The sequence below is a fragment of the Oculatella sp. FACHB-28 genome (genome assembly GCF_014696015.1).
In the GTDB taxonomy this organism is placed as follows: Bacteria; Cyanobacteriota; Cyanobacteriia; order Elainellales; family Elainellaceae; genus JAAUTN01.
Genome location: NZ_JACJPJ010000085.1, coordinates 57,672 through 111,951, shown reverse-complemented (window position 1 = coordinate 111,951; position 54,280 = coordinate 57,672). Strand labels below are relative to the sequence as shown.

The following is a 54,280-nucleotide window of genomic DNA, read 5'->3' as shown; positions in this document are numbered from 1 at the left end:
TTTGCAGGACGTTATCGCAACCGCAGAAAACGGTTTGGCTTGCGCTTGAACCTGATTGCTGGCTTACTCAACTATGAATTGGCACATGCCTCTTGATTCATGCAGGAAGTCTACTGTGCGAAACTGCGGCCGGACAATCTGGCTGCTAATCCAGCAATCACAACAATTGGAACACCCAAAAACAACACAAACAATTTAGTTCTGACTGGATCAATTCCATTCTCACTTTCAACGATAGCGAGTGCAATCAGAAGTAGAACTGCCCCAATGCTGCTGACTAGTACGGTACTAATATTAGCCACTACTTGGCGATGCAACCGAGCATCGGTGAGAGGATAGAATCCCAACCGAGTCACAAGTCCCAAAAAGATCCCATTTACAAGTCCCAACGTTAGCCCTACCGCTAACCCAATTCCTGCTCCCACAAGAGTACCTAGAACAGGAAAGACACTGGTGCCTATCAACCCACAAAAAAATGCTCCTGATAGGCAACTTGTTCCCATGTTTTGAGCGATCGCAACTCCGACAATAGTAAAAGTTGGGGTAGGAAGGGGTTGGACAGGAGCAGGTTTATAGGTGTTGAACTCAGCGTATTCCAAAGCTTCTAGGGCAGCTTGAGTAGATGACAGTCTCAGTTTTAGATCTGGCTCGGTCATCTGCGTTAGCCACTTTACCAAACCAGCCATAGGTGGAAAGTGAGCAGCGTGTTCAAACTGAATTCGTAAGTCTTGTTGGGGCAAATCAGCAGGGTGTTTCCCGGTAAGCAGGGCGATCGTCGTTGCCCCTACTCCATACAAATCGGAAGCCGGAACTGCTCGTCCGCCAAACTGCTCTGGCGGCATATAGCCATAGGTTCCAACGACTGTAACTGTTCGCCCTTCTTGAGTTGCTAGCGTTTGTACAGAACCAAAATCTACAAGATAAACCTCACCGATGCTATTTCCGGTGCGATCGCCCAAAATGATATTGCTCGGTTTAATATCTCGATGAATTACAGGTGGCTTTCGTCCGTGCAAGTATTTCAGGATGTTTAACAGGGACTTCACTAGCTGTTTGATTTCAAATTCGGTGAAGATGCGTCCCGATTTGAGATAGGAGTCGAGCGATTGCCCTTCCACATAGCCCTGGATCAGCGCTAACTGTTTGGAATCCGGTAAGTCAATTTCAAAAAAGTCAAGATAACGCGGAATGTTTGGATGGGACAGCGCTTTCAGCGTTTCGGCTTCTCGCTCAAACAGCTTCAAATCATCCCACTCAAAATCCAGATCAAAGGTCAACAGCTTGATCACAACCTGTTGGTTCTCCTGCTGGTCATAAGCCAGTAAAGTTTGTCGTCCAGCGTTTTTGCCAAGCTGCCGCTGAATTTCGTAGCGCTGTTGGATCAAACCGGAAGCGTTATCCATGCTTTACCTCGGTTGCAGAAGCTTTGGTAGTAGCCCCTAGGAGTGGGCGATCGCCTCTCTAGTTCATCTGGAATTAAGGGAACAATTTGAGCAGCAATTTGACAATTGGCGTTAAAACTTTGTGATTTGTTACCGAAATACAAGTCCCTATTTTGCCAACCTCACCTCAAACTCTGGATACTTCTGTATTTGTCAGCGTTAGCCCTGATGATCTGTCAGCCTCTCTAGAGTGACTAAGCTCTAAGAATGCTTTCGCGATCGCCCCTCTCCCAACTTCATAGCCAAATCTGATGTGACCAATGAGAAAAATTTTGGGTTGTGTCGAAGCATTTGATCTAGGCTATTGATGGAGCGTTCAGTTAGTCCTGCTGTATCCCTGCGAACAAAATGGGGGATACGTTGGGAAGGGTTAAACAGATTTATGTCAAAGTACTACATTTCACCCCGCTTTCTTGACAAGTTAGCGGTGCATATCACCAAGAATTTTTTGAATTTGCCCGGTGTTCGGGTGCCGCTGATTTTAGGAATTCATGGTCGCAAGGGCGAGGGAAAGTCATTTCAATGTGAACTGGTTTACGAGCGCATGGGTATCGAGGTGGTACACATGTCAGCAGGTGAACTGGAAAGCCCTGATGCGGGCGATTCGGCGCGTTTAATTCGCTTGCGCTATCGGGAAGCAGCAGAACTGATTCGAGTGCGGGGCAAAATGGTCGCCCTGATGATCAACGACTTGGATGCTGGAGCGGGACGGTTTGACGCGACGACGCAGTATACCGTTAACACTCAGTTGGTCAACGGTACGTTGATGAACATTGCCGACAATCCTACAAACGTGCAGCTTCCGGGCAGCTATGACTCTACGCCGCTGCATCGAGTGCCAATTATTGTTACAGGGAATGACTTTTCGACGCTCTACGCACCGCTGGTGCGGGATGGGCGAATGGAGAAGTTTTACTGGGAACCCGATCGCCCCGATCGAGTTGGTATTGTTGGCGGCATTTTTGCTCAAGATGGGCTATCTCAGTCTGACATAGAGCAGCTGGTGGATACGTTCCCCAATCAGGCGATCGACTTTTTTGGAGCCTTGCGATCGCGCCTCTACGACGAACAGGTGCGAAAGTTCATTCACGAAGTTGGGTTTGATCAAGTCTCACTGCGTGTCGTCAACAGTAACGATCGCCCCCCCGAATTTCAAAAACCCGACTTTAGCCTGCCACACCTGAAAGAACTGGGCAACCAGATGGTGACAGAGCAGCAGCGCGTTGAGCAAATGCGATTGGGACGCGAATACTTGGGCAGAGAGTACAACGAAACTCGGCGCGAAGATCAAACGCAACTATCAGAGACTTCTGCAAGCGCCACTCGTCAGAATTGGTCAGTCTCCGATCGCCCTGAACCCACGCGGTCAACTGCCCCCTCGAATAGATACAGCAGCAACGGTAGTGGCAACGGTAGCTCCAGTTCTTCCAATTCCGCTAATTCCTCTAGCACTTACTTTGACCCTCACACCTCAGAATCTAGCCGCGCAAGCTCTTATGAAGGGTCAGGTTCTGGCTCCAGATTAGGTTTGGAGATGGTGCAGCAGGTGCGCGACATTTTGAGGAGCGGGCAAAAGCTGGGAATTGAGTTTGTTAGCGATCGCCGTTTTCGCACGAACTCTTGGCAAAGCTATGCCACAGTTCACGGAAATGAAGCAGAAGCGATCGCCGCCCTCGAAGCTTGCCTCAACGAACACGATCGCGACTACATTCGCCTAGTGGGAATCGACCCCAACGCCAAGCAGCGAGTGCTAGAAACGATCATTCAACGACCCAACGGCCGGAACTAGTGATGACCCGATAGCAGGAAGTAGCGATCGCTCTACCCCTGGGATGATTTTTGTCCATACAATCTTCACTCCCAGGGACGCTTTAACAGTGAATCAGGCAAAGAAAAACGTATCGCTGCTGGTCGCCTGTCAAGCATTGGCGATGACAGGCAGCATCATTCTGTTCACCATAGCGGCCCTGGTCGGTGTTTCTCTTGCGGAAGACAAATCTCTCGCCACGCTACCTCTGGCGCTGTTACAGCTTGCAACGATGTGTGCAACTATTCCAGCGGCACTGCTGATGCGGCGGGTTGGGCGACGTTTAGGGTTTATGGTCGGAGTGCTGATTGGGGCAGTGGGTGCGGGACTAGGCGTTTTGGCGATTTTCCAGTCTAGTTTTAGCCTGTTTTGTTTAGCAACGCTGGTATTTGGCTGTTTCAACGGGTTTGTGGGCTATTACCGATTTGCGGCAGCAGATGCGGCAACTGAGGCATTTCGCAGCCAGGCTATTTCTTTTGTGGTATCGGGTGGAATTATTGCTGCGATCGCTGGCCCAGGATTAGCCATTTGGTCAAAGGATTGGTTTGTTGGACAATCTTTCGCAGATGCGCCACTGTTTAACCAAGCTGCTTCGGCTGAATATGCGGGTTGCTTAGTGATGATTGTGATTCTGCAAATTGCGGCACTGGTTTTGCTGAGCGGGATTGATATTCCGCCTTTGTCTGAGCAAGAGCGACAAAAGAGCGGGCGTAGTTTGGGGGCGATCGCTCAACAGCCTATCTTTATCGTTGCCGTTTTAGGCAGCATGTTGGGCTATGGCGTAATGGTCATGGTGATGACTGCCACGCCGCTAGCAATGGTTGCTTTTGATCATTCCTTCAACACAGCCGCATCGGTGATTCAGTGGCATGTGTTGGGAATGTTTGTACCGTCACTGTTTACTGGATTTCTGATTGCCCGATTTGGCACTCTGAGGATTATTTTTATTGGGGCTATCCTCAGCAGCTTATGCATCTTCATCAACCTGACGGGAACAGGGGCACTTCACTTTGGCTTTGCGCTATTGCTGCTAGGAATTGGCTGGAACTTTATGTTTGTGGGTTCCAGCACTTTGCTAACTCAGGCATACGCTCCAACGGAACGGGCAAAAACGCAAGCAATGCACGACTTTTTGATGTTTGCCTTCGTCGCCTTTGCCACTTTCCTCTCCGGCAGACTGCTAGAGCGTTTTAGCTGGGCTGCTGTCAACTACACAGGACTACTGATGATTCTGGTTGTGCTAGGGGCACTGGGTTGGTTTAGGCAACAGGGAAGGGCGATCGCCAAAAGCCACAGCACCCCATAACTTTCAGATTTTCTTTAAAACACTTTGCTTGCAGCGCTAAATTTTTTGTTGCGACGGCTCAATCCTTTGTTTGTACAGCTTGAACCTTTGATTTCGTCATGCAGCATCAAAAGTTTTGCACACCGTTCTAATGGCATCGCGCAACCAACAGACTGCCTCATCCCGATCGCTCAATTTGCTCCACACCATCGAAACTTTCCAGGGCTTTGTTTTGACTGGAAGTTCAAACAGCCTCAAGTGGTAAATACTTGCCATTTGAAGAGCAAGACGATGGGGAACTGCGGCAACTAAATCACTGGATGCGAGCGCACACGGCAAAATCAACATGTGGGGAGTCGTTAAAGCAATTCGACGCGCTAAGTTCTGCTCATTCAGCGCATGGTCAATTGCACCGATGCTGTCTCGCCGCAGCGTAGTCAGTGCGTGAGATAGAGACGCAAAGGTTTCTAAATTCATTGTTCCATGCTTTATATCGGGGTGCCCCAGACGGGCAATGCCGACAAATCGTTCTGTAAAAATAGGCTCCCAGTCGGTTTGCCGAGGTGGGTTTGGAAAAACTCCTAACGCAACTTCGATCGCCCCTTGTTCTAACAACTCACCCAAGTCATCTTTTTCATAACCAATCATGTGAAAGTTGATGGATGGTGCAGTTTTACGGACAAACTCTAGCAGCGGCGGCACCAAAACCAAACTGGTGTAATCTGAACTGCCAATGGCGAAGGTGCGAGCGCTATTGGCTGGCTCAAATGCTTAACTTGCAGTGACAGTTTGGCGAATCTGCTGCAGCGCTGCCAAAATACTGGGGGCGATCGCCTGCGCTTTGAGTGTTGGCTGCATCTGTCGCCCCAACCGCACAAACAGCTCATCTTCAAATAAAATTCGCAACCGATTGAGCGACGCACTCATTGCAGGTTGTCCTACTTGAAGCTGCTCGGCAGCTTTGGTCACGCTGCGATGCTCCAGCAGGGCTTCAAAGGCAACTAGCAGGTTTAGATCAATCGCTGCCAGATTTATTGATTTCATTAATACTATTTATCTAAAAAATCATCTTGCTCACTAGTTTAAGGGTTGTTACGGTAACGACAGAGCAAACTTAACTAGCATTGGATGACTATGGCGCAGAGAGTTGCAGTAGTGACAGGTAGTCATAAAGGGCTGGGATATGCGATCGCCCGTCAACTAGCTCAAAAGGAAATTCAAGTCATTCTGACCAGTCGTAAAGAGCAAGACGGTCGTGCTGCTCAACAGCGGCTAGCTCAGGAAAACATTCAGGTCGATTTCCACCCCCTGGATGTAACAAGCGAGGCGAGTGTGCAGCAGTTCACAACTTGGTTGCAGCAGGCTCACGGCAGAGCCGACATTCTAATCAACAATGCGGGAGTTAACCCAACAGCGCAGCCAGAAGAAGCTAGCCTGCTCACTACTCAGTTAGAAATCATGCGCTCAACCTTTGAAACAAACGTGTTGGCGGTTGCTCGAATTGTTCAAGCCCTGTTGCCGCTAATGAAAGCACAGAACTATGGGCGGATTGTCAACGTCTCTACGGAGATGGCTTCTTTCACGTTAATGGGGAGTGATTACTATCCATTGGCTCCTTCATACCGCCTTTCTAAGATAGGGCTGAATGGACTGACGGCAATCCTAGCAAAGGAGCTGCAGGGCACTAATATTTTGGTCAACGCTTACTCTCCTGGCTGGATGCAAACTGACATGGGCGGTTCTAACGCGCCGTTTACTGCTGATGAAGGAGCCGAAACCGCTGCATATTTAGCAACTCTGCCAGAAGGTGGCGCACAGGGTAAGTTTTTTGCAGAGATGCGGAAATTTGGAGGGGCAATCGCGCTTCCTTGGTAATTCATCCTGGAATCAAAACACAACGCAACGACGGCAAGAAAAATTAACCATGACTCCAACGGAAGAACAGAATCTGGCAACTGCCCGTATCTTTGTAGAACAGTTTTTGGGTAGGGGCGATATGACAGTTGCGCAGATGTTTTAGATGACGATGTGCAAGCGATTACCGGATTAAAGCCCGATGGCCCAATCGACGGACGTGAGCAATACAAGCAGATTTTCAGTACCTTTTTTGATGCATTTCCACCCGTTCCGGGTTTAGAGATGATTGTCGAAGATATTTTGCAGCAGGCGATCGCGTCGTTGTTCGGTTTCGGTCAGTGCAAACCCATGCGAAAGAATTCTTTGGTGTGGCCGCAACCAATCGAAATATCACGTTTATCGAAACTCATGTGATGCGGCTACGGGACGGCAAAATTGTCGAAAACGTCGTGAGTGCGACCAACCTGGAATTTGAAATGTTAATGGCTCCTGTTCTAACGCCGTTGATTCTCAAATAACGAGGCTTAACATTATGGGTGCAGGATCTCAAATCTAAAAGGTTACGCAAACATATAACCTTAGAGCAAATAGGATTTCTGTAGTTGTATTTTGCTTGAGAAGAGATCTCCTTATGGTTAGTCACATCCTGCTACAAACGACGATTCAAACTCACCCTGACGATTGGGCAATCGCGCGATTCTCTCTATTGCAGGATTACCTCGCCTCTCTCACTGACGCGGATGGAAAACCTCTCTTTGAAGTGACAGCACGAGATCGACAAACCGATCAGCAGGGCAACGATCCAGTGTTAAGTAACCTCGATCAGTCAAATTTTAGTCAGCTTTGGCTATTTGCTGTGGATGTGGGAGATGGCTTAAGCGCAGCAGATTGCGAAGGAATTCAGCGGTTTCGGCAACGAGGCGGAGCAATCCTGACTACTCGTGATCACCAAGATTTGGGGTCTTCACTGGGCAAACTTAGCGGAGCTTGCCACCCGCTGGCTTCCGCGCATTTCTTTCACAGCCAAAACCCGGAACCGGAACTGGATCGGCAGCAGCGAGATGACTAGGAAACTCAAGAAATCAGTTGGCCAAATTATCATTCCGGGCGAAATGGAGACTATCAGGTGATCCAGCCAACGGAACCGCTGCATGGGCTTTTGCTGCGTCCTACAGGAGAAGCCCTTCAATATTTACCCGCTCATCCCCATGAGGGCGCAGTGGGTGTTCCACTGAATGGGGATTCTGGCATTAGGGCGATCGCCACAGGCACCAGCAAAATTAGCGGACGTCCATTTACTCTGGCAGTGATCTTTGAACAAGCAGTAGATTCTTCAGGGCACAAATTGGGACGGGCGGTGGCTGAGTCCACCTTTCACCACTTCTGTGACTACAACTGGGATACAAACTTTGGATGTCCTAGTTTTGTGTCTGAACCTGTTGGAGACGGCATTGCTCAAAACCCACAGGCACTTGAAGATATTCACACTTACATACGAAACCTGGCTCTGTGGTTGGACGCTGCTTGATAATGCATATCCCTAAAGAGTGGGGAAACAAAATAACGATTGGAGCATGTTATGAACATTGGCATCATTGGTGCAGGAAACATCGGCGCGACCTTAGCCGAACTGCTGACTCGTGCAGGTCACGCGATCGCTATCAGCAATTCCAGAGGCCCAGAATCTTTGCAAGAACTGGTGATACAACTCGGCCCTAACGCCCACGCTGCAACTGTGACAGAAGCCGCTGAGTTTGGAGAAATCGTGATTGAGGCAATTCCATTTGGTCGTTATGCTGATTTGCCAGCAGAAGCGCTCAAAGGCAAAATCTTGGTGAATGCAGGCAATTATTATCCCGAGCGCGATGGCACAATCGACCTGCAAGGGCTAACTCATAGCGAATTCATTGCCAGTCGCTTGCCTGACGTAAAAGTCATCAAGGCATTCAATACGATTTATTGGGTTCATTTACGAGAGCAAGGAGATCCGACCAAGCCTCTAGAAGAACGACGAGCTATCTTCATTGCTGGAGATGATGCTGAAGCAAAACAGACCGTTTCCAAGCTGATCGAAGCGATCGGTTTTGCTCCAGTAGATACAGGTTCATTACATAACAGCCGCATTCAAGAACCGGGTGCAGATATCTACAACAAAACCCTGTCTGCACGGGAGGCGAACTCGCTCATTTCCAGCCCGTAGAAGTGAAAACTACACTGAAGGAGCTACCATTCGCTGCTGCAAAACTAACTGATTTCGCAGCAAATCTGCTTCCATTACACTCAGCTGATCAAGTTGTGCTTTAAAGTCTGCGGCTCGTCGCTTTGCGGCAACCTTTCGCTCTAGAGCCGCCCGAACGATTGGCTCTGGTTTGCCTTGCTTCAGGGCAAGTTGGGCAACCCGATGCCAAGTCTCTACATCCGCTTGAGTCCGGTCATATTGTGGCTGAAGCTGAGCTTTGGCGATCGCAATATTTCGCAGCGCACGATCTGACAGGTAAATCGATTGAATCGGATCAGACTCCGTTGCAGCCTCTTGAATCAATCCCCGTGCTGCTGTTGCTCCCACACCGCCAATGCCCAAGCCAAAGTTGTTAAGCTGCTGGCTTTCGCTCACTCCAGTCTTGCACCAGTTAGCAAAATGCTCACAGTTATTTGAAACCAGGTTATACTGCTGCTCTCCCAGACGACTCTCGGCCCGCTGCATGACAATGTCAGGAATATAAGATCTGGGCTGGTGCTTCACAAAAATGGGATTGCCCGCTGCAAAAGATTCTACAGAAGTCCGGCTAATTGTCGCTTCCCCAACCTTGCGATAGTGAATCACCGTACCGTCGCCACAGTCGATGCCGTGATGCTCGTAGACCCCGTCTTGTCCAAGAAACGGACGCATCACGTAGATTTGATCTCCTCGCGCCATAGTTCTGTCTCTATTGCTCTCTATTTTTTCGCTCTGGCTTAGAGGTAATTTAGCGCAACCGGCTTCAAGGAGTGTTCCACAATTCGAGGGAGTTAGTCCTGTTGGTGAGCGGCTTGCCGAAGCGCGTCAGCGAATAAACTTGCCGAATCGAAGCGTTGTTCAGGATCAGGATTAGTGACTTTCTGCATTACGGCACGAATTGCAGGAGGCACATTGGGCACTGACTCTGCACAAAATCGGTATCCTTCACCGCGATCGCCATAAAACGAGATTGGATTTTGACCCGTTAGCAAAAATGCCAGCATGGGACCCAAAGCATACAGGTCAACTGCAGGAGTCGCATTAATGTCTAGCTGCTCAGGGGCAGAATAACCCGTAGATCCGGCGGGGTTTTCTTGTCCTAAAACTACAGCTTTGGTTGCCCCAAAATCAACCAGAGCCATTTCTCCTGCGGCAAACGGAGCGCTCTGGTAAATCAAGCTTGTCGGTCTAATTCCGCGATGTAAGATTGGCGGTGTAAATGCGTGCAAGTAATCCAACAGTCCACAGATTTCTAAAATCCAATCGATTGCCTGATGGAACTGAATTGGGCCTTCTGCCATCACCTGTTGAGCGACTGTATTGCCAATCATCATTTCCATTACTAGGTAGGGACATTGGGCGATCGCAAAAAAATCAACCAATCGGGGAATTTGGGGATGGTTGATCTGCCGCAAAATCTCTGCCTCGCACTCCAGCGCAGCTTGCGCCTGGGGGTTATCAATCCAGTCTGGGTTCAGCGTCTTTAGCGCCAGATTTTGACCATTTCGCCAGACGAGGTAGGTAATGCCGATTTCACCCTCACCCAATACTTTGACAAGCTGATAGTCTCCAAGGGTTTGCAGCACTTGCAGCGGTTGTCCGCAATCAACGCAAAACAGACCACCCCCCCGCTGATGAGTACAGTCTGACTCAGACGTGTCCATGCTATCTAGTCCGCTGAGTGCATTGCTGGCAATGGCTTTTCCAAAAGAATTTGGGGGTTTAGGAATCGTTCCCGAAATATCGCTGCTAGGTTCCGATGAAATTTGCAGATGGGGCGGTACTGGGATCATTCCGACGGACGACACGGTTTTCTTTGGGGTTTCGATGCTGCTTTCGGTATCTCCAAACTCCGATGGAGGCTCCCCGCTGCGTCCTGTGATTTCGGTATCCGAAAAGGCGTAGTCTGTGCGCTGGCTGATTGTGCGATCGCCAGTCATGGTGTTAGGCAGATCTTTGTTTGCCTCAGTCCCAATCCGAATCTGAATATTGGGTCCTGACCGCGCCAGACGCATCACCGCTCCATCCAAAATCGGTACTTGAGTAATGCGTTTGCCGTCTAAGTAGGTGCCGTTTGTGCCCAGGTTTAGAATTTCCCAGTTTGCCCCAACCCTACGCAATTCCACATGATGGCGAGACACCACTGCGCTATAGAGGATCACATGATTGTCGGTCGAGCGACCAATACGAATCACAGACTCATTCTCAAAAGTCCAAACCTGAACTGGGATTTGCTTAAGTGGATGTAAAAGAGAAAGAGTAATCACACTGGCAACTTGGAGTCTGAGAAGGGCTGGAATAAACGGGGGGAACGCTAAGCTTCCAATTTGAAACTTTCTATTATGCTACGCTGCTTTGCTCAAAACCAAAGCAAAGAGTTTTTGACTAAGAGTTGCCTTGATCAATGACAAATTATTCGACTATTCATAACCAATATTTCAGTTTGGATCAAGCAATCTGAAACAAAAAGGTAACGCGATCGCCCTTTCCTAGAGCAATGCGATCGCCCGAGCGCAATCGATGGCGATTGCCAATAGGCAGTGGGGCATTATTAATGTAGGTTCCATTTGAACTACCCACATCTTCAATGTAGTAAATCCCTCCTTCGACCCGGATATCTGCATGAATTCTAGAAACAATTTCAGAATTCGGAAATCCGGAGACATCCACATCAGGGGGAATTCGATCGTTTGGTTTACCCAAATGAATCACTGATAGATTTTGAGGCAGTTCAATCGTTGCATTTGTCTGCACATGTAGCAAACGCGCCGACTGAATTTGAAGCTGGGTCTTGAAGTCAGCTGAAGGATCTGGCAGTGGCGGTGGTGGCGGTGGCGGCGGTGCTGAATGAGCAACATTCTGCCCCTCAGAGACAGGGGCAGGAGAGACTGGATCAGGAGAATGAACGCCTGAACCGACCTCGGGCTCAGCATGGGACACACTTGCCATCAGTGGCTCTGGCTCCACTAATGGCTCTGCGGGCAGCAAATCAGGAATTTCAAAACTAGGGGCTACGGTCGGAGGTGGCTCTACAGCTCCGGCCTCTTTGACCCCAGCTGTTCGAAGATTAAAGCCACATTGCCCACAAAAGCTGGCGTCTGCCTGTACGGTCGAACTGCAATTAGGGCAATTCATCATCATTGGCAGAGGCGTATAGCAGGCCTCACACTGAACAGCCCCGTCCGGGTTTTGGTGATTGCAATTAGGACAGACAATCATGCCATTTCTCGCTCTATTGACATTATTAAAGGAGTGCCAGCTTCTAAACAGGGAATTTTCAACTTTACTCTACAAGTTCATCGATAAATTTAATTGAACTGATAGGAGCAATTAAGTTTGCCTACGCTACCCCAGATTCCCATTTTGTCGCTTTCTGAGTCGCTTTGGCAAAAACCTACTGATCAAATCAAAAAGTTCTATTTCGAGGCAAACAGGGATGGGTCAAGATTCTCGCCTGCTGCCTGATCAAGTAGCCACCAAAGTTGCCCTTGTGGTTGGATTAGCCGAGCCGGATAGGTTGTTTCGTCTCCAGTTTCAGTCAGAATATGCGCTAGCGCATTCTGTTTGTTAGCACCCGTTACCAAAAAAATGATGGTACGCGCTTGATTAATCAGAGGGGAGGTAAAAGTGATGCGCGGTTGTCCGTCCTTATTCCCAACGGTGATCAGGCGATCGCGCACAGTTAATGCTTCAGTATGAGGAAACAAAGAAGCGGTATGCCCGTCGTCTCCAATTCCTAACAGCACCACATCCAGTGCCGGAAACTCTCCTGCTCCGAGTTGAAAAAATTCCTGAAGCTGGCGTTCGTGCTTTTGGGCAGCGATCGCAGGGTCAGCTTCATCGGTTGGGATGGGATGAATATTGGCAGGAGGAATTGCTACCTGATCTAACCAAGCATGACGAGCCATGCCCTCATTGCTGTCGGGATGGTCAGCAGGAACATACCGTTCGTCACCCCAAAACACATGAATTTTGTCCCAGGGCAGGTCTTGGCTGGCGATCGCCTCATATAGAGGTTTTGGCGTACTGCCACCTGCTAGGGCAATCGTGAACTGACCTCGCTCTGCTAAAGCGTTTTGCAGACTAGCTAGAACGAGCTCAAGCGATCGCTGCACAATTGCGCTTCGGTCAGGCAGAACTTCTACCTTTCTACTCATCAGAATTTAACCCTTTCAATCAGTTTTAGAATGCGCCCTGACCGGCTTGCTAGCCGAAACAAGTTTTTCTTTCCAAAAATTACAGCTAAACTAGCACAGCCTACTCGTGTTACAGATGTAAGTTTGAGATTACCTACACTTCCAACAGCCATAGCCCTAACCTAACAGGAGTTTGTCTACTGAGAGCCGCTCTGTCTCAACCTGTCACAAAGCGCTACTCGCTCATTTCACCAACCCGCAGTGCCCAGTAGAATAAAAAGCATCTCAGTATTTCTCTAAGCATCTTCACGGAGTTCGATCAGGGCGCACTACCAAAATCCCTTCCAACGGAGATTAAATGGGCAGTGCTAAAGCTTCACAAAGTACGCAAACAAGTTATTGCTAAAGCGGTTGCAGTTCTGGATAGCTACGCCGTTGATCCGGCAATTCAAGAAAAATTGGCTCATCTCCTGGATGAGCAGCCTGGACGCGAGCTGTATCGAGCAAATCCTCGCCTGTTGGCAACCCATCTGCGACTCCCTGAACGGGAAATGCTGCAGATCTTGGTCATTGCCCTCAAGGAAGGAATCGTTACACTCAACTGGGAAATTGAATGCCCTGCCTGTCATGGACTCGATTTTCGCCCCAAGCATCTCAGTGATTTGCGATCGCTTCATACCTGCCCTGCGTGCAACCACGTTCACAAGACTGATGCTGATGAGCAGGTTCGTGTCACCTTTAGCATCGACGAACGGCTCCGCAAACTGGAACCCGAAGCCGATGATCCAGAATTTCGAACTCGGATGGATCGTCGCTATGGAGTTGTTTCTGGGCACCGAATGTTGACCTTACAGGCGTTTCGCGATTTGTTTCCCCGCGAAACCATCCCGCCCAACGAAAGTTTGCTGATTCGACGGGTAGCAATTCTGTTTACAGATTTAGCAGGTTCAACGGCGCTCTATTCTCGTCGGGGTGACTCTAGAGCCTATGATCTGGTGCGGAAACACTTTGATCTGCTATTTCAGCTTGTAAACGAGCACAATGGGGTTGTTGTAAAAACTATCGGTGATGCGGTCATGGGGGCGTTCACTACGCCTGTTGATGCATTAAGGGCAGCGATCGCTATGCACCAACAAATTGTCCTCCTCAACCAGCAACTCTCTTTACCCTCAGAAGATCAGCTCATCCTTAAAATCGGTATCGATGTTGGACCCTGCATTAGCGTCACTCTCAACGATCGCCCAGATTACTTCGGTATTACAGTCAATACGGCGGCTAGAGTTCAAGCAACTAATCAGGGCAACAACATTGCCGTTACAGAAGCTCTGATGCAAGACACGAGCGTTGAAAAGGTTTTACAAAGCTGCACCTGGCAGCGTCGAGACCAACTGTTAAAGGGACTCGCGACTCCAGTTGTTGTTCACTACCTTTTCCCAAACTAGTTTCGTACCCGACCTGCGCCAGATTTTGCTCAAGCTGTCACATCCGAAAATGTATTTTTTCCGTATATTTTGTATCGGAGTGGTGCAAAATGCCAATTTTTTTGCCAGGATCTTTACTATTCACCTGCTTTTGTAGTGATTTCTGCAACCTATTAGGCAAACAGCGTGAAGGCTAAAGGCAGTGTGTTGTGCCCCTACCAAGCCTTTGTCACATCTCTAGCAGGAGCTAATTGGGAATTAGTCATCCTTGCTGAAAGATATTGCATTTACCTCTCCGGTTTTCAGGTGTCAACTGAGGAACATGATGTTTAAGGCAGGATTTTCTGGGGGCATATTAGAAGTTAGATACCTTTCAAGTTGAAGGACTTTGTCCGGCTACGACAGGTCTGGTGAACTCGTAAGCATTCCTTAGCCCAACTCCCTGCCTTCAAGATTAGCGTGGTCTGTAGTGCCCCTTTGGTTGGTATCCTAAGCTGGGTACTATCCCGCTTAAATTTGAAACGGACAGCAACGTAAATTTATTATGAGTTCACCCAAAGCGATTAATCGCCGCCAACTCTCGCCACTCGTTTCTTTAGCACTGAAAACCGTCGGTGTAGTCATGATTCTAGCTTCCCTGCTAGACATGATCATTCTGCCAATGCCCTACAACTTCAGCGGAGATGGCAGTACTCAGTGGCTTCTGAGTTTCACGACGCAAGTAGTAGATCGGGGAATCATTCCCATGATTGGCATCGCGCTGCTATTGACTGGCTCTTGGGTCGGCAGTGATCTGGGTACCGCTCCTCAAAAACAAAAAAGCTGGCAATCGCTTCAATTTTGGGCACTGGTGCTGTCTTGCCTTCTAGGGCTACTGTATCTACTCATCTTTCCTCTGCACCTTAACAATGTTCGCATTGACAGTCAGCAATCGCTCGCACAGATCGCTCAGGAAGCTGACCAAGCGCAGACTGAACTGGGCACTCGGCTCAATGCTGAGGTGCAGCAGCAGCGTCAGCAGATTGTTCAGCTTCTAGAGAATGAAGATTTGCTGGAGCAGGCGATCGCCTCTGGGCAGGTTCCTGAGCAGCAGGCGGAGCTATTGCGGCAGTTTAGGGATGATCCAGCAGCTTTAGACCAGTACATCGAGCAGCGAGTTGGTGAACTGCGAACTCAATTTGAGACTGAGATTGGTACTCGCCGAGAAGATGCCCTTCGCACCGCTAGGACTGAAGCCCTCAAGTCAGGATTGCGAATTGGCATCAGCAGTTTGCTGTTGGCGATTGGCTACATCATTATTGGCTGGTCAGGCTTAAGGGCATTAGGGCAACCTAATCGAGCAGGCTGAATTTGACTCTCTGCCAATTTTCTACCCAATTTTGCCAGAAGTGGGGTGTGTTCTGCCTGACGTCCGTTTCAGCTTGAACCGTTAGACACTATGTTTACGATCTACATCCTCACTCACAACGAAGAGATTGATATTGCTGACTGTATTGAGTCGGCTCTACTTTCGGACGACGTAATTGTTGTTGATTCTTACAGTAGCGATCGCACCGTTGAAATCGCTAACCGCTACCCCGTAAGAGTCGTACAGCACACCTTTGAAAGTCATGGCAAACAGCGAACCTGGATGCTGGAATCGCTTCCCCCCAAGCACGATTGGGTATACATTCTGGAAGCCGATGAACGAATGACTCCGGGACTGTTTCAGGAATGTTTGCAGGTAATCCAGAGTGACAAACACGTTGGCTATTACGTGGCTGAACGAGTTATCTTCCTGGGCAAGTGGATTCGTCGCAGCACTCAATATCCGCGCTATCAGCTTCGGCTACTACGACACGGCAAAGTGTGGTTTGCTGACTATGGGCACACCGAGCGTGAAGTTTCTGAAGGTTCTACAGGATTCTTACGAGAAACCTACCCTCACTATACGTGTAGCAAAGGCTTGAGCCGCTGGATTGACAAGCACAACCGCTACTCCACCGATGAAGCAGCTGAGACGCTGCATCAGCTTGAGCAGGGAAAAGTTGATTGGCAGAAGCTATTATTTGGAGCTTCAGAAGTCGAGCGTCGTCGAGCACTAAAAGATTTGTCTTTGCGTGTTCCGTTCCGTCCGCTGGTTCGCTTTGTGTACATGTATATTTTTTTGGGTGGCTTCCTGGATGGGCGATCAGGTCTTGCTTGGTGTACACTCCAAGCGTTTTATGAATATCTAATTTTGCTGAAAGCCTGGGAGATGAAACACATGCCCGTGCCGATGGTGAAGTCCATTCCAGAACAGCCCTCAATATCTGCTTTAGCAGCATCAGGGCAAATGGAACCATCCCCAGAAGCTATATCGGCTCGCTCTGCTCAGTAGCGCTTGCCCAACTTTATTCGCTCTGGACATCAGCTAAGCGAGAGGTTAGAAGGCGATCCATCCAATTCTCTAGATGAGTTCGGTTTTCCTGACGCTGCACTGGGTCAGTTGTGTCAAGCGGGTGTGGCATCAGCCCTAAAACGGTTGCAGTGGTGACACAAAACATCGATTTTTGGAAGCTGATGCAAATTTTGACTCGCAGGTCATCTTCCCCGCGCAACCCCTGCATGTAAAAATCATGCAGATAGCCAGGCAAGTAGTGCCGCATGTCTTGCATCAGCAAGGTCGGTGGAATGCCAGCGCTACCTATGGGTAAAGGGTCAGCAAATAGTGCTCCATAGCTGAAGTCACCCGGCTTTTCTGAAATTTGGTGGGCTTGGGCATTGTAGGAGACAGTGCCAAAGAAGGGAAACGATCGGAAAAAGACAGCCTCGACGTAGGGGAGAGCTGTATCCGCCAGAAAAGTTAACCCGACCGATTTGGGAATGATCTCGTAAGTTTGCCCCTTGATTGTGACGGCATAGGTGATGGGCAGCGCAGCTGCCTCAACTAAAGCATCACGAATGTGAGCTACGACATCGGCGATCGTCTGAACTTCTCCCTGGTCATAGAGATCAGACAGGTCTATGAACATGTCGCTCATCACTCGCCAAAACTGTCCCAGACCACTGTAATAAGCTAGTTGCCGCACTTGCTCTGGCAAAAAGTTAGAAAATAGCTTATGTAGCAACTGCATTGGAGTGCCACCAACTTTGGCTTGAATCGCTGCCTCAGTTCGTCGACTAAACTCAGCAGAATCCAGGTAGTCATCCAATCCGCCGCCACCGTGCCACAGCATCCCTTTCATGCAGTATTCTGCATATTCGTAGTTGATCCGATCGTGCCACCAGTGTCGCAGCAGCTTTTTGAGCGAAACTTCGCCATCAAAATACTTAAAGGCAGGAAATAAAACGAGAAACTGTTGCTCGGCGATGTAGATTAAATTACGCGAATAAGCGTCCAACACAACTCCGTAGCTTTTCAACACGCCGACTACCTCTAAGACATTGTCGGGGGAGTCAGGTAATAGAGCCCCTCCTGATTCCAGACAATGAATCATGTCTGCTAGGGGGTGGGTAGAAGGTTGCTGAGTCAGACTTACCATTAGGTTTCTCTTAAAAAGCTATTCTCTTAAAAAGCTATTGGGCGATCGCAGTTTAAGTGCCAATCTTCGAATCAACTGGGGGCAGGAAAGATTGGTGAAGTTTATTTCTACTCTAAGGATAAAGCTGAATGCTGAAAGTTTTCAAAGGCAGGTGTGGAGACTAGTTCAATTTCAGGTGGGTTGACAGCTACAGTTTCAATCAGGGGTAATGGAGCCATGTGACTGATGGCGGGGCTTGGTGTCAGCCTACCCAGAGCTGCAGAGGTTCCTTCACTCCAGCGATATAACCAGCTCGGCTGCAACCCCAAGAAGATGATTAAGACTGTCATCACAACTGACGGTAAGCGATCGCGCCAGTAAACACGAGGTAAGTTTGCTAAATTCTCAGGCAGTCTACCAAAAAAGGCTCGGTTTACCAGGTTCAAGAAGTAAACCGCTGTTAGTCCTGTTCCTAGCACGCAAAGCAAAGTCTGTACTGGGAAGACCGAAAAACTGCTGCGATAAACAACAAATTCGGCGACAAACCCAACCATCCCGGGAATCCCCCCACTTGCCATTACGCCTGCAATCATCAGACTACCGATTAGGGGCAAACCGCGCTCTGGGTTTAACAGTCCCCGCAAGACGGTGACATCACGAGTTCCCGTTTTGGAATAAACCACACCAACCAGCAGAAATAAAAGGGCTGAAATTAACCCGTGACTAACCATCTGCCCAACTGCCGCCAAAATGCTCAAAGGCGTGGCAGCGGCACTGGCTAGAATCACGAATCCCATGTGACCCACCGAGCTATAGGCCACAATTTTCTTCATGTCGGTTTGGGCGATCGCGACAAAAGAGCCGTAGAGAACGTTGACGACAGCGATCGCTGCTAACCAGGGAGCCAAAACTCGCCAAGCCTCAGGAAACAGCCCTAAGCCAAAACGCAGCAACCCATAGGTGCCCAATTTCAGCAGCATACCTGCCAAAAGAACTGATGTTGGGGTAGAAGCTTCAACGTGAGCATCGGGCAGCCAGGTGTGCAGCGGCACTAGCGGAATCTTGATGCCAAAACCGACCAGCAGCGTCACTAACAGAATGATTTGCGTTCCTAGCGGCAAAGCTTGGGATTGTAAAGCCGCATAGTCAAACGTGGATACGCCTGTGAGCAGAGTCAGCCCAAAGAACGCAGCCAAAATCAAAATGCCAGAGGTCGCGGTGTAAATTAAAAACTTAGTCGCTGCATATCCCCGTCTTGCACCACCCCAGATGGCGATGAGCAGGTACAGAGGAATCAACTCCAGCTCATAAAACAGGAAAAATAGCAGCAAATTTTGAGCTAGAAATGCACCTGCTACGGCGGACCCCAGCAATAGGAAGAGGGCATAGTAAAGTCGGGGACGGTTAATTTTTGGATCGCTACTATAAATAGCTATCACGACCAGGAAGCTATTCATCACGACCAGCGGAAGGGACAGCCCGTCCACTCCCAAGCGGTAAGTTAACCCTAACGGCTCAACCCAGGGGAGCGTCTCTTGAAGCTGCAAGCCTGCATTGCTGATATCAAATTGAGTAATGAGAAAAACAGTCCATCCTAAAGTAAAGATGGCGATCGCCAGAGCAGCCTGACGGGCCCGCTCAGAATTGGAAAACTGAGGTAAAAAGGCAATTACAGTAGCTCCCAAAACGGGTGCCCAAATCAAGGTACTCAACATCGTACAAGCTACTCCTTAAACCCCTGCATCTAGCTCAACCTAGACAATTCAACGCCAAGATGACCAGCCTCTCGTCAATTAACTCTCCTAACCTAATGTCCAAATAAACTTTGGGCAATGGAATAAGGAAAGTGAAAAGACCAAACCAGCGCTATGAAGGTGAGTATCACTCCCACAAAAACGGTTAGCAGATAGTTACGCGACTGCCCAGAAATGGTGTACTTCAAGCTTTCGCCCGTAAACAAAGAAACCACCCCAACCAGGTTAACCATGCCATCTACTACATAGCGGTCAAGCCAAGCAGTCAGTCTTGACCCCTGAACAACTCCTAAAACAACGCTTAAGCGATAAGCTTTTTCTATCCAAAAGTCGTAAGCCAGGGTATCTCTGATCGGCTTTCCAACTAGATTGACAGGCTTTGCCCAACCCGAATTGAGATAAATGAATCCTCCTAACCCACAGCCCACGATACCCGATGAAATTAAGAGAAGCACCAGCAGAAGATTGATGTTTTCCAGAGCAGGCAGCAAATGCCACTGAAGCAGCATCACAGGTACCAACAGCGCGATGATGACTAACGACACCATTGGTACAGCCATTGTCCAAGGCACTTCAGGAGTCCGTCGCGTTTTAATTTGCGGTTCACCCCAGAATGCCAAACCAAACACGCGGGTCAGGTTAAAGGCTGTTAATCCATTGACCAGCAGCAGTACCCCAACTAACCAGGGAGAACTCCAAAAGCTATCCCCCCATTCCAGCATTGACCAAAGGCTGCCTAGAGGCAGTAACCCAATGGAGGCGAACGTTCCCACCACAAAGCTGCTCGTGGTAGCAGGCATTCGACCAGCAAGCCCTCCCATCTCAGTTAAATCTTGAGTGTTGGTGGTCAGAATTACAGAGCCGATGCTCATGAACAGCAGTGCTTTGCCGATCGCGTGGGTAAACAAAAACAGCAGCGCTAGATCAGTCTGCTGCATTCCCACCGCCAAAAACACTAGCCCCAGGTAAGCACTCGTCGTATGAGATAGAGCCCGCTTGATGTCAATCTGGGCGATTGCTACCAGAGAAGCTCCTATTGCCGTCATTGTGCCTAAAATCATTAGCGCAGTCAGGGCAATCGGAGAGATTGCCAGAATAGGCTGAAGTTTGATCAGCACAAAGGCCCCGCAGGCAACGACGACTGAATTCCGCAGAATCGATGCCGGATTAGGTCCTTCCATCGCCTCATCGAGCCACAGATTTAATGGAAATTGGGCACATTTACCAGTCGGACCGGCAATCAAAGCCAAACCAAGCAGGGTTGCAGTCAAGGGTGCTAAATTCGCGGTTTGAGCCCACGTTTCTAAATCCGAAAAGTTCAAGCTTCCGGCAAGTGTAAACACGACCAACACACCCATGAGCAGCAGCAAGTCTCCCACTCGTTTAGTCAAGAACGCATCGCGAGCAGCTGTCACAACCAGGGGTTGAGCGTACCAGAAACCAACCAATAAGTAGGTCGATAACGTTAACATCTCCAGCAGCGCGTAACTGAGAAACAGCGAGTCGCTCAATACGATGCCGCTCATAGCTGCCTCAAAAAAACCCATCAGTGCATAAAAGCGACCTAAAGCCCAATCTTTCTCCAAATACCCCAGAGCAAAAAACTGTGCTAAGAAGCTCAACGCTGTGATGACGATAGCAGCACCAACGCTGATCACAGAGATCTCTAAAGTGAAAGACAAATCCAGATCCAGGATTTTGAGCCAAGGAATCAGGAGACGCTGAGGCGGCTGATTCCAAACGGCTTGAAGTAACGCCCCGCTGTGGATCAGGGCCAACGCCGTCATTAACAGGTTGAAATAGGCTGCAGGGCGAGGACCTGTACGATGAACCAGTCCTGCTGACCAGGGCAATGTCAACAGGGCACCGATAAGACCGTACCCAGGTACCCACCAGCTTGTCTGGATCAGGAACTGAGACATCACGATCGTCCTTAAATTAAAGCGCTAGGGTCTAAATGAGCTAAGTAAATTTTAGAGCTTGTGCCCGAAGCTAAGTGCGATCGCTCCAGACCGCAAATCTAAAAGACTCGTTTAAGTCAGAATAATAATTGTGACAAAACTGCAACAAAGGATTTTTGTAAGTAGTTTTCACCAAATGTTCGGTCGTAAAGGAAAAACAAAGCTTTCCTCAACCCACATGTATTTAGGCTCAACGTCTACAGACCTTGCTCCTAGTAAAGAGCGTAGCACCTTTGGGACTCAACCGAAATATGACAAAAAACTCACAACATTGCAATTCTATAAGTGGTTTGAATTAGTGTTGAGCTTTTCAACCTAATGTTGAGGAGTGAAATCCATCTGAATAAGCCTGTACTTATCGGTGGTATTATAAAATCTCATAAATAAGCCTTTTAATTCAGTCTAGAACCTTTCCACTTGCTGCTTGATACTTTCACTTGAAGAATACAAGAGGTGGAGTTCAGCTATTTTCTGACTCCTTTGAATTAGATTCCTTGCAATTGTTCAACAATTGTGCTTACAAGATAAGTCGGGATTATATTTTTTATTAAAGATAATCATTCTGCTTTATATTGTCAAAGTAAAGACATCCCCTGTATTCTTAAGCTTGGGAACTCTAAAGGTGCTTTTCTGAAAATTAAATCGGGCTCTCCGTCCAAATTTTCAGTTAAGAACTGTATTTATTAACAAATTCTTCTTTGCGGGAGATGACTAATGCCAATTGCTGTTGGAATGATTGAGACGAAGGGCTTTCCTGCTGTGGTAGAAGCAGCAGATGCGATGGTGAAAGCTGCTAGGGTTACGTTAGTTGGGTACGAAAAGATTGGCAGTGGTCGCGTCACTGTAATTGTGCGAGGCGACGTTTCTGAAGTGCAAGCCTCTGTTGCGGCTGGCGTGGAATCTGTTAAGAGGGTAAATGGGGGAGAGGTTCTCTCTACTCATATTATTGCCCGTCCACATGAAAACCTTGAATATGTTCTGCCAATTCGATATACAGAGGCTGTAGAGCAATTTCGAAGTTAATTAAGAGTCAAAGGTAAGCGGTTCAATTAAACATAATTGAACTTCTAAATTAAGCTTCTGAAGGATTGTTTCAGACCGCTTAAATTGTAAAAGGTTTGTTTTTCAAAAACTAAAACTTGGAAGGGAGAATACGATGGCGATCGCAGTTGGAATGGTAGAAACTTTGGGCTTCCCCGCTGTAGTAGAAGCAGCAGACGCGATGGTGAAAGCTGCCAGAGTTACATTAGTTGGGTACGAAAAGATTGGCAGTGGTCGCGTCACTGTAATTGTGCGAGGCGACGTTTCTGAAGTGCAGGCTTCAGTGGCAGCCGGGGTTGACAACGTTAAGCGAGTGAACGGTGGACAAGTCCTCTCCACTCACATCATTGCCCGTCCCCATGAAAACCTGGAATATGTCCTCCCCATCCGCTACACCGAAGCAGTTGAGGCATTCCGGGAAAGCGTCAGCGGTATCCGTCCTCTCAACCGTCCATAACTTCATAATGCAGATTGCTAAAGTTTGTGGCACTGTTGTCAGTAATCAAAAAGAACCTAGCCTCAGAGGAGTCAAATTCTTACTATTGCAGTTCCTAGACGAGGAAGGGCAACCCTTGCCGGAGTATGAGGTAGCTGCTGATAGTGTTGGGGCAGGCATTGATGAATGGGTTTTGGTGAGTCGTGGAAGTGCTGCGCGCCAGGCTCCTGGCAGCGAAACCCGTCCTCTAGATGCTTTAGTAGTTGGAATTATTGATACGGTCAGCGTTGACAATCGACTCCTTTATAGCAAACGCGATCAAGATCGTTAAATTCTCAATTCTGCTTTAGAGTCCAGGCTGAGCGATGCCCAACAAGCTTTTCTAGGGTCGGTTACTGTCTTGCAAAAGCTTTAGGAGGTCGAGATAAGCCAGGGGTGAGTCATTTACAGATTTTGCCAACGGTCAAGTCTTTTGAGTGCCAACTCCCTCTGCTGTTACGGCTTGAATCTCAGATCAATCTTTTTTCTTTGCTAAGCAAGCTGATTTTAGTTGACTTGCGGTATCGCTCTTTTCAGTCAGGAGAAATTCATCATGGTCGTTCATGGTTCTGCTGCTCCTCCCACTCCCTGGTCAAAGAGCCTGGCTCAGCCCAGGATTCATGAGACAGCATACGTTCATTCCTTCTCCAACATTATTGGAGATGTGTCTATTGGTGCCGATGTGCTGATCGCTCCAGGAACTTCTATTCGAGCGGATGAGGGCAGCCCCTTCTATGTAGGCGAAGGAACCAATATTCAAGATGGCGTGGTCATTCATGGTCTAGAGCAGGGGCGAGTTATTGGAGATGACCAAAAACACTACTCTGTTTGGATTGGGAAAGACACTTCTATCACCCACATGGCGCTGATTCATGGACCAGCTTATGTAGGAGATGACTGCTTCATTGGGTTTCGCTCTACAATCTTTAATTCTCGTATTGGCGATGGTTGCATCGTGATGATGCACGCGCTGATTCAAGATGTAGAGATTCCACCTGGCCGATATGTTCCTTCTGGATCAATCATCACGACACAACAGCAGGCAGACCGGTTGCCCGAAGTGGAGTCGGTTGATGTTAAATTCGCCCACCATGTTGTTGGGATTAATGATGCTCTTCGGTCGGGTTATAGGTGTGCTGAGAATATTGCCTGTATTGCTTCAATTCGCACTGAGTTGGAGCAGACTTATGAATCTAGCAACGCTAACGGAAACGGATCGAGTAAAAACCATAGTAATAGCCATAATCAAAGTCAAATGCAAAGCGATCGCCTAAGTTCTGAAGTCGTGCAGCAGGTGGGTCAACTCTTGGCTCAGGGTTACCGCATCGGTATGGAACACGCCGATGCCCGCCGCTTCCAGACGAGTTCCTGGAAAAGCTGTGCTCCCATCCAGTCCAACCGTCAAGCTGATGTGCTTGCTGGTCTAGAAGCCTGTATATCTGAGCATCGCGGTGAATATGTCCGACTATTCGGGATTGATACTCAATCTAAGCGCCGAGTTTCGGAGATGATTGTTCAAAGGCCCGGCGATAAGGTAGCAACTGCCTCATCCAGTAGCAGTAGCAGTAACTATTACACCCCCAGTAGCTCCAGCAGCAACTCTAGCAGCCAAAGCTATGGCACTCAGAACTATTCGTCAGCTAAAAGCAATCGCTTAAGTTCTGAGGTTGTACAGCGGGTGAGTCAGCTTTTGGCTCAGGGCTATCGCATTGGCACCGAACATGCAGATGCGCGTCGGTTCCAAACGAGTTCCTGGCAAACTTGTTCGCCGATTCAAGCAAGTCGTGAATCGGATGCGATCGCTGCTCTGGAAGGATGCTTGGCTGAACATAGTGGTGAATATGTACGTATGTTTGGCATTGACACCCGTGCTAAGCGTCGGGTGTCAGAATTGATTGTTCAAAGACCTGGCGATAACGGTAATTCTGTTGGTTCTGCCCCAAGTCGATCCTACACACCGCCTGCTGCATCGACAAACGGTTATAGCAGTGTAAACGGTGGAGCGTTCGCCCCATCAGGAGGGAGCCTTGCCTCAGACATAGTGCAACAAGTCAATCAGCTGCTGTCTCAGGGATATCGGGTTGGCGTTGAATATGCAGATGCGCGTCACTTCCAGACGAGTTCTTGGAAGAGCTGTTCGGCTATTTCAACAATTCATGCGTTAGATGTGATCGCCGCTTTAGAAATCTGCTTAGCTGAACACAGCGGTGAATATGTCCGTCTGTATGGCATCGATACGGCTTCCAAACGACGAGTTTCAGAAACTATCATCCAAAGACCTGGCAAATAGCTTTGCTTTAGACCTTGCATATTTGTTAGAGGTTCTTGTTTCCAATGCGTTTGCCGCCCCTGCGACCCATCAGCGATGTCCACTTTTGTGTAAGTGGCAACGTCACGATACATCCCAGTGCGGTGATTGCTCCTGGTGTGTTGCTTCAAGCTGACGCGGACAGTCAGATTGTTATCGCAGCAGGAGTTTGCATTGGGGCGGGAACGGTCCTACACGTTAATCAGGGAAACTTAGAGATTGAGGAGGGCGCTAGCTTGGGGGCAAGCGTCCTTCTATTTGGCAGTGGTAGGATAGGAGCAAATGCCTGTATCGGTTCTAAGGTTACTATTTTCAATAGTTCCATTGAGCCTGAGCAGGTCGTTCAGGCTGGTTCTTTAATTGGAGATCCTAGCCGTTCTATAACCCAGACGGAATCGGTACCAGCTGAGGCTTCACCTCCTCACGCAGAGACAGCATCAACTCAGGTTTCACCTCCTCAGCCTGCTGAAACTGCTCCGGTTCACTCACCATCGGCTCTCGCTACTGCTGCAAGTGTACCCATCTATGGAAAAACCGCATTGACTCAGTTGATCATTGCGCTTTTCCCTAGTAGGCATTCCTTAGATGATTTACCCCCTGAAAACCAGTCTTCCAATGGCAAAACCCCAGAATGATAGCGCACGATATGCCCTGAATGGAGGTCACAAATGAATGTGCAGGATGGGGGGTCAGTCCTGGCGAGATCAATAGGACAGCCAAAGGACTTCAAAAACAGAGCTTTGGGGTTGGTTTCAACTCGTAGCTTTCCCGCTATTGTCGGTACGGCAGACATGATGCTGAAGTCGTCTGGCGTAACACTGGTGGGTTACGAAAAGATTGGCAGCGGCTACTGCACGGCTGTCGTTCGAGGCGGCATTTCAGATGTGCGAATCGCGGTTGAGATTGGTGCAGAAACTGCTCAACAGTTCGGTCAACTCATTTCTAAGGCAATCATTCCGCGCCCTATGCCTAATCTGGATGCGGTGCTGCCAATTGGTAGTCGTTTGGCAAAAATTGTAGAAAATCGGGGACACAATCGCCTGAGCAATCAGGCAATCGGTTTGCTGGAAACGCGAGGTTTTCCGGCAATGGTTGGTGCTGCCGATATGATGCTTAAATCTGCGGATGTGCAGTTTGCGGCCTATGAAATCGTTGGCGAAGGGCTATGTACTGCAATTATTCGCGGTCGAGTTGCAGATGTGGCGATCGCCGTAGAAGCCGGAATGCACGAAGCCGAGCGAATTGGAGAACTCCACGCGGTGATGGTAATTCCTAGACCGTTGGATGACCTGGAGCAAACCTTGCCCGTATCGAGCTGCTGGCTAGATAAACCTCAGCCCCTATCGCTACCTGTAGAATTCAAAGAAACCCAGAAAGAACTGCTGGAATTGCCAGATCTAACTCAACTCCAAGCACCTGCTCAAAAATCAGAAGAATCAGAATAGTTTTCTGCAACAGGATTAGTTGCTTTAGGTTTGCCCCCAAAAGCCATTGTTGCCGTTAGGGGAGGTCAGAGCTGGAGTAAAGCTGAATCGGTTAGGCTCATCAAAAGATTCGCTGGCGATCGCCCCCCACTGCACTCCACTGGTTTCGGGGTATCCCGTTATGGGAGGTAGCTGGGAGGGCTGCCATTGGTTTACCTGCTCCAGCTCTGATTGATCCAACTGTTGCTTGACTTGCCCCTGACCCAGCAGACGTTTACGTCCCTCCAAGGCGGACTGAAGATCGGGTTTAATCTGCAAAGCTTTGTCGTAGGAGGCGATCGCTTCCTCATGGCAGCGCATCGTTTCCAAAATTTTGCCTCGCTCGTGCCAGGCCCAGTAGTTATCGGGTTGAAGCTGCACCACACGATCAAAGGAGATCACTGCCTGCTGATTCTGCTGAAGGTATTCCAGAACTGTGCCCCGCTTAAACCAGGCAACGTGATCATCAGGCTGGATTTGCACCACGCGATCATAGGACATGATTGCTTCTTCGTAGCGATGCAGATTTTCTAGCGCCATCCCTCGCATTAGCCAAACGAGGGAATCGTCTGGTTGGTCACGAATAGAGCGATCGCAAGAAGCAACTGCTTCCTCGTAGTGCTGCAAATGATAAAGCTGATCAACCCGCTTAAGCTGGCTCAAAACCCGTTTGCGGCTCTCAACCGCAAGCTGAAAGTCAGGCTTCAGTTGAACAGCGCGATCGTAAGCAGTCACAGCGTCTTCATGCTGTTCTGAATCCTCCAAAACCCTACCCCGATCGTGCCAAGCCCAGTAGTTATCAGGCTGAATCTTGATTACTCTGTCATAGGCTGCTAGAGCTTCTTCATAGCGCTGCAAATGTTCTAGCGCTTTGGCTCGCTTGAACCAGGCAAGATAATCTCCAGGTTGCAGTTTCGTGACCTGCTCGTAGGATATTGCAGCTTCTTCATACTGATGCAAATGTTCTAGTGCCATACCCCGCTTAAACCACACCAGGTATTCGTCGGGTACTGCTTGAATGAATTTGTCGTAACTGGCAACCGCTTCGGTATATCGCTGCTGCTGAAATAGTTCATCTCCCCGCTCAAACCAGAGCAGATATCCATCTAAACTCACCGACCGGACGGTCGGCAAGATTACTGTAGTGTGATGGGGAGTCACTAAATCTTTGAGAACGTCTAGTGCCTCTGCCGCCGACTGATAGCGCTGGCGAAAGTCATAGCGCACCATTACATCCAAGATGTCTGCCAACTCTGGGCTAACCTGAGCTTTCTCGCGCCAAATAACTTCACCTGTGCGGGGATCTTCCCTAAAGTGAGCCGGAGAGCAACCTGTAAGTGCTTGAATCCCCACCATTCCAACTGCATAAACATCGCTGCTAAAGCGAGGCTTGCCAGCCATCTGTTCGTTAGGCATATAGCCTGATGAGCCGATCGCAATCGTCACAGTAGAGAGATCTGCGCCCAACTCCTGAAAGCTAATTTGTTTGACCGAACCAAAGTCGATCATGACGATTTTGCGATCGCTGCTCCGTCGAATCAAATTAGAAGGCTTGATGTCGCGGTGAATAACCTGCTGCTGGTGAACAAACTCTAGCGTTGTGAGAATATCTTGCAGTAAAGCAACGACCTCAGGTTCTTCTACAGCCCGACCTGCCCTCAACTCTCGACTCAGCACCACTCCTTCAATCAGTTCTTGAACCAGGTAAAACTCTTGATTTTCCTCAAAGTGAGCAAAAAGCCTGGGAATTTGGTCGTGGCTACCCAATTCATCCAGCACCTTTGCCTCTTGATCAAACAAGCGTCTGGCAGACTGCAATGCCTCATCGCTGGTCACTTTGGGCTTGAGTTGCTTGACGACGCACTCAGGATTTCCGGGCAAGTGTAAATCCTCAGCGAGATAGGTTTGTCCAAATCCTCCCCCACCTAGATGGCGTTTGATTTGGTATCGCCCACCAAGTGTTTGTCCCAGCATAAGTAAGTATGTTTTGCAGAAAGTGATTTTCAATTAATGCCCTGAAAGAACCGCGCAGCATTCGCCCGGAGGCAAATTGAATCGAGTGCAGCAATTCTTTCTGAAGTTGTCAGGCGTAGATGTACGGGTTAGCGCACGACGAACCAGAAGCAAAACTGATCAACAGGGCATTGAAAGGGGTGAGCGAGAAGGCACAAAGCAAGTTGAGGAAACAGAGAACTCGCCATTTCACCTCCCAGTATTCCCCACACTCTGATAAAGCTGCTTGTAGAATCAGTCAAGATTGAATGAAATTTTCCACCTACTCCCTTCCTGGTCACAGATTAGGGACTAAAAGACCAGGGATGCACGCCGCGCCCGAGGGTACATCCCTGATTTTTTAGTGGGAAAGGAGTAATTTCACAGCCGCTCGTAGATTCACTGATTCCTAAAAGGAACGGGCTGACTTGTCGCACAAATTCACGCCAAATCAGCAACACCTGAAATAATTGAAGTAAAGCGATGGATTCTGGTAGAGCGGCTTACAGGATTAAGCCGCCCAGATTGTTATACTAAAGTCGCTGAGAATATGGTTTTTCGACGGAATTTCTTTAGAACATGCAGCCCACTGACCCTAGCAAATTCACTGAGAAAGCCTGGGAAGCAATTGTGAAATCCCAGGATGTTACTCGTCGCTTCAAGCACCAACAGCTAGAGGTTGAACATCTGGCGATCGCCCTTCTAGAGCAAGAAGGGTTAGCCCACACAATTTTGCAGCGGGCAAATCTTGACCCGAATGCGCTCAAGCAACAGCTAGAAACCTTTGCCCAACGTCAACCTAAGGTTTCAGAAAACGCGCAGCTTTATTTAGGGCGCAGCCTAGATTTGATGTTAGACCGGGCTGAGGCAGCGCGGCAAACCTGGCAGGATGAGTTTATCTCAGTTGAGCATTTGCTGCTGGGGATGGCAGAATATGAGCGGGTCAATCGTCGCTTTCCCAGAAACATTAACCTAGATCCAAAACAGCTTGAAGCTGCTGCCAAAGTTGTTCGCGGTAGCCAGCGAGTGACGGATCAAAGCCCGGAAGGGCGCTACGACGCATTGGAAAGATATGGACGGGATCTGACTGAGCAGGCAAAGGAAGATAGGCTTGATCCGGTAATTGGTCGGGACGAGGAAATTCGTCGCGTGGTGCAGGTTCTGTCTCGTCGCACCAAAAATAACCCAGTGCTGATTGGGGAGCCGGGAGTCGGAAAGACGGCGATCGCCGAAGGGTTAGCCCAGCGCATCATTAAAGGAGACGTGCCCGAATCGCTCAAAAACCGTCGCCTGATTACCTTAGACATGGGTTCGCTGATTGCTGGAGCGAAGTATCGCGGAGAATTTGAAGATCGGCTGCGGGCAGTTTTGCGTGAAGTGACGAACTCTGATGGACAGATCGTTCTATTCATCGACGAACTGCATAGTGTTGTGGGGGCAGGGGCAAGCCAGGGCACGATGGACGCAGGTAACTTACTCAAGCCGATGTTGGCACGGGGTGAACTGCGCTGCATTGGGGCGACGACTTTAGATGAATACCGCAAGCACATTGAGAAAGATGCGGCTCTGGAGCGACGTTTTCAGCAGGTTTATGTCGGTCAGCCCAGCGTGGAAGACACAATTTCCATTCTGCGAGGCTTGAAAGAACGGTATGAAAAGCACCATGAAGTGAGTATTTCTGACAGTGCTCTAGTGGCTGCGGCAACGCTGTCTGACCGTTATATCAGCGATCGCTTCTTACCTGACAAGGCGATCGATTTGGTAGATGAAGCTGCTGCCAAGCTCAAGATGGAAAGCACCTCAAAACCAGAGGAGTTAGAAACCATTGATCGGCGCATCATGCAGCTTGAGATGGAACAGTTTTCTTTGCAGAAGGAAGGACAATCTCCGGGCATCGTGGTTGCTTATCGTGCTGCCAAAGATCGCTTAGAGCGAATTGAGAGCGAGATCAGTGAACTGAAGCAGGTGCAGCAAAAACTGAATTCTCAGTGGGAATCTGAGAAGCAGATGAAAGATGAAATCAATGCCCTGCGCGAAGAAGAGGAAAAGCTGCGACGGCAGATTGAGAAGGCGGAGCGAGACTACGACCTGAATACAGCAGCTCAGTTGAAATATGGGCGACTGGAAGTCGTGCATCGCGAGCTAGAGGCAAAAGAAGCAACGCTGATTGAAATTCAAGAACGTGGTTCTTCTTTGCTTAAGCAGCAGGTGACTGAAGCTGACATTGCTGAGATTGTGGCAAAGTGGACCAGTATTCCTGTGAACCGCCTGATGGAGTCTGAGCGGCAAAAGCTGTTGCAGCTTGAAACTTACCTGCATGAGCGGGTAGTGGGCCAGCAAGAAGCGGTTGAGGCAGTAGCAGCGGCAATTCGGCGGGCGCGGGCTGGGATGAAAGATCCGGGTCGTCCGATTGGTTCTTTCCTATTTATGGGTCCAACGGGAGTTGGTAAAACTGAACTGGCGCGGGCGTTAGCAGAATCTCTGTTTGACACTGGCGATTCGCTGGTGCGGCTTGATATGTCGGAATACATGGAGAAGCATTCTGTTTCACGCTTAGTGGGTGCGCCTCCGGGTTATGTGGGTTATGAGGAAGGAGGGCAGCTTTCAGAGGCGATTCGCCGTCACCCTTACTCTGTGCTGCTGCTGGATGAAGTGGAGAAAGCACACCCAGACGTGTTCAACATTTTGCTACAGGTGTTAGATGACGGGCGAATTACTGACTCTCAAGGGAGAGCGGTTGATTTCAGAAATACGGTGATTGTGATGACGAGTAACATCGGCAGCGATCACATTCTGGATGTGTCAGGAGATGATTCGCAGTATGAACTGATGCGAAAGCGGGTGACCGATGCACTGCGATCGCACTTTCGCCCTGAATTTCTGAACCGTGTTGATGACATCATTCTCTTCCACCCGCTGCGGTTAGAAGAGCTGCGGCAGATTGTTGGCATTCAGCTTCAGCGGATTCACCGTCTGCTAGCAGACCAGAAAATCACGCTAGAACTAACGCCAACTGCCCAAAATTACATCGCTGAAGTGGGCTTTGATCCGGTTTATGGAGCACGCCCGTTGAAGCGAGCGATCCAAAAAGAGTTGGAAAATCCGATCGCCACCAAAATTCTAGAGAACACGTTTATTGAAGGTGACACAATCCTCATTGACCTGGTAGACCACAAGCTGACTTTTAATAAAAGAAAGCTGGTAATCGATGAGCAGACGGCGATCGTGCCCCAAGTCTTGGCAGCGGAGAGCTGAGGTATGCCGGTTAGTTGAGCAACAAATTAATTCATTAGGAGTGTGAATCAATTAGTGAATCAACTAATTGCGGGGCGAAACACTCGCCCCACAATCAGGAACTAACCAGCTTCTCGGTTGGATTGGAGTTCGTCCAGTTCAACTCATTGGAGTTGCTGTAGTACTCCTCCAGTAAAAGTTTGTCTGCCTCGCTCATACCCGGATCACTGTCTTGGTCAATTTCTAGAAGGGTTTCTTGAACAAGATTCATTTGCTCTTCTGCTTCTGCTAATACAGCCTGAGTTTCGGGCTGAAGCAAAACTTCAAACGACTTTAATTCTTTGTATTGAGCTGTAACAGATTGCAGCTTTTGTTCCAATTCCAGCTTTTCTTGCGTTAACTGCTCAATCGTTTGTTTGCAAGCCTTTATTGTCTTGAGGATAGGAATCATTTTGCTTTTCAGCGTCATGTGTTCTACATCAAGCTTCTGAAATTTGTCTGCAAGTTCGATGTAGCAACGGCACAGGTAGATGTAACGCTCGGCAATGTTGCTCATGTTCTTACCCAAAAAATTGCTAACTAACTCACAAAGGGAAAGAGTTCAATCGGCAATATCGTAAAGAACCTGTTGCCTAAATGGTGTAGTCAACACTACTTCACAAGCAAAAAAAATCCCCAGCATGAAGCCAGGGATTAATTCAGGGTGCATCTACCATTCCTTTATTCCTAATTGGGGTACCTCATCAGGAATTTTTTAGAATTTGTGCAAGTTTATATTTTGCGATCGCCCCTAGCACCTGCTCCCCTATGTTCCTTGAAACGCTCTTGCGTTACTGTTATAGGCAAATTGTTTAAATGACTCGTTGAGCTGCGTGAATCTTCGATATCTAATTCCGCTATTGGACTCTTCTGTAAAAGAATGGGCTTTAGAAGCTCGGCTACTGCGATGGCTGACCTTTCTGTGGCTGTTGGTCGGGTTAGTGATGCTGTTTTCTGCATCCTATGCGGTTGCGGATGCAGATTTTGGTGACGGGCTGTATTACTTCAAACGCCAAATCATTTGGGTCATGGTTGGGTTGGTTGGCTTTGGCGTGTTGGTGCATTCGCCTCTGCGCTACGTCTTGGCAGCCGCCGACTGGATTTTAATAGCGCTATTGGGACTAATCTTGCTCACCATCATTCCAGGCTTGGGTACCAGCATTAATGGAGCTAATCGCTGGATCTCGCTGGGATCATATGCACTACTTCAACCTTCTGAAATTATCAAACCATTCTTGGTGCTTCAAAGTGCCCGCGTGTTTGGGCAGTGGGAACGACTATCTAATTCCACTCGCTTGGTGTGGCTAGGTATTTTTGCAGCGGTTGTGGCTGGTATTTTGCTTCAGCCCAACCTGAGTACAGCAGCGCTCTGCGGTATGGTGTTGTGGCTGGTGGCGCTAGCAGCAGGGTTACCCTACCTTTATCTAGGAGCAACAGCGATCGCCGGACTCGCAGCGGCAATTGTCAGTGTCAGCATCAAGGAATATCAACGAGAGCGAATTATGTCGTTTCTCAATCCCTGGGCTGACCCGATGGGAAACGGCTATCAGCTTACCCAAAGTTTGATGGCGATCGGGTCGGGTGGCTTTGGTGGAGCTGGGTTTGGGCTATCTCAGCAGAAGCTATTTTACTTGCCGATTCAATATACTGACTTTATTTTTGCTGTGTACGCTGAGGAATTTGGCTTCATCGGCAGTATGTTACTGCTGCTGCTGCTAGCAGCCTATGCCACGCTGGGTTTAAAGGTGGCGCTAAAAGCAATTAACCCGGTTCACCGACTGGTGGCGATCGGAACTGTAATTCTGCTTATTGGGCAATCGCTGCTCAATATTGGCGTGGCGACGGGCGCACTGCCTACGACAGGTTTACCGTTTCCGTTTTTTAGCTATGGCGGAAATTCGATGATTGCTAGTTTGCTGCTGGCAGGGCTGCTCATTCGCATTGCCCGTGAAGGCAGTGAGGCTAAGGTGGTTTCGCTTGACCATCGGCGTCATCGACGGCAGCGAGGTAGTTTGCCCGGTGCTTGAGCGATGTTTGGAGGGCGATCGCCATTTCTACAGTCAGCCTCCGATAAGATGAAGATACGTCTAACAGTAGATTCGCTCGCTCCGCCATCTTCAAACTATGCTGGAAACCCTACAGACTCGACTATACGAGTTAGGAAACTTTGCTGACACCCTGGTAGCAAATCAGTTGTCGCACCTAACTGTGACGAGCGTCGGAATCATCTTTCTAGCAGGCCTGTTAACAAGTTTGACTCCCTGTATGCTGTCAATGCTGCCCATTACAATTGGCTATATCGGTGGCTATGAAGCCAGAAGTCGAATTCAGGCAGCAACGCAGTCTACCTGGTTTGCGCTAGGTTTGGCGACGACGCTAGCAGGACTGGGAATTGTGGCAGCGGGTTTGGGCAGTGTGTATGGTCAGGTTGGGGTGGGGCTGCCAATTGTGGTGAGTGCGATCGCCATTCTCATGGGGCTAAACCTGCTGGAGGCTTTACCGCTGCAACTGCCGAACTGGGGCGGGATGGATTGGATCTCCAAGGATTTGCCTGAAGGCGTTCGTTCTTACCTAATTGGTCTAACGTTTGGATTAGTGGCGTCTCCCTGTAGCACCCCTGTCTTGATTACGCTGCTGGCCTGGGTGACTGAGACAAAAGATCCTGTTTTGGGCGGTGTGTTGTTGTTGTCCTACACCCTGGGTTACGTCACTCCACTGGTTTTAGCAGGCACCTTCACTGCTTCAATCAAAAAGTTGTTAGAACTGCGCCGCTGGTCAAGCTGGATTACTCCGGCAAGCGGTGCGTTGCTAGTTGGGTTTGGTGTCTTCTCCCTGCTGTTCCGGTTTTTTCCATCCGGAATTTAAGAGCTTAATTCATGACTTCAGAAAATCCTTCGAAAAACAATTGGATTGCGATCCCACAGCGTTATCTCAAGCGAGAATTGTTTCCGCTGTTGGCAGATTTGCGGCTGGCGATCGCCCTGCTGTTGGCGATCGCCGTCTTTAGCATCACTGGCACCGTCATCGAGCAGGGACGATCCCTAGAGTTTTACCAGGCTAACTACCCAGAAGACCCGGCTCTGTTTGGCTTCCTAACTTGGAAGGTTTTACTGACTCTGGGGCTAGACCACGTTTACCGCACCTGGTGGTTTTTGGCGCTGCTCATTCTGTTTGGCTCCAGCCTCATTACCTGCACCTTTCAGCGGCAAATTCCTGCACTGCGCTGGTTTTCCCGCACCTGGAATTTTTACACCAAACCCCGTCAGTTTGAAAAATTTGCCCTGAGTGCAGAACTCGATCACGCTTCGATCGAGCAACTGAGTCCGTTACTTGAAAAACGCCGCTACCGAGTTTTTCGACGAGACAACACGCTCTACGCGGACAGAGGCATTGTTGGACGGATTGGACCCATTATCGTTCACGCCAGCATGATCCTGATTTTGCTGGGGGCGATCGTGGGCGCAATGACAGGCTTTTTTGCTCAGGAAATGGTGCCGAGCGGCGAAACGTTTCGGGTTCAAAATATTTTTGACGCTGGACCCTGGGCAAGAGCGCAAATTCCTCAGGATTGGTCAGTACGGGTCAACCGCTTTTGGATCGACTACACCCCAGAGGGCAAGATTGACCAGTTTTACTCTGATCTCTCTGTTCTGAACGATCAAGACGAAGAGATTCAGCGTAAAACGATTCATGTCAATGAACCAATGCGTCATGAAGGTGTAACGCTCTACCAAGCAGACTGGGGAATCGCCGCAGTTCGCATTCGGCTTAACGAGAGTCCGATCCTGCAACTGCCAATGGTAGAAATTGGTGCAGATGGCGGTGGTCGTGTCTGGGGCACCTGGATTCCGACAAAGCCTGACCTGAGTGAAGGCGTGTCCGTTCTGGCAAAAGATCTTCAAGGCATACTGCTGCTTTACGACACGGAGGGCAAGCTGCTCTCAACCGTGCGTCAGGGAATGTCTACCGAAGTGAATGGTGTGACGTTGGCGATCGCCGAAATTGTGGGCAGCACAGGCTTACAGATCAAAGCCGATCCTGGTATTCCAATTGTTTACACAGGTTTCGGTTTACTCATGATCAGTGTGTTGATGAGCTACATTTCCCATTCCCAAATCTGGGCATTAGAAGAAGCCGGAAAATTCTACATTGGCGGTAGAACCAATCGCGCCCAGGTTGCTTTTGAGCGGGAGATGCTAGAAATTTTGGACAGCTTAGAACCCTCAACTTCTGATGCTGGGGCAGTTAGCGACCCAAAATCCCTCGTCCCTAACCCTTAAAGGGTGTTTGAATGAGGAGTGTCTTGTGTAAGGGCGCAGCATTCGGCAAGTAAACTCTGAAACAAACCGAGAATTTTTGCCCGAATGCTACGCTTCTACAGGTTTTGGGGCTACAGATTACGTTCTTCCAACGCGCAATTCCCTAGATGTTGATGCTATTGGGAATCCTCGACGGCAGTAGATAAGGATAATCTACCCCGTCCCGATTTATCCGCTGCTGGTTGCGCTGCTGAATTTCTTGCTCAATGCTTTTCAGCTTGAGTTGAAACTGGTGCAGGATTTGCCGATCGCCTTCTTCCTTGTACTGAATCAGTTTTGAATCACCCAATTGTCCCCAAATAATGCCGCTGAGGGCGAAGGTCAACTCCATCTGATTTAAGTCCTGGTCTACAGGAGGTAAAACTTCTTCTAGCTTCACCGCTGCATCGGGGCGAGCATAGGTCGCCAGCGGTGCATTAGGCATATACCCCGCGTAGTCAAACTGAGAAAAATTCACCGCCGCGTGCTGGGGCCCACAGGTAAAAATGATCTGCGTAGCAATCTCAATGAGCTGCTGAAGCCCTTGAATTTCTCCTGGACGCTGATTAGCACTGGTCGCTGCTGGAAAGTTAGGCACGCGAGGATAATCGGGCAACGTATCAACCTGAATTCCTGTCTTAGCAGCAAATTCAGCCGGTATCCAGTCTGGCAGTTCAGGAAATTCGGAAAGGGGGCGATCGCTCAAAGGCTGTCCCAATTCCGCTGTCCAGGCTTGCAAGTAGGGATCGAGCAAAACGGCGGCATCATCGCGGTAATAGCGCTGTAAGTAGCTGCTGACATAAGTAGCGATCGCATCCCACAAAAGCTGAGCATCATCGCGGTAAGCAAAGTCAGGCAAAAACTCTGGCTCTAGCCCTCGTCTGGCAATGTCATAAGGAAGTGCCCCGTCGGTAAACGAGCGCTGCCGATAGGACTGATTGATCAGGCTGACTGAGGCTTCTCGCGTTGGAGCTAGCAGGTCTTCGATCGCAGCGTCTTCGGCTAGCAGCAGCGTATTGCCGCGTGTGTTGATCGCTAGTAAAAAGCGAAAATGCGGCCGCAGAAGCTGATACAGCGGATGACCAACTGGAAGCTGGCGGGAGGTGGCGATCGCAAACGCCTCCATTGACAAATGCGTGTTACACAAGTGGTCAATTAGCTCGTGATGCGTCATGTCTGCCGCTTGGGTATAGAGCTTTGCCCGCATCCAATCATCTGCCGCCGCAGTTGGAGTTACCCATTTGCTGCCCGACTCTAATTGAATTAAGACTGGGTAAAGCCCCTGCTCAGTGCCGTAAAACAAAGCCTGTGGATTTCCTACATAGCGCCCTAACTGAAGATCGGTTGAAGTGAGATCTTTAAATAGGGGATAATTTGCCAAAAACAGGCGATTTTGGGCAGCCGCATCCAGCAAATTCACATTTTTCTCGGTTGCTACTGAGTAGTCTTGGGTTGCCCAGGCTTGCAGTCGCTCCCGGTCTTCTTCTTGAATACGATGCAAAATCATCGGATTTGTCCCTGCCAAACGCTGACGGGCGAACTCGCGATCGCTTAATTCCCCATCCCTAGCGTGAATGAAACTGACCTTTGGGCGTTCTCGCTGCCACCGTTGTTCTAGTTCTGTATAGAACCGTAACCGCTGCCGTTCGCTACCAGGCACCACATCTTTTGAAGGGGAAGCATCTTGTAGGCGATCGGCGATCGCGGCTTTGCTGGCAGCTTTTAACGCCTGACCCATTTCGAGGCGTTTGCGCACATAGTTGCTGTTAAACGTTTCTCCAGGTGGCAATGTCCAGTTGAGCCAATCAGAATGTAGAAACTCTACATCCGCCAGCAATGTACTCAACCTATCCACCTGCTGACCAGTTTTTTGAACCGTTGATTCAAGCCACTGCATTAGCAGGTTCAACGGTGGTGAAACACGTCCTTGCTCAATTAAATTCTGGTAAATTCGAGTTAATCCGTAGCCCAGTGCCCCATCTTCAGCGATGTGGGCAAACAATCGTGCAGGGCCACGCTGTTTCAACCCCATTGGACTGTAGCGATAGAATCCCTGCTGCTGTTCTGGAGGAAGATGGAGCATGATATGTCCTGAATGAGTTTAGCTAAGACGCAACTGTCGAACGGTCGTGAATCAGTTCTATATAAATCGGTCTAGATAGCTGGAACGAAACTCAATAAAGCTGAAGTAGCATTTTTCAGAAGCGAAGTGTTGAGTCTAATCATCTGCACCCACTTATTGAAAACTAAACAAACAAATCAAAGTCCTTTCCTGAAATTTCTAAAAATTTTTCAAATCAAACAGGATTTCTTCTAACAGAATGTCACGATGGTTCTTCTAAACACCTCTAAATCCAATCGCAGCTACGCCATCTTGGGGACAGGAGCGTTAGGCGGGTTTTATGGCGCACGGCTACAGCAATCGGGGACAGAAGTGCACTTTTTGCTGCGAAGTGACTACCAGCATGTTCGCCACCATGGACTGACCATCGATTCAGTGCAAGGTGACTTTAAGCTGCCCCAGGTGAACGCCTATGCCAGTGTTGAGCAAATGCCGCCTTGTGATGTAGTTGTGATTGCTTTAAAGACAACTCAAAATCACCTGTTGCCTCAGCTTTTGCCGCCTTTAGTCGGCGAAAATAGTACGGTGCTAGTGTTGCAAAACGGGTTAGGGGTTGAAGCCGAGGTCGCTCAAATTGTGGGCCCGGAGAAGGTCATGGGTGGGCTATGTTTCATCTGCTCCAACAAAGTTGGTCCCGGTCACATTCACCATTTGGACTATGGAGCAATTGTGCTGGGGCAGTATTCAGCCAACAATCAGCCGTGCGGTATCACACAGCGCATGTCTGAAATCGCAGAAGATTTTCGACAAGCCAATATTCCAATTGAGCTAACGGAAGACCTGTTTCTAGCACGCTGGCAGAAGCTCGTGTGGAATATCCCCTTTAATGGGCTTTCGGTTGTGCTGGATGCCACGACTGAGGAAATGATGGCAAACCCGGTCGTGCAGAGTTTGGCAGAGCAGCTAATGCGAGAAGTGCAGATAGCTGCTGGGGCGTGTGGGCGATCGCTCCCTGACAGCTACGTTCAAAAAATGCTGGATCACACGGCAAAAATGAAACCCTACCGCACCAGCATGAAAATTGACTATGACGAGCACCGTCCATTAGAAATCAAAGCCATCTTCGGGAATCCACTCGATAGCGCCCAACAAGCCGGAGCAAAAATTCCTCAAGTCGAAATGCTGTATCAGCAGCTTCAGTTCCTGGATGCTCGGAATCGCTCTGCAGAAGTCTGAAAATAGGCAACGAAAAAGGCACCCTTCTGGAGTGCCCTTCACGATTTATCTATTAAGGTGCCTTACGTCGGTTCCTGAGAATTGCTGGGAGGAGCGGCAACTGCATCCTTTGCTTTGGCTCGCTCTTCCTTCTTCTTCCGGTCTGCCTTGAGCATATCTTCCATGACGATCTGGGCTTGAGCAATTTTTTCTAGATTGCTGCGATAAAGTTCCAGATCTTTTTGCACTTTCTCTTCAGGCAAGTTTAGTGCATCACAAACCTGCTTAATCGCTTCATTTCGCCGCTTTTCATCTTTAACGAGGTCAAAATCTACACGTTCTAGCAGGGTATATAAGCCGATCGCAAATAGACGACTATATTTGAACTTGGGGTTTTGGGAGATCGCCCGAAATTGTCCCGTCAGACTACCTGCCTCGGAGTTTTCAGACTGCTTAAGCTGACCCATCAGGTTATCCAAGGACAGACCAGATGCTTCTGACTGCAACCGCTCAAAATCTTGCCGATAGGTTTGAGGGTCGCTGCCGATGGATTGGCAGAGCGCGTTAAAAATAGAAACTTTGTCGTTTTCCGGCCGGTAGCCCTGCATAAATCGCTCAAATGCATTAACTACACCTAGTGCGTAAATGGGATCATAATGAAAATCCGCATTGACGGAAAGCAAATGCATTTCTACCATCAACTCCTCTACAACTCGGCGGTAGATGGAGTTAATTGGGCGAGTGTGAGTATTGTAGAAAGCTCGCTTGGTATCGGAGACAGTGCGGACGTTGTTCACAAGAAATTTTAAAGATAACTTGATCCTATTGTCTCGTGTAGCGGCTAGTTTGCCAAGCAATGCTGAGGCTAATGCTCAGGCAAAAACTGACTAAAAATGCTGCCAATTTAGCTGGCAATGCCGCGAGGAACCCCTTCCAGGGCTTCTGCTTCTGTATCAAAAATTTCAAAAACTGAATCCATCATCGTCACCTCAAAGACAAGCTTGGCTTCGGGATGAACGTTACAAATGCGGAAGCTGCCTTTCACCTTGTCGGCATCGCGCATTCCTGCTACAAGAGAAGTTAAGCCCGAACTGTCAATAAAATTAACGTGTCCTAAATTTACAACCACGTGTGGACTCAATCTAGAAATGCACTCCTGTAGCTTGAGTCGAAACTGCCACGCTGTTGTGATATCTAACCGTCCTGTTGGGGTCAGAAGGATGATCGTTTTACCGTCTTGGGTGGTGTGTGTTGTCTGCTCCACGTGAATTATTGCCCTCTTTTTAGGAATTGCAGTATCAGTTTCTCAGGTGTTCTAAGCCTCAAGAAACCCCAAAGCAAGATTTAGAGATATGCACTACTCATGCGATCGCCCTCAGAATACCAGTTCCGGAACCATATCCAGAGAGGGTAGACACACCTAGTCTCTTCCGTCGCAGAACTGTGTCCATTCTAGTCGGGTCTGATTAAGCAGCTATGTATCAGTGCTTCGCTAAATCCAGGATGCTTAAGCCGCAATTGGCTGCACCACAACCCCTAGATTACCCACCCCTACGAGTTACTATCCCTCCTGTAGCAGGTTAACTCGTTTGGGAATTAGGAGAATAAGGGAGTGCTGGATAACCCTCACTCCCTTACTCCTTCACACTCAAAAACGTGAAGTTTTATTCCCTTGGTGGAACGTTAGTGGTTATCAGACGACCAGCTAGCCCAATCTTGAGGCTTTAGAAATCTCTCGTAAAGTTCTGCTTCGGGCGTGTCGGGCTCTGGCTGATAGCTATATTCCCAGCGCACCATTGGGGGCAGGGACATGAGAATAGACTCGGTGCGTCCATTGGTCTGTAGCCCAAAGATCGTACCTCGGTCGTAAATCAGGTTGAACTCGACATAGCGACCCCGCCGATAAAGCTGGAACTGACGCTGGTGATCGCCATACTCCATTCCCTGCCGCCGCTCCACGATGGGAATGTAGGCAGGCAAGAAAGAGTGTCCACAATCCTGCACAAAGCTGAACAACTGCTCCCAGTTGCGCGGCGCTATTTCTTCTAACGCATCACTGTAGACTGCTGCTGGTCCGCTGGCATTGGGACCGTGATAAAGCTTACCTCGCCCATCCTGGTAATCAAAAAAGATACCGCCGACTCCCCGCGTCTCCTGACGGTGCTTCAGGTAAAAATATTCGTCACACCAACGCTTGAAAGTTGGGTAGTACTCTGGATGATGCTGATCGCAAGCCTGCTTCATCGTTTGGTGGAAATGGGCTGCGTCTTCTGCAAACGGGTAGTAGGGAGTCAAGTCGATTCCACCACCAAACCACCAAACCGGTCCTGCCTCAAAGTAGCGGTAGTTGAGGTGAACTGTAGGAATGTAAGGATTACGTGGATGCAGCACCATTGAGGTGCCCATCGCATGGAAACCGTGCCCTGCTGCTTCTGGGCGCTGCACTAAAATCGAGGGCGGCAGATCCTTTCCCCAAACTTCTGAAAAGCCGACACCACCTTGCTCAAACACCCTGCCTGATTTCATCACACGAGAACGACCGCCGCCACCTTCCTCGCGCGTCCAGGCATCTTCCTGAAAAGTTCCTTCACCGTCTACTTCTTCTAATTTTTGGCAAATCTGATCTTGTAGATCTCGCAAAAATTGACCGACCCGCTGTCTTGAATCAGAGGGGGGTGCAAAGCTGGAGGTCTTGATCTCAGTGGTGTAAGAATTTGTCATAGCCCTACTTCAAATCGTCTGTGCCCGCTTGAATGTCTGGATGAGGCGTAAAAGAATAGATTCTAAACCAGGCAACAGATTGAAGTTGCCACAGTTTGATCTAGAGTATCTTGAATCGAGCTGAATCATGCGCTGAACTTTATGAACATAAGTAAACCTTGAAGTAGTGAGTTTAGAGAATACAAAACTTGTTCCGGGGCTCCTCCTTAGCATATGGAGCTGGTGGCGCTACCTCCTGAAAACCAGTGACAGAGGTACTTTAACGGCATTTCCAAGTAGAACTCAGGAATGAGTAAAAACGGGTGGAAGGGAGAAAAATTAGCAGATTTTGGAGACTCTAAAACAGCAGATTTGAGGCAAGTTTGATTTGTTCAAGGGCATCAATAGAACGGGGTAGCAGGGGCAGCTTAACAAAAGTTAGGCGATCGCCCCTCCCTTCAAATCCTTCAACCGCAATTTCTTCCCCAGCTTGATAACAGTTATGCACGACATAGCGCTGCTGAACGCCCAGATTATCTAAAGCCTGCGTGAGTCGTTGAGTTTCGGCAGCGATCGCTGATTGTGCCTGGAGTACCCCAATAAATTCAGTGTATTTAGGATCTTTCAGCCGTTTTTGCGCCTGCATCACCCGTTGACGGAGCGATCGCAACCTTCCCATTAGTTCTGTGCGCCCTACTACGTCCTGATATTTGAGCCACAGACGAAAGATCCAGGCAAGCCAGTCTGCCATTGCTGTCGGCATTTCTAGAAATCGCAGCAGATGACCCGTTGGCGCGGTGTCCAGAATAATCAAGTCTTGTGCCTTTTGTTCCAGCAGTTCCATTACTGTCACCAGCGACAGCATTTCATCGATTCCAGGCAATGCTTGAGACACGATCTGTCGCCATGCTTGAGGTCCATACGCAATTTTTAGGTCGTCGTCACCTGTCTCGCCGCTCATCATTTCTGCCAGTTCCCACAGGTAATCTGCTCGAAACTGGTCTAGAACTTCTTCTGCATCGACTTCCTGCCCACTAAGATTAGTGCTCAAGGCAACGGGCCGATGTCCTAACTGCACACCTAGTGCATCTCCCAAGGAGTGGGCAGGATCAATCGAAACAACTCGAATATTTCGGTCAGGGTGGCGTTCAGCCATTGCCCACGCGATCGCCGCTGCTACCGTTGTTTTTCCTACCCCACCCTTGCCGCCTACCAGAATTAGCTGCCGTCCTTCTGCCAAAAAGTCACTGAAACCAGGCGGAGTTTTTTGGGGTAATGGTGCAGGTTTCGCTTCACCCGTGTGCTTAATGTCCTGCTGATGGAATTCCTGAATCTGGGCTATCAGTTGATCTAGAGCAACCGTACCAACGGGTTCTTTAGCTTGCTGAGGTGCTGTAAAAATAGGGAGCTGTTGGGTTGCTTGAAATTTATTAAGAATTAATTGCTGTTCGTCATAGCGATCGCACTCGTCGGCATCCAGCAGAATGTGGTTTACAAATAGCCCACCAACCGGAATTTGCAGCTTTTCTAAGGCTGTGAGAAATCGCTGAGTTTCCAGGTAACTCATCGGTTGGGCGATCGCCACCACCAGGCAAGCTGTTTGCTGCTGATCTTGCAAAAGCTGCCGCCCTGCTGCCAAATCTGCCTTGATGTCTACCAAAAATGCATCTGCCTGATCGGGCACATACTGCCCTGCAAACGTTTGGCTGATGACGCGATGCTTCTCCTGAAACAAATCCATTGCTTCTAAGAAACCATCTAAAAAGTCCATTAGCTCAAACAGGTTCAGCGTGTGCCCGCTGGGAGCCATATCTACCACGATGCGATCGGCGACTCGTTCCCGCAGTAGCCGTTGAATCTCCAAAATACCCATCAGTTCATCTAGTCCAGGCCAGCTTAGATCCCAAACTGGGCTGAGGTCTTCACCTTGAACAAAACTGCCCCGCTCCACCAAAAGCTCTAGAACCTTGCCATAGTCTGCTTTGAACTGTTGAAGTAAGGACTGAGAATCTAGCGCTCTCACCTGAAGGTTCGGCAAATCTGGAAGCGATCGCGGCACATCTCCAACTGGCGACAACAAAACGTCTGCCAGCGAATGAGCTGGATCAGTCGAAACCAACAAAATTTGCTCATCGGGAAACTGCTGCGCCCAGCGACGAGCAAACCCGCAGGAAAGCGTCGTTTTCCCCACTCCGCCCTTACCGCTAAACATTGCCAACCGTAGTCTGTCGTACTGGTGCATTCCTTTTACCCAAAGCCTGCATCGTTAAAATGCCCATCCATCTGGGATGACTAAACCATTGGGATCAGTTGGGAAAACAGAGAGGAACTGATGAGTGACTTCTTTAAGGGATTTGAGCAGCTTTTAGAACTAGCTAAAGCTTTAGAAGAAAAGATGGAGAAAGGCGAACTAAAAGCTGACGTGCAAATCAACTCCCGCACCCTCAGCAGCATTCCGCGTCAGGGCAATATTCCCAGAAGTGGAATTGGCGTAAATCCATCTGCCAGTAGAACTCCTTCCACCCAGACCGATGAAGTCGTCGTTACGCCGCCTGCTGATCCTCAATCTCCTGCTGCTACAGCCTCGCTGCGAGAAGTCGGTGGACTCTCTGAAGTTTTGCAAGAACTGCGAGAGCTAGTTGAACTTCCCTTGAAGCGCCCCGAATTGTTGGCAAAGCTAGGATTAGAACCAACCCGAGGCGTATTGCTAGTTGGACCTCCGGGTACTGGCAAAACCTTGACAGCCCGTGCCCTGGCAGAAGATTTGGGCGTAAACTACATTGCCATCGTCGGTCCAGAAGTAATTGGGAAATACTACGGAGAAGCCGAAGCTCGGCTCAGAGGTATTTTTGAGAAAGCTGCCCGTTCTTCTCCCTGTCTGGTTTTCATTGACGAAATCGATAGCCTCGCGCCCGATCGCAGCAAGGTTGAAGGGGAAGTAGAAAAGCGTTTGGTTGCCCAGCTTTTAGGGTTGATGGACGGATTTGCCCAAACTAAAGGAGTCATTGTCCTCGCTGCTACGAATCGTCCTGACCACCTTGACCCGGCATTACGTCGTCCAGGGCGACTTGATCGGGAAGTCCAGTTTCGGGTGCCCAATCGAGAAGGTCGCTTAGAAATTCTCACAATTCTGACTCGGGCGATGCCGTTGGACGAGTCGGTAGAATTAGGGGCGATCGCCGATCTCTCAGTCGGTTTAGTCGGTGCTGACCTCAAAGCCGTTTGTCAAAAAGCTGCTTACACTGCCCTACGTCGTCAGGTTCCGTCTCTCGAAGCCCCAATTCCAGAGACAATGACTGTGAATCAGCAGGATTTGCTTCAGGCGATCAAGCAGGTGAAACCGTCAGTTTTGCGCTCCGTCGAGGTCGAGTCTCCCGAAGTTTCTTGGGAACAAATCGGCGGACTGGAGACCATTAAACAGACGTTGCAAGAGTCGGTTGAAGGGGCGTTGCTCTATCCCGAACTTTATCAGCAGACAGGCGCAAAAGCCCCGCGCGGAATTTTGCTATGGGGACCTCCAGGGACGGGCAAAACCCTTCTTGCTAAAGCCGTTGCCTCTCAAGCCAGAGCTAACTTTATTGCAGTTAATGGACCAGAACTGCTGAGTCGCTGGGTCGGTGCAGCAGAGCAGGCAGTGCGCGAACTATTTACCAAAGCAAGACAAGCCGCACCTTGTGTCGTGTTTGTGGATGAAATTGATACATTGGCTCCAGCACGCGGCAGCTATGCCGGAGATTCGGGAGTGAGCGATCGCGTTGTAGGACAACTCCTTACTGAACTCGACGGCTTGCAGGGTTGCCCCAATGTGCTGCTCGTTGGCGCAACTAACCGCCCTGAAGCCCTTGATCCAGCTCTTCTGCGAGCTGGACGGTTAGATTTGCAGCTTAAAGTAGACCTACCGAATTTAGAAAATCGACTCGACATTCTCCGGGTTCACAATAGCGATCGCCCCTTAACCGATGTAGACCTTACTGCTTGGGCCAGCCAAACCGAAGGCTGGAACGGAGCAGATCTTGCTTTGCTGAGCAATCAAGCTGCTCTAGAAGCGATTCGCCGCTACCGTGCCCAAGGATTCACTGATCCCAGCCAAATTCAAATCACCGCTGACGACTTTACTGCCGCCTATCAATTACTCTCCAGCCAGCGCCAATCAGAATGAGATGTTATCCAAATGACCTACTCCACCGGAGCCGAAGCCGGGACTTCTGGTGTCACCTCCGTTGAGTGGGTGGCTGAATTGGTGACAGTATAGGGGCGCATTCTAGCCTGTTGGGAATTGAGCAAGGTCAAACGGACTGATTCTGGCATTGTTACAGCTAGACGGTCAGTTGGGGCAAGGTCTTCAGACTCAACAGCGATCGCAGCAGGTTCTAAAACTTGAGCCACAGCGGTCTGCTGTTGCAACTGCTGAGTTGAGGAAACCAAACCGCTCAACCCATCAACCAGGTCACGAATGTTTTGGCGAAATTCTGGATCACCCGTCAATTCATCCAAGTCAGCAGTAATCTTTTGAGTATTCTGGAACGTAGCACGGGCAGAATCTAGCGTTTGCTGCAAGAGCAAAATATTATCAGCATCACCTACTGCGCCAGTGAGATCGCGCAAATTAGCCGAAGCCTCGGCTGCATTAGCAGAGAGAACTTCCAGATTTTGAAGCAGCTCTCCCTCTTCAATCGCAGGAGCAAGCCGACTGACTGTAAGCTGAAGTTGGCTGCTAGCCTGGTTCAAGTTACCCAGAGTGCTAACTAAAATGGAGCGGTTGTCTGTCAGCAAGACGCTAACTTGAGCAGCCGTTAAGCCAATTTGGTTAGCAGCTTGCCCGACCGAGTTAGCTGAAGTCGCAGCCGAAGTGGTTAGCCTGTTTAAATCCTGCTCGACTGAGCGGGTTAGCCCCGAAACTTGCCGTGTTAATCCCGCAACCCCCGCCGCCGCTTCTGAGGTGTTGCGAGTCAGGGTGCGAATTTCGCCAAAAAACACCGGGTCAGTGATCAAATTGGTCAACTCGACCGTAGAGCGAATCAGTGCCTCAAAGCTAACGCCGACGTTGCCTTGAAGGCGATCGCCATTACAAATAATGACTGTGTTATCACAATCAGCATCCAGCGGAGTGGTTGCAATCACGGCAGCAGAAGGTTCTTCAAGCGGGGTCATATCAACGGAGGTTTCGCCAATTAAGCCTGACTGGTTTGCCTCAATCAGCACATCACTGGGAATCAACAGGTTGGCAGATGTAATCTCAATCGTTACCGCAACTGCATTTGGACCAGGCTGAATCGACAGAATTTTGCCAACTACCACACCCCGATACCGGACAGGCGCACCTGCCTGCATTCCAACCACATTGGGGAATTCTACTATCGCCTGATAGCTACGACTTCCCGGATTTAAACCGCGAATCCACAGTGCTAACAGCCCAAATAGCCCTAACCCCACCAGGATTAATAATCCGACGGAGCCTTCTCGTATCGTTCGCGATCGCATGACTTCTCCTCAAAACGATTTGCGGCATTGCTCAATTTGACATGAATTTGCAGGTAAGGATTCCATCGACCTGGTCAAATTCATCCTATCTATACAGCAATACCCAATTTGCAGTACACGGCAAACGCCAGAATGAATGCTCATAACAGATTAACCGACTTCTTTAACCCACCACCTGAATCGGACCATGTATGCTGCCACTAAAGAATTGCCGCACCAAAGGGTCTTTGGTGGAATCAATTTCACTAACAGCTCCCGCCCACTGCACTTTGCCCTTATAGAGGAATATAATCCGGTCAGCCGTCCGCCGAATTGTGCTGTCCTGGTGTGTCACCATTACATAGGTAGTGCACCCACCTGACTTGGATTGGAGATCGCGAATCAGGTCTTCAATCACGGTCGAGGCGATGGGGTCAAGTCCGGCAGTCGGTTCGTCATAGAGCAATACTTCAGGTGTATCGGAAGGTCTCTCTGGGTTTGCCATGATTGCTCGGGCAAAGCTGACGCGCTTTCGCATTCCGCCAGAAAGTTCTGCTGGGTAGCGATCGCCAATTCCAGGTAAACCCACCATCTCTAGTTTTTGGTTGACCAGTTCTCGAATATGGCGGGGTGGTAGTCTGGAATGTTGATATAGCAAGAAGCCGACATTCTCATCTACACTTAGCGAGTCAAACAAGGCTGCCTGCTGAAACACCATGCCAATCCCAATGGGATCTTGAGCATCATCAACTAGCCCTTTCCGCCGCTGTCCTTGAACAAATACTTCACCCGAATCAGGGGCTAACAGTCCAGCAATAATTCGTAAAATCGTAGACTTGCCTGTGCCAGAGGGCCCAATCACCGCCAGAGCTTCACCCCGGTAGATAGTTAGGTCAACCTGATCGAGGACTACGTTATTACCGAAAGACTTGCTAACTCCCTTCAGTTCAATTAACGGCTCAGCCATAGCGTAATGAGAGGCAGGTCAAGGGAACTAAAAAATATTAAACTCTAGACCTTAGACTCTGAACTCTAGTTCATTCAAAGTCTAGGGTTTAGCGTCCAGATTGCATAAGTGGCACACATTTCAAAACCAGATTGAGCAAACCAATGTAACCTAGTCAACTTTGAACTGTAATTCAGCTTTGAATTCAGCCTTGATGCCTTTTTACTGGCGGCTTAACCCTCAAAATATAGCTTTGTTGGAAGCATTACAGTTTTGCAACTTTCATTCTGAGAATGGTGTATCTAATTTAACGTAAAGGACTTGATATCTGCCTTGACTCTAGTAGATGAGCTATACCAGCATAGGGGCAGCAATCGATAGAAGTTTTTGGTCGACTTTCCTAACCTTGCCCGTGATCAGCAATGTCATTTGGTTTACTGAAACAAGCTTTAAAGGCGATCAGATATGAATCGCGCCACCGTGCTCCGGTGCGATTCAGCCGATGGTTTTTGTGGCTAGCACCAGGGTTGTTTGTCAAACGATGGTTGTTGGTCAGTGCTAGCGGTGTTCTGCTGACGGGATTAGGTTTAGCCATTTGGACGAACCGAACTCCGGTATTCTACATTGGGCGATTCATTTCAGATTTTTTAGAAACTGTCACCACATTCTTTCCCAGCTATGTCAGTGGACCGATCGCCATAGCAATTGGCATTCTGTTTATCTTTTGGGGACAAACGCGCAGCCTGGGATCAATTACCCAGGTGTTGATGCCAGAAGGGGATGAGGAACTGATTGATGTACTAATGACCCACCGGCGGTTAAACCGTGGTCCCAGAATTGTCGTGTTAGGCGGCGGCACTGGGCTATCTAACTTACTGCGAGGGCTAAAGATCTACAGTGCCAACATTACAGCGATCGTGACTGTTGCAGATGATGGGGGATCGTCGGGACGCCTGCGACGAGAAATCGGCGTGCTGCCACCGGGAGATATCCGCAATTGTCTAGCAGCTCTGGCAGATGAAGAAAAGCTGTTGACTGAGCTATTTCAATATCGGTTTAGGGCTGGAGATGGGCTGGTGGGTCATAGCTTTGGCAATCTGTTTTTGACGGTCATGAGTGAGGTGACGGGCGATTTAGAAAGGGCGATCGCCGCTAGTTCTAAAGTGCTAGCAGTACGGGGGCAAGTGCTTCCGGCAACCCTGAGCGATGTGCGGCTCTGGGCGGAGCTATCCGACGGTCGGCGAATTGAAGGCGAATCTCACATCACCGAGGCTCAAGGCAAGATTGTTAAAATTGGCTGCACTCCTTCCAATCCGCCTGCTTTACCTAAAGCGCTTCAAGCGATTCGGGAAGCAGACTATATCATCATGGGTCCGGGGAGCCTTTACACCAGCATCATCCCCAATTTGCTGGTGCCTGAAATTGTTGAGGCGATCGCCCAACGTGAGGTTCCGCGCGTATATGTCTGCAACATCATGACGGAAGTTGGAGAAACCCAGGGCTACACCGTTTCTGACCATATTCGCACCATTGATGCAGCAGCCGGACATCATCTTTTCGATGCAGTCGTCGTACAAAAGAAAACGCCCTCTGCCCAAGCGTTGATTCGCTATGCCCAAGAAGGCTCCCATCCCGTTTTCCTAGACCGGGAATCTGTAATGCAGTTAGGTCGGCGCGTTGTAATCGCTAATGTAATGCTTGAAGACGAACACACTGGACAAGTCCGCCACGACTCCGATCGCTTAGCAAAAATCTTGCTGCGTTGGTATAGCCGCGTTCACGAGCTATAGAGGAAAAGCTCAATGCTCTTACGCTATGCTCTCCCATCATTGAACTGTTGGATCTGAATCTGAGGAGGAATCTGAAGTAGGGTCTAAACCTGAATTTGAGGTTGCGCCGGGACCAAAATCTTGATTGCGCCTACGAAGGGACTGGGCTTTGACTCGCAAATCTTGAAAAAAGTCTGTGTCTACAATTTCTTTGACTCGCTTCTGGCGTTTTGTCTGATCAATTTCGATGCGGAGTTCTGCAACCTGGCGTTTCAAAATTTCTTCACGCTGACGAACTTTGCCAACCATGATTTCAAATACTTCAGCCAGCGTTGTGATTTCATCGCGAACTTGCCTTTCTCCTGAAAGATAAGACAAACTCTGACTGTAGTCTCCTTCCCCAATTCGTTCCACGGATTGGGTGAGGTTGACAATGGGTCGGGTCAGAACACGAGACACAACCCAAACCAGGATAAACAGCGTTCCATAGGTCGTCGTGAAAGCAATCAAAACACTCCCGCGAATTTGCTGCTGCACCTGTAAGACATAATCCGCCCGAAAATCAACGCCCAACGCCCCAATCCGTTTTCCCTCTCCGTTGGTCAACGGAATTGCACCAGACACCCAGGTGCCCCATTCATCTGTAAATGGCTCAGCATCAAAAATTTCAGCCGTTAGCCCTTGCAGTAGAATGCCTCCTTCCGGTTCATCATAGGATTCCAGAAATTTTGCGCCGTCGATTCTTCGGTTAATTGCACTGCCGCTGCCCACAAATACAATTTGGTTGGGGGTAGAAGAAGCGGTATAGGTGTAAATGTAGGCACGAGGTTCGATGCTTTCTAGCTGAGCTAGCCAGTTGACGTGTTCCCAGTAGCGCGGATCATCGCTGTAGCCGTCGGCTCTAGGTGTGCCCTGGTCAATCAGAGCAGCAAAATCTTCGGTACTTGTGCCGCTTGCAGCAGCTTCCATCGTGGTTTCTAGATCTTCTCGAATTTGTTCAAGTGCAAAATTAGTTGCAAATCGATAAAACCAGTAATAGGCACCTGCAAAGACAAGACTAAAGACTAGTGTGAAACCTGTTAAAACTTTAAGCTGAAGGCTAATGAAATGAGATTTTTGAGATTTTTGTTTTGCTGTTTTTACGTTCCCTAATTTCACGGTAGATTCCCCAATCTTTTCTGAGCTCCCTGCTTTAAAGATTCAGCTTATCTAAGATGATTTTGCCTCGCTGCCGTCGTTTTAGTCTCCAGTTAAATAAGCTTTCTTCGTATACTGATCGCATTTTAATAATAGCGGCGATCGCCCCTCCACAAGCAATCAATCCAATGCATAAATAAGCATAAAAATAAGTCGAAACATTAAATTGAATTCCAAGTAATACAATCACGCCTATGGCTAGACAACCAATAACAGTCCCTATTGCAAATAGATAGCTATCCATAAACATACTGACTCTGCCTCGACGTTCCTCAGGGACAAAGGCCTGAAAAGACTTTCGAGCAGATTCATCAATAGTAAATTGAGTTAGCTTAGACAAAGAAAAACCACTGACACCACCCACAATTCCTGGAAAAAGCATCATGGAAAAAGTACCGATTAGTTGAGCTAACGGTAGTGCAAAAAACGCGTTTTTTAAGCCTGTTATCTTGATTAGGAAACTCGTGAAAAACCCTTGAATAACAAATGACGTAAGAGTGAGTCCTAAGCGATACAAACTGTAGAAGCGCTGATAGCTATCAGCAGTACTAAAAACGTGATTAGAGACAACTAAAAAGTGAAATTCAAATACGGTCAGGCAGACGTTAATTGCCAGAATTGCAACCGTCAAATAGCGAAAAGAAGATACCTCTCGGACAAAGCTCCAGGCTTCTGTTAAAGTGGCGATCGCTGACTCTTGCTTTTGAGCAGCTTGTCTAAATTTGATGCCCTTTAATCTCGACTGAGTTAATAGGAATGCAGCCAAATAAACTAATGCATTCAAACTGAGCAATTCTTCCGGTTTTAGCTGAAGTTGAGTGAGGAGAGTGGGAGCGATCGCCGCTAACCCCAACCCCAGGATTTGTCCGACAAAGCTACCTGTGGCAATCAGCGGAAACAACCGTTTGGTTTGCGCCATGTCAAACAGATCGTTTGCCAGAATCCAAAACACCAGCGGAAAGAAAAGCAACTGCTGCTCAGCAAGCAGATAGAGGAGCGAATAGTTGAGCCAACGGGGTGCTTGAAGGCTAAATAATAGCCTCAAAACAACCAGCATCAGCACATAGGCACAGCTCATCCAGCCCATCAAACTGACCCGGTTAAACCGATCGACGACCAGGGATTGCAGTCCCGTAATCAGAATTGTGAGCAGCATATCTACCAGCCAAACCAGCAGAATTTGGTTGACTCCAACGCTGCTCAAAAAACCGCTTACGGCCACCACATCAGAGACCTGACAGGCTAAAGCATTACTCAACAGCAGCAGCCAAAGCGTTACGACAAGGTATGTCTCTTCTTTCCTCACGCAGCAGTACAGCCTACTAAATGCAGGAGAATTGCCTTCTGGACATGCACTCGATTTTGGGCTTGCTGCAACAGTCTGGACTGTGCCCCATCTGCGGCTGCATCAGAAATTTCTTGTCCCCGATTGGCAGGCATACAGTGCATGACTAGGGCTTGAGGCGCATGAGTCATGAGGCTATCGTTCACTTGGTAAGGACTAAACAGAGCCAAACGTCGGGTTGCTTCTGCTTCACTTACCTTTTCCCACATACCCATGCCTTCCCAAGAATCTGTGTAGATTACGTCTACTCCTCGGACTGCCTCAACAGGGTTTGAAATGCACTGAACGACTTGATCACCCGCGATCGCCCGCGCCATTTCGATTGTTTCTGCTTCCATCCAAAAATCTTCAGGACTGCTGAGAATGAGCTGAAAGCCAAACTTAACGGCTGCAAATAGTAAGGAGCGGGCAGTATCTTGATTGCTAGAACCTAAGTAGACTACCTTCAACCCAGACAAGCGCCCTAACTCTTCTTGGATAGTCAGTGCATCAGCCATTGCCTGACAGGGATGGTTGTATTTGGTTAGCGCGTTGATCACAGGGACAGGTGACCAGGCAGCCATTTCTAGCAAATTTTCATGGTCGCTGACTCGCGCTGCAATGCCGTGAACGTATTCACCTAAAACTCGTACTACATCGGCAATGGATTCGCGATCGCCCATGTCCACATCATCCTTGCAGAGATAGAGCGCATGTCCGCCTAACTGCTGAACTGCGAGTTCAAAACTGACACGGGTTCGCAGAGACGGTTTTTGAAAAACCAATGCCAGCGTTTTACCGCGCATTACGGTTTGGTGTCCTGTACTGAAGTGTTCCTGCTTGAGAAAAGCTGCTTTGTCTAGCAATTCCTCTAAATCTGCGGTAGACCAGTCCATCAAACTCAGAAAGTGTTGTGCCATTGCGAACCTTCTCCAGGTCAAGACTAAGCTGCCACCCTCGACCTTTCTGCAAAGGTAGTCCGGGATTTGGGAATTTCATTTCTAGAGCGAAAAATTCGCTGCTGAACGAGATTCGGAAAGCCAGGTTAGCTTTTTGGGATAGTTCGAGGGAGCTACTCAGGGGTGTTGTCTTTTAAGACTTCCCAAATCTGGTTGGGCAGTAACCGTTGTTTTTCTGAGGCAAGTCGAGCTTGGTAGTATCCGTCATCCGCAACCCGGCTGAATTGTAGTAGTCCTTGCTTTACCAGTTTTTCTAAGATGGTCTCGACAAGTGCTTCAGGCTTTCCGGTATGGTTCACGCAGTCTAATAAAGTTGCTTTGCCCCGCCGAATGATCCAGTTCATAAGCTGACGTTCAGCGTCGGGCAACAGCAGCAAATCAAACATTAGAAACGCCAGGGTCAGACACTCTATCAGTCGGGTTCGCTTTGGTTAA

General features: G+C 48.9%; 45 protein-coding genes and 3 pseudogenes (1 of these 48 running past the window's edge). 24 read left to right on the top strand and 24 right to left on the bottom strand.

Annotated elements, in window-relative coordinates; translation table 11 throughout:
• Nucleotides 1–96 (top strand): annotated as a pseudogene (locus H6F88_RS20920) (IS5/IS1182 family transposase); the annotation flags it as partial.
• Between the two features lie 14 nt (nucleotides 97–110).
• On the opposite strand, the gene H6F88_RS20915 reads toward H6F88_RS20920, so the two are convergent.
• Nucleotides 111–1,403: a serine/threonine-protein kinase gene (locus H6F88_RS20915; protein WP_190644656.1), complete on the bottom strand. Its 1,293-nt coding sequence runs from the start codon at nucleotides 1,401–1,403 to the stop codon at nucleotides 111–113.
• A 421-nt stretch (nucleotides 1,404–1,824) separates the two neighbouring features.
• Here H6F88_RS20915 and H6F88_RS20910 point away from each other — a divergent pair, with 421 nt between their 5' ends.
• Together H6F88_RS20910 and H6F88_RS20905 are read left to right on the top strand one after the other, a co-directional pair.
• Nucleotides 1,825–3,231 carry a ribulose bisphosphate carboxylase small subunit gene (locus H6F88_RS20910; RefSeq protein WP_190644655.1) on the top strand — a complete coding sequence of 469 codons (1,407 nt, stop codon included), beginning with the start codon at nucleotides 1,825–1,827 and terminating at the stop codon, nucleotides 3,229–3,231.
• 88 nt (nucleotides 3,232–3,319) lie between these two features.
• Entirely contained in the window at nucleotides 3,320–4,555 is a 1,236-nt protein-coding gene (locus H6F88_RS20905; RefSeq protein ID WP_199333724.1) for an MFS transporter, read from the top strand.
• 96 nt (nucleotides 4,556–4,651) lie between these two features.
• Here the strand turns inward: H6F88_RS20905 and H6F88_RS33530 are convergent.
• Together H6F88_RS33530 and H6F88_RS33525 are read right to left on the bottom strand one after the other, a co-directional pair.
• Nucleotides 4,652–5,272, bottom strand: a pseudogene (locus H6F88_RS33530) (LysR substrate-binding domain-containing protein); the annotation flags it as partial.
• Between the two features lie 33 nt (nucleotides 5,273–5,305).
• Nucleotides 5,306–5,578, bottom strand: a complete 273-nt coding sequence (locus H6F88_RS33525) for a LysR family transcriptional regulator (protein WP_242050637.1) — start codon at nucleotides 5,576–5,578, stop codon at nucleotides 5,306–5,308.
• Between the two features lie 84 nt (nucleotides 5,579–5,662).
• Between H6F88_RS33525 and H6F88_RS20895 the strand changes: the two genes are divergently transcribed.
• The 5 genes and pseudogenes from H6F88_RS20895 (at nucleotide 5,663) to H6F88_RS20880 (ending at nucleotide 8,591) form a co-directional block, all read left to right on the top strand.
• Nucleotides 5,663–6,409 (top strand): SDR family oxidoreductase, encoded by a 747-nt coding sequence (locus tag H6F88_RS20895; protein WP_190644653.1) that lies wholly within the window; start codon nucleotides 5,663–5,665, stop codon nucleotides 6,407–6,409.
• Between the two features lie 153 nt (nucleotides 6,410–6,562).
• On the top strand, nucleotides 6,563–6,805 hold the full coding sequence (locus H6F88_RS33520; RefSeq protein WP_242050636.1) for a hypothetical protein: 243 nt from the start codon (nucleotides 6,563–6,565) through the stop codon (nucleotides 6,803–6,805).
• On the top strand, nucleotides 6,730–6,909 hold the full coding sequence (locus H6F88_RS34610) for an ester cyclase (RefSeq protein ID WP_347277720.1): 180 nt from the start codon (nucleotides 6,730–6,732) through the stop codon (nucleotides 6,907–6,909). The genes H6F88_RS33520 and H6F88_RS34610 overlap by 76 nt, the downstream gene beginning before the upstream one ends.
• Nucleotides 6,910–7,022: 113 nt before the next feature.
• Nucleotides 7,023–7,919: pseudogene (locus tag H6F88_RS34605) on the top strand (hypothetical protein).
• A gap of 51 nt (nucleotides 7,920–7,970) precedes the next feature.
• A complete protein-coding gene (locus H6F88_RS20880) occupies nucleotides 7,971–8,591 on the top strand; it encodes an NAD(P)-binding domain-containing protein (protein WP_190644652.1) in 621 nt (206 codons plus the stop codon).
• A gap of 9 nt (nucleotides 8,592–8,600) precedes the next feature.
• Here H6F88_RS20880 and H6F88_RS20875 read toward each other — a convergent pair whose 3' ends face one another.
• The 4 genes from H6F88_RS20875 to pgl all read right to left on the bottom strand — a co-directional run bounded on the left by H6F88_RS20875 (nucleotide 8,601) and on the right by pgl (nucleotide 12,766).
• On the bottom strand, nucleotides 8,601–9,308 hold the full coding sequence (locus H6F88_RS20875) for a lecithin retinol acyltransferase family protein (protein WP_190644651.1): 708 nt from the start codon (nucleotides 9,306–9,308) through the stop codon (nucleotides 8,601–8,603).
• A gap of 92 nt (nucleotides 9,309–9,400) precedes the next feature.
• On the bottom strand, nucleotides 9,401–10,876 hold the full coding sequence (locus H6F88_RS34600) for an FHA domain-containing protein (protein WP_190644650.1): 1,476 nt from the start codon (nucleotides 10,874–10,876) through the stop codon (nucleotides 9,401–9,403).
• 181 nt (nucleotides 10,877–11,057) lie between these two features.
• Nucleotides 11,058–11,828 (bottom strand): FHA domain-containing protein, encoded by a 771-nt coding sequence (locus H6F88_RS20865; RefSeq protein ID WP_190644649.1) that lies wholly within the window; start codon nucleotides 11,826–11,828, stop codon nucleotides 11,058–11,060.
• A gap of 197 nt (nucleotides 11,829–12,025) precedes the next feature.
• Nucleotides 12,026–12,766: a 6-phosphogluconolactonase gene (gene pgl / locus H6F88_RS20860; RefSeq protein WP_190644648.1), complete on the bottom strand. Its 741-nt coding sequence runs from the start codon at nucleotides 12,764–12,766 to the stop codon at nucleotides 12,026–12,028.
• Between the two features lie 344 nt (nucleotides 12,767–13,110).
• Here pgl and H6F88_RS20855 point away from each other — a divergent pair, with 344 nt between their 5' ends.
• The 3 genes from H6F88_RS20855 to H6F88_RS20845 all read left to right on the top strand — a co-directional run bounded on the left by H6F88_RS20855 (nucleotide 13,111) and on the right by H6F88_RS20845 (nucleotide 16,525).
• Nucleotides 13,111–14,187, top strand: a complete 1,077-nt coding sequence (locus tag H6F88_RS20855; RefSeq protein ID WP_190644647.1) for an adenylate/guanylate cyclase domain-containing protein — start codon at nucleotides 13,111–13,113, stop codon at nucleotides 14,185–14,187.
• Between the two features lie 523 nt (nucleotides 14,188–14,710).
• Complete coding sequence (locus H6F88_RS20850; protein WP_190644646.1) at nucleotides 14,711–15,514, top strand: HpsJ family protein; 804 nt, start codon at nucleotides 14,711–14,713, stop codon at nucleotides 15,512–15,514.
• Nucleotides 15,515–15,604: 90 nt separating this feature from the next.
• Nucleotides 15,605–16,525 (top strand): glycosyltransferase family 2 protein, encoded by a 921-nt coding sequence (locus tag H6F88_RS20845; protein WP_190644645.1) that lies wholly within the window; start codon nucleotides 15,605–15,607, stop codon nucleotides 16,523–16,525.
• A 13-nt stretch (nucleotides 16,526–16,538) separates the two neighbouring features.
• Here H6F88_RS20845 and H6F88_RS20840 read toward each other — a convergent pair whose 3' ends face one another.
• The 3 genes from H6F88_RS20840 to H6F88_RS20830 form a co-directional block, all read right to left on the bottom strand.
• Entirely contained in the window at nucleotides 16,539–17,669 is a 1,131-nt protein-coding gene (locus H6F88_RS20840) for a CO2 hydration protein (protein ID WP_190644644.1), read from the bottom strand.
• A 107-nt stretch (nucleotides 17,670–17,776) separates the two neighbouring features.
• Nucleotides 17,777–19,363 carry an NADH-quinone oxidoreductase subunit M gene (locus tag H6F88_RS20835; protein ID WP_190644643.1) on the bottom strand — a complete coding sequence of 529 codons (1,587 nt, stop codon included), beginning with the start codon at nucleotides 19,361–19,363 and terminating at the stop codon, nucleotides 17,777–17,779.
• Nucleotides 19,364–19,455: 92 nt separating this feature from the next.
• On the bottom strand, nucleotides 19,456–21,324 hold the full coding sequence (locus H6F88_RS20830) for an NAD(P)H-quinone oxidoreductase subunit F (protein WP_190644642.1): 1,869 nt from the start codon (nucleotides 21,322–21,324) through the stop codon (nucleotides 19,456–19,458).
• 753 nt (nucleotides 21,325–22,077) lie between these two features.
• Here H6F88_RS20830 and H6F88_RS20825 point away from each other — a divergent pair.
• The 6 genes from H6F88_RS20825 to H6F88_RS20800 all read left to right on the top strand — a co-directional run bounded on the left by H6F88_RS20825 (nucleotide 22,078) and on the right by H6F88_RS20800 (nucleotide 26,632).
• Nucleotides 22,078–22,386 carry a carbon dioxide-concentrating mechanism protein CcmK gene (locus H6F88_RS20825; protein ID WP_190644641.1) on the top strand — a complete coding sequence of 103 codons (309 nt, stop codon included), beginning with the start codon at nucleotides 22,078–22,080 and terminating at the stop codon, nucleotides 22,384–22,386.
• Between the two features lie 133 nt (nucleotides 22,387–22,519).
• Complete coding sequence (locus tag H6F88_RS20820; protein ID WP_190644640.1) at nucleotides 22,520–22,861, top strand: carbon dioxide-concentrating mechanism protein CcmK; 342 nt, start codon at nucleotides 22,520–22,522, stop codon at nucleotides 22,859–22,861.
• A 7-nt stretch (nucleotides 22,862–22,868) separates the two neighbouring features.
• Complete coding sequence (locus H6F88_RS20815) at nucleotides 22,869–23,171, top strand: EutN/CcmL family microcompartment protein (RefSeq protein ID WP_190644639.1); 303 nt, start codon at nucleotides 22,869–22,871, stop codon at nucleotides 23,169–23,171.
• 261 nt (nucleotides 23,172–23,432) lie between these two features.
• Complete coding sequence (locus H6F88_RS20810) at nucleotides 23,433–25,169, top strand: ribulose bisphosphate carboxylase small subunit (protein WP_190644638.1); 1,737 nt, start codon at nucleotides 23,433–23,435, stop codon at nucleotides 25,167–25,169.
• A 44-nt stretch (nucleotides 25,170–25,213) separates the two neighbouring features.
• Nucleotides 25,214–25,822, top strand: coding sequence for a transferase (locus H6F88_RS20805; RefSeq protein ID WP_190644637.1), 609 nt, complete (start codon nucleotides 25,214–25,216; stop codon nucleotides 25,820–25,822).
• Between the two features lie 33 nt (nucleotides 25,823–25,855).
• Nucleotides 25,856–26,632, top strand: coding sequence for a BMC domain-containing protein (locus tag H6F88_RS20800; RefSeq protein WP_190644636.1), 777 nt, complete (start codon nucleotides 25,856–25,858; stop codon nucleotides 26,630–26,632).
• Between the two features lie 24 nt (nucleotides 26,633–26,656).
• On the opposite strand, the gene H6F88_RS20795 is transcribed toward H6F88_RS20800, so the two are convergent.
• On the bottom strand, nucleotides 26,657–28,624 hold the full coding sequence (locus tag H6F88_RS20795; RefSeq protein ID WP_190644635.1) for a serine/threonine-protein kinase: 1,968 nt from the start codon (nucleotides 28,622–28,624) through the stop codon (nucleotides 26,657–26,659).
• Between the two features lie 597 nt (nucleotides 28,625–29,221).
• On the opposite strand from H6F88_RS20795, the gene clpB reads away from it, so the two are divergent.
• Nucleotides 29,222–31,897, top strand: a complete 2,676-nt coding sequence (clpB, locus tag H6F88_RS20790) for an ATP-dependent chaperone ClpB (RefSeq protein ID WP_190644634.1) — start codon at nucleotides 29,222–29,224, stop codon at nucleotides 31,895–31,897.
• Between the two features lie 94 nt (nucleotides 31,898–31,991).
• On the opposite strand, the gene H6F88_RS20785 is transcribed toward clpB, so the two are convergent.
• Nucleotides 31,992–32,432 carry a hypothetical protein gene (locus tag H6F88_RS20785; RefSeq protein ID WP_190644633.1) on the bottom strand — a complete coding sequence of 147 codons (441 nt, stop codon included), beginning with the start codon at nucleotides 32,430–32,432 and terminating at the stop codon, nucleotides 31,992–31,994.
• A gap of 316 nt (nucleotides 32,433–32,748) precedes the next feature.
• Between H6F88_RS20785 and H6F88_RS20780 the strand changes: the two genes are divergently transcribed.
• From H6F88_RS20780 to H6F88_RS20770, 3 genes are all read left to right on the top strand, one after another.
• Entirely contained in the window at nucleotides 32,749–33,942 is a 1,194-nt protein-coding gene (locus H6F88_RS20780; RefSeq protein WP_190644632.1) for an FtsW/RodA/SpoVE family cell cycle protein, read from the top strand.
• A 97-nt stretch (nucleotides 33,943–34,039) separates the two neighbouring features.
• Nucleotides 34,040–34,780 (top strand): cytochrome c biogenesis protein CcdA, encoded by a 741-nt coding sequence (locus H6F88_RS20775; RefSeq protein ID WP_190644631.1) that lies wholly within the window; start codon nucleotides 34,040–34,042, stop codon nucleotides 34,778–34,780.
• 11 nt (nucleotides 34,781–34,791) lie between these two features.
• A complete protein-coding gene (locus H6F88_RS20770; RefSeq protein ID WP_190644630.1) occupies nucleotides 34,792–36,195 on the top strand; it encodes a cytochrome c biogenesis protein in 1,404 nt (467 codons plus the stop codon).
• Nucleotides 36,196–36,337: 142 nt separating this feature from the next.
• On the opposite strand, the gene H6F88_RS20765 is transcribed toward H6F88_RS20770, so the two are convergent.
• Nucleotides 36,338–38,296 (bottom strand): lipoxygenase family protein, encoded by a 1,959-nt coding sequence (locus tag H6F88_RS20765; RefSeq protein WP_190644629.1) that lies wholly within the window; start codon nucleotides 38,294–38,296, stop codon nucleotides 36,338–36,340.
• 246 nt (nucleotides 38,297–38,542) lie between these two features.
• Here H6F88_RS20765 and H6F88_RS20760 point away from each other — a divergent pair, with 246 nt between their 5' ends.
• Nucleotides 38,543–39,511: a putative 2-dehydropantoate 2-reductase gene (locus H6F88_RS20760; protein WP_190644628.1), complete on the top strand. Its 969-nt coding sequence runs from the start codon at nucleotides 38,543–38,545 to the stop codon at nucleotides 39,509–39,511.
• 62 nt (nucleotides 39,512–39,573) lie between these two features.
• Here the strand turns inward: H6F88_RS20760 and psb29 are convergent, their stop codons facing one another.
• The 4 genes from psb29 to H6F88_RS20740 all read right to left on the bottom strand — a co-directional run bounded on the left by psb29 (nucleotide 39,574) and on the right by H6F88_RS20740 (nucleotide 44,432).
• Nucleotides 39,574–40,287 carry a photosystem II biogenesis protein Psp29 gene (gene psb29 / locus H6F88_RS20755; protein ID WP_190644627.1) on the bottom strand — a complete coding sequence of 238 codons (714 nt, stop codon included), beginning with the start codon at nucleotides 40,285–40,287 and terminating at the stop codon, nucleotides 39,574–39,576.
• A 107-nt stretch (nucleotides 40,288–40,394) separates the two neighbouring features.
• The gene (locus tag H6F88_RS20750) at nucleotides 40,395–40,763 is read right to left on the bottom strand and encodes an anti-sigma factor antagonist (protein WP_190644663.1); all 369 of its coding nucleotides are present in this window, start codon (nucleotides 40,761–40,763) and stop codon (nucleotides 40,395–40,397) included.
• A 410-nt stretch (nucleotides 40,764–41,173) separates the two neighbouring features.
• Nucleotides 41,174–42,211, bottom strand: coding sequence for an oxygen-dependent coproporphyrinogen oxidase (gene hemF / locus H6F88_RS20745; protein WP_190644626.1), 1,038 nt, complete (start codon nucleotides 42,209–42,211; stop codon nucleotides 41,174–41,176).
• A 337-nt stretch (nucleotides 42,212–42,548) separates the two neighbouring features.
• Nucleotides 42,549–44,432, bottom strand: coding sequence for an ArsA family ATPase (locus H6F88_RS20740; RefSeq protein ID WP_199333723.1), 1,884 nt, complete (start codon nucleotides 44,430–44,432; stop codon nucleotides 42,549–42,551).
• Between the two features lie 90 nt (nucleotides 44,433–44,522).
• Here H6F88_RS20740 and H6F88_RS20735 point away from each other — a divergent pair, with 90 nt between their 5' ends.
• Nucleotides 44,523–46,349, top strand: a complete 1,827-nt coding sequence (locus H6F88_RS20735) for an AAA family ATPase (protein WP_190644625.1) — start codon at nucleotides 44,523–44,525, stop codon at nucleotides 46,347–46,349.
• Nucleotides 46,350–46,366: 17 nt separating this feature from the next.
• Here the strand turns inward: H6F88_RS20735 and H6F88_RS20730 are convergent, their stop codons facing one another.
• Together H6F88_RS20730 and H6F88_RS20725 are read right to left on the bottom strand one after the other, a co-directional pair.
• Nucleotides 46,367–47,671, bottom strand: coding sequence for an MlaD family protein (locus tag H6F88_RS20730; RefSeq protein WP_190644624.1), 1,305 nt, complete (start codon nucleotides 47,669–47,671; stop codon nucleotides 46,367–46,369).
• 163 nt (nucleotides 47,672–47,834) lie between these two features.
• Nucleotides 47,835–48,617 carry an ABC transporter ATP-binding protein gene (locus H6F88_RS20725; RefSeq protein WP_190644623.1) on the bottom strand — a complete coding sequence of 261 codons (783 nt, stop codon included), beginning with the start codon at nucleotides 48,615–48,617 and terminating at the stop codon, nucleotides 47,835–47,837.
• 401 nt (nucleotides 48,618–49,018) lie between these two features.
• On the opposite strand from H6F88_RS20725, the gene H6F88_RS20720 reads away from it, so the two are divergent.
• Complete coding sequence (locus tag H6F88_RS20720; RefSeq protein WP_190644622.1) at nucleotides 49,019–50,386, top strand: gluconeogenesis factor YvcK family protein; 1,368 nt, start codon at nucleotides 49,019–49,021, stop codon at nucleotides 50,384–50,386.
• Nucleotides 50,387–50,422: 36 nt separating this feature from the next.
• Here the strand turns inward: H6F88_RS20720 and H6F88_RS20715 are convergent, their stop codons facing one another.
• The 5 genes from H6F88_RS20715 to H6F88_RS20695 form a co-directional block, all read right to left on the bottom strand.
• Nucleotides 50,423–51,523 carry a HAMP domain-containing protein gene (locus tag H6F88_RS20715; protein ID WP_190644621.1) on the bottom strand — a complete coding sequence of 367 codons (1,101 nt, stop codon included), beginning with the start codon at nucleotides 51,521–51,523 and terminating at the stop codon, nucleotides 50,423–50,425.
• A 34-nt stretch (nucleotides 51,524–51,557) separates the two neighbouring features.
• Nucleotides 51,558–52,868 (bottom strand): hypothetical protein, encoded by a 1,311-nt coding sequence (locus H6F88_RS20710; RefSeq protein WP_190644620.1) that lies wholly within the window; start codon nucleotides 52,866–52,868, stop codon nucleotides 51,558–51,560.
• Nucleotides 52,865–53,806, bottom strand: a complete 942-nt coding sequence (gene argF / locus H6F88_RS20705) for an ornithine carbamoyltransferase (protein WP_190644619.1) — start codon at nucleotides 53,804–53,806, stop codon at nucleotides 52,865–52,867. The genes H6F88_RS20710 and argF overlap by 4 nt, the downstream gene beginning before the upstream one ends.
• Nucleotides 53,807–53,958: 152 nt before the next feature.
• The gene (locus H6F88_RS20700; protein ID WP_190644618.1) at nucleotides 53,959–54,231 is read right to left on the bottom strand and encodes a hypothetical protein; all 273 of its coding nucleotides are present in this window, start codon (nucleotides 54,229–54,231) and stop codon (nucleotides 53,959–53,961) included.
• On the bottom strand, nucleotides 54,224–54,280 hold the final stretch of the coding sequence (locus tag H6F88_RS20695) for a MinD/ParA family protein (RefSeq protein ID WP_190644617.1). The gene runs 810 nt beyond the window's last position; the window shows 57 of its 867 coding nt (coding positions 811–867); its start codon lies off the right edge, out of view; the stop codon is at nucleotides 54,224–54,226. Before H6F88_RS20695 ends, H6F88_RS20700 begins: the two co-directional genes overlap by 8 nt.

Bases quoted from the DNA above. Each gene is read 5' to 3' on its own strand.
- H6F88_RS33525 (WP_242050637.1), bottom strand. From the start codon at position 5,578: ATGAAATCAATAAATCTGGCAGCGATTGATCTAAACCTGCTAGTTGCC.
- H6F88_RS20895 (WP_190644653.1), top strand. From the start codon at position 5,663: ATGACTATGGCGCAGAGAGTTGCAGTAGTGACAGGTAGTCATAAAGGG.
- H6F88_RS20850 (WP_190644646.1), top strand. From the start codon at position 14,711: ATGAGTTCACCCAAAGCGATTAATCGCCGCCAACTCTCGCCACTCGTT.
- clpB (WP_190644634.1), top strand. From the start codon at position 29,222: ATGCAGCCCACTGACCCTAGCAAATTCACTGAGAAAGCCTGGGAAGCA.
- H6F88_RS20840 (WP_190644644.1), bottom strand. From the start codon at position 17,669: ATGGTAAGTCTGACTCAGCAACCTTCTACCCACCCCCTAGCAGACATG.
- H6F88_RS20730 (WP_190644624.1), bottom strand. From the start codon at position 47,671: ATGCGATCGCGAACGATACGAGAAGGCTCCGTCGGATTATTAATCCTG.
- H6F88_RS20815 (WP_190644639.1), top strand. From the start codon at position 22,869: ATGCAGATTGCTAAAGTTTGTGGCACTGTTGTCAGTAATCAAAAAGAA.
- H6F88_RS20770 (WP_190644630.1), top strand. From the start codon at position 34,792: ATGACTTCAGAAAATCCTTCGAAAAACAATTGGATTGCGATCCCACAG.
- H6F88_RS20875 (WP_190644651.1), bottom strand. From the start codon at position 9,308: ATGGCGCGAGGAGATCAAATCTACGTGATGCGTCCGTTTCTTGGACAA.
- H6F88_RS20725 (WP_190644623.1), bottom strand. From the start codon at position 48,617: ATGGCTGAGCCGTTAATTGAACTGAAGGGAGTTAGCAAGTCTTTCGGT.
- H6F88_RS20765 (WP_190644629.1), bottom strand. From the start codon at position 38,296: ATGCTCCATCTTCCTCCAGAACAGCAGCAGGGATTCTATCGCTACAGT.
- H6F88_RS20880 (WP_190644652.1), top strand. From the start codon at position 7,971: ATGAACATTGGCATCATTGGTGCAGGAAACATCGGCGCGACCTTAGCC.
- H6F88_RS20775 (WP_190644631.1), top strand. From the start codon at position 34,040: ATGCTGGAAACCCTACAGACTCGACTATACGAGTTAGGAAACTTTGCT.
- H6F88_RS20835 (WP_190644643.1), bottom strand. From the start codon at position 19,363: ATGTTGAGTACCTTGATTTGGGCACCCGTTTTGGGAGCTACTGTAATT.
- H6F88_RS20795 (WP_190644635.1), bottom strand. From the start codon at position 28,624: ATGCTGGGACAAACACTTGGTGGGCGATACCAAATCAAACGCCATCTA.
- H6F88_RS20825 (WP_190644641.1), top strand. From the start codon at position 22,078: ATGCCAATTGCTGTTGGAATGATTGAGACGAAGGGCTTTCCTGCTGTG.
- H6F88_RS20805 (WP_190644637.1), top strand. From the start codon at position 25,214: ATGCGTTTGCCGCCCCTGCGACCCATCAGCGATGTCCACTTTTGTGTA.
- H6F88_RS20800 (WP_190644636.1), top strand. From the start codon at position 25,856: ATGAATGTGCAGGATGGGGGGTCAGTCCTGGCGAGATCAATAGGACAG.
- H6F88_RS20810 (WP_190644638.1), top strand. From the start codon at position 23,433: ATGGTCGTTCATGGTTCTGCTGCTCCTCCCACTCCCTGGTCAAAGAGC.
- H6F88_RS20760 (WP_190644628.1), top strand. From the start codon at position 38,543: ATGGTTCTTCTAAACACCTCTAAATCCAATCGCAGCTACGCCATCTTG.
- H6F88_RS20845 (WP_190644645.1), top strand. From the start codon at position 15,605: ATGTTTACGATCTACATCCTCACTCACAACGAAGAGATTGATATTGCT.
- H6F88_RS20735 (WP_190644625.1), top strand. From the start codon at position 44,523: ATGAGTGACTTCTTTAAGGGATTTGAGCAGCTTTTAGAACTAGCTAAA.
- pgl (WP_190644648.1), bottom strand. From the start codon at position 12,766: ATGAGTAGAAAGGTAGAAGTTCTGCCTGACCGAAGCGCAATTGTGCAG.
- hemF (WP_190644626.1), bottom strand. From the start codon at position 42,211: ATGACAAATTCTTACACCACTGAGATCAAGACCTCCAGCTTTGCACCC.
- H6F88_RS20910 (WP_190644655.1), top strand. From the start codon at position 1,825: ATGTCAAAGTACTACATTTCACCCCGCTTTCTTGACAAGTTAGCGGTG.
- H6F88_RS20700 (WP_190644618.1), bottom strand. From the start codon at position 54,231: ATGTTTGATTTGCTGCTGTTGCCCGACGCTGAACGTCAGCTTATGAAC.
- H6F88_RS20820 (WP_190644640.1), top strand. From the start codon at position 22,520: ATGGCGATCGCAGTTGGAATGGTAGAAACTTTGGGCTTCCCCGCTGTA.
- H6F88_RS20865 (WP_190644649.1), bottom strand. From the start codon at position 11,828: ATGATTGTCTGTCCTAATTGCAATCACCAAAACCCGGACGGGGCTGTT.
- H6F88_RS20785 (WP_190644633.1), bottom strand. From the start codon at position 32,432: ATGAGCAACATTGCCGAGCGTTACATCTACCTGTGCCGTTGCTACATC.
- H6F88_RS20915 (WP_190644656.1), bottom strand. From the start codon at position 1,403: ATGGATAACGCTTCCGGTTTGATCCAACAGCGCTACGAAATTCAGCGG.
- H6F88_RS20740 (WP_199333723.1), bottom strand. From the start codon at position 44,432: ATGCACCAGTACGACAGACTACGGTTGGCAATGTTTAGCGGTAAGGGC.
- argF (WP_190644619.1), bottom strand. From the start codon at position 53,806: ATGGCACAACACTTTCTGAGTTTGATGGACTGGTCTACCGCAGATTTA.
- H6F88_RS20720 (WP_190644622.1), top strand. From the start codon at position 49,019: ATGTCATTTGGTTTACTGAAACAAGCTTTAAAGGCGATCAGATATGAA.
- H6F88_RS20830 (WP_190644642.1), bottom strand. From the start codon at position 21,324: ATGTCTCAGTTCCTGATCCAGACAAGCTGGTGGGTACCTGGGTACGGT.